General features: G+C 59.6%; 51 protein-coding genes (1 of these 51 running past the window's edge). 21 read left to right on the top strand and 30 right to left on the bottom strand.

What is annotated here, in order from left to right; genetic code table 11:
* Nucleotides 1-123, top strand: the 3' portion of a protein-coding gene (locus tag AC3WN7_RS04430; protein WP_095965478.1) for a DUF3509 domain-containing protein. 165 nt of this gene lie to the left of the window's left edge; only the last 123 of its 288 coding nucleotides appear in the window; the start codon falls outside the window, past its left edge; it ends in the stop codon at nt 121-123.
* 170 nt (nt 124-293) lie between these two features.
* On the opposite strand, the gene AC3WN7_RS04425 is transcribed toward AC3WN7_RS04430, so the two are convergent.
* Nucleotides 294-1262, bottom strand: a complete 969-nt coding sequence (locus tag AC3WN7_RS04425) for a TIGR02285 family protein (RefSeq protein WP_102673365.1) — start codon at nt 1260-1262, stop codon at nt 294-296.
* Entirely contained in the window at nt 1216-2415 is a 1200-nt protein-coding gene (locus AC3WN7_RS04420) for a CaiB/BaiF CoA transferase family protein (RefSeq protein ID WP_095965476.1), read from the bottom strand. The genes AC3WN7_RS04425 and AC3WN7_RS04420 overlap by 47 nt, the downstream gene beginning before the upstream one ends.
* Before the next feature lie 147 nt (nt 2416-2562).
* Between AC3WN7_RS04420 and AC3WN7_RS04415 the strand changes: the two genes are divergently transcribed.
* The 3 genes from AC3WN7_RS04415 to AC3WN7_RS04405 all read left to right on the top strand — a co-directional run bounded on the left by AC3WN7_RS04415 (nt 2563) and on the right by AC3WN7_RS04405 (nt 6264).
* The gene (locus tag AC3WN7_RS04415; RefSeq protein ID WP_007971297.1) at nt 2563-3105 is read left to right on the top strand and encodes a YaeQ family protein; all 543 of its coding nucleotides are present in this window, start codon (nt 2563-2565) and stop codon (nt 3103-3105) included.
* Between the two features lie 66 nt (nt 3106-3171).
* Entirely contained in the window at nt 3172-4881 is a 1710-nt protein-coding gene (gene recJ / locus AC3WN7_RS04410) for a single-stranded-DNA-specific exonuclease RecJ (protein ID WP_095965474.1), read from the top strand.
* 276 nt (nt 4882-5157) lie between these two features.
* The gene (locus AC3WN7_RS04405; RefSeq protein WP_102673364.1) at nt 5158-6264 is read left to right on the top strand and encodes an NADH:flavin oxidoreductase/NADH oxidase; all 1107 of its coding nucleotides are present in this window, start codon (nt 5158-5160) and stop codon (nt 6262-6264) included.
* Between the two features lie 67 nt (nt 6265-6331).
* Here the strand turns inward: AC3WN7_RS04405 and glpD are convergent, their stop codons facing one another.
* From glpD to AC3WN7_RS04385, 4 genes are all read right to left on the bottom strand, one after another.
* The gene (gene glpD, locus AC3WN7_RS04400; protein WP_102673431.1) at nt 6332-7870 is read right to left on the bottom strand and encodes a glycerol-3-phosphate dehydrogenase; all 1539 of its coding nucleotides are present in this window, start codon (nt 7868-7870) and stop codon (nt 6332-6334) included.
* A 293-nt stretch (nt 7871-8163) separates the two neighbouring features.
* Nucleotides 8164-8919, bottom strand: a complete 756-nt coding sequence (locus AC3WN7_RS04395; RefSeq protein ID WP_007971301.1) for a DeoR/GlpR family transcriptional regulator — start codon at nt 8917-8919, stop codon at nt 8164-8166.
* Between the two features lie 95 nt (nt 8920-9014).
* A complete protein-coding gene (gene glpK, locus AC3WN7_RS04390; RefSeq protein ID WP_102673363.1) occupies nt 9015-10520 on the bottom strand; it encodes a glycerol kinase GlpK in 1506 nt (501 codons plus the stop codon).
* A gap of 73 nt (nt 10521-10593) precedes the next feature.
* The gene (locus tag AC3WN7_RS04385; RefSeq protein ID WP_102673362.1) at nt 10594-11445 is read right to left on the bottom strand and encodes an MIP/aquaporin family protein; all 852 of its coding nucleotides are present in this window, start codon (nt 11443-11445) and stop codon (nt 10594-10596) included.
* A 349-nt stretch (nt 11446-11794) separates the two neighbouring features.
* Between AC3WN7_RS04385 and ybaK the strand changes: the two genes are divergently transcribed.
* Nucleotides 11795-12265: a Cys-tRNA(Pro) deacylase gene (ybaK, locus tag AC3WN7_RS04380; RefSeq protein WP_007971306.1), complete on the top strand. Its 471-nt coding sequence runs from the start codon at nt 11795-11797 to the stop codon at nt 12263-12265.
* Between the two features lie 280 nt (nt 12266-12545).
* Here ybaK and AC3WN7_RS04375 read toward each other — a convergent pair whose 3' ends face one another.
* Both AC3WN7_RS04375 and argF read right to left on the bottom strand, forming a co-directional pair.
* Nucleotides 12546-13655, bottom strand: coding sequence for an ABC transporter ATP-binding protein (locus AC3WN7_RS04375; RefSeq protein WP_095965469.1), 1110 nt, complete (start codon nt 13653-13655; stop codon nt 12546-12548).
* Complete coding sequence (gene argF / locus AC3WN7_RS04370) at nt 13652-14572, bottom strand: ornithine carbamoyltransferase (protein ID WP_033047492.1); 921 nt, start codon at nt 14570-14572, stop codon at nt 13652-13654. Before argF ends, AC3WN7_RS04375 begins: the two co-directional genes overlap by 4 nt.
* A gap of 564 nt (nt 14573-15136) precedes the next feature.
* On the opposite strand from argF, the gene AC3WN7_RS04365 reads away from it, so the two are divergent.
* Both AC3WN7_RS04365 and grxD read left to right on the top strand, forming a co-directional pair.
* A complete protein-coding gene (locus AC3WN7_RS04365; protein ID WP_102673361.1) occupies nt 15137-17245 on the top strand; it encodes a molybdopterin oxidoreductase family protein in 2109 nt (702 codons plus the stop codon).
* A 97-nt stretch (nt 17246-17342) separates the two neighbouring features.
* Nucleotides 17343-17684 (top strand): Grx4 family monothiol glutaredoxin, encoded by a 342-nt coding sequence (grxD, locus tag AC3WN7_RS04360; RefSeq protein WP_007971318.1) that lies wholly within the window; start codon nt 17343-17345, stop codon nt 17682-17684.
* 188 nt (nt 17685-17872) lie between these two features.
* Here the strand turns inward: grxD and bfr are convergent, their stop codons facing one another.
* Nucleotides 17873-18349, bottom strand: a complete 477-nt coding sequence (gene bfr, locus AC3WN7_RS04355; RefSeq protein ID WP_007985870.1) for a bacterioferritin — start codon at nt 18347-18349, stop codon at nt 17873-17875.
* Between the two features lie 198 nt (nt 18350-18547).
* Complete coding sequence (locus AC3WN7_RS04350) at nt 18548-18766, bottom strand: bacterioferritin-associated ferredoxin (protein WP_007985869.1); 219 nt, start codon at nt 18764-18766, stop codon at nt 18548-18550.
* A gap of 312 nt (nt 18767-19078) precedes the next feature.
* Here AC3WN7_RS04350 and AC3WN7_RS04345 point away from each other — a divergent pair, with 312 nt between their 5' ends.
* Complete coding sequence (locus tag AC3WN7_RS04345) at nt 19079-19681, top strand: peroxiredoxin (RefSeq protein ID WP_007971324.1); 603 nt, start codon at nt 19079-19081, stop codon at nt 19679-19681.
* A 188-nt stretch (nt 19682-19869) separates the two neighbouring features.
* Here AC3WN7_RS04345 and rnt read toward each other — a convergent pair whose 3' ends face one another.
* Both rnt and pyrC read right to left on the bottom strand, forming a co-directional pair.
* Nucleotides 19870-20547: a ribonuclease T gene (gene rnt / locus AC3WN7_RS04340; protein ID WP_007972317.1), complete on the bottom strand. Its 678-nt coding sequence runs from the start codon at nt 20545-20547 to the stop codon at nt 19870-19872.
* Entirely contained in the window at nt 20544-21590 is a 1047-nt protein-coding gene (pyrC, locus tag AC3WN7_RS04335; RefSeq protein WP_015096688.1) for a dihydroorotase, read from the bottom strand. Before pyrC ends, rnt begins: the two co-directional genes overlap by 4 nt.
* A 158-nt stretch (nt 21591-21748) precedes the next feature.
* On the opposite strand from pyrC, the gene AC3WN7_RS04330 reads away from it, so the two are divergent.
* Together AC3WN7_RS04330 and AC3WN7_RS04325 are read left to right on the top strand one after the other, a co-directional pair.
* Nucleotides 21749-22654 (top strand): flagellar protein MotY, encoded by a 906-nt coding sequence (locus AC3WN7_RS04330; protein ID WP_095965466.1) that lies wholly within the window; start codon nt 21749-21751, stop codon nt 22652-22654.
* A 129-nt stretch (nt 22655-22783) separates the two neighbouring features.
* Nucleotides 22784-24001 (top strand): argininosuccinate synthase, encoded by a 1218-nt coding sequence (locus AC3WN7_RS04325; RefSeq protein ID WP_007972320.1) that lies wholly within the window; start codon nt 22784-22786, stop codon nt 23999-24001.
* Nucleotides 24002-24150: 149 nt separating this feature from the next.
* Here AC3WN7_RS04325 and AC3WN7_RS04320 read toward each other — a convergent pair whose 3' ends face one another.
* Nucleotides 24151-24861 carry a hypothetical protein gene (locus AC3WN7_RS04320; RefSeq protein WP_095965465.1) on the bottom strand — a complete coding sequence of 237 codons (711 nt, stop codon included), beginning with the start codon at nt 24859-24861 and terminating at the stop codon, nt 24151-24153.
* A 473-nt stretch (nt 24862-25334) separates the two neighbouring features.
* On the opposite strand from AC3WN7_RS04320, the gene AC3WN7_RS04315 reads away from it, so the two are divergent.
* Complete coding sequence (locus AC3WN7_RS04315; protein ID WP_007972324.1) at nt 25335-25961, top strand: response regulator transcription factor; 627 nt, start codon at nt 25335-25337, stop codon at nt 25959-25961.
* 81 nt (nt 25962-26042) lie between these two features.
* Here AC3WN7_RS04315 and AC3WN7_RS04310 read toward each other — a convergent pair whose 3' ends face one another.
* From AC3WN7_RS04310 to metG, 8 genes are all read right to left on the bottom strand, one after another.
* A complete protein-coding gene (locus AC3WN7_RS04310; RefSeq protein ID WP_007972325.1) occupies nt 26043-26222 on the bottom strand; it encodes a PA3496 family putative envelope integrity protein in 180 nt (59 codons plus the stop codon).
* Between the two features lie 106 nt (nt 26223-26328).
* Nucleotides 26329-26967 carry an endonuclease III gene (gene nth, locus AC3WN7_RS04305; protein WP_007972326.1) on the bottom strand — a complete coding sequence of 213 codons (639 nt, stop codon included), beginning with the start codon at nt 26965-26967 and terminating at the stop codon, nt 26329-26331.
* Between the two features lie 25 nt (nt 26968-26992).
* On the bottom strand, nt 26993-27577 hold the full coding sequence (locus AC3WN7_RS04300) for an Rnf-Nqr domain containing protein (protein WP_102673359.1): 585 nt from the start codon (nt 27575-27577) through the stop codon (nt 26993-26995).
* On the bottom strand, nt 27570-28181 hold the full coding sequence (locus AC3WN7_RS04295; RefSeq protein ID WP_102673358.1) for an RnfABCDGE type electron transport complex subunit G: 612 nt from the start codon (nt 28179-28181) through the stop codon (nt 27570-27572). Before AC3WN7_RS04295 ends, AC3WN7_RS04300 begins: the two co-directional genes overlap by 8 nt.
* Complete coding sequence (locus AC3WN7_RS04290) at nt 28178-29164, bottom strand: RnfABCDGE type electron transport complex subunit D (RefSeq protein ID WP_102673357.1); 987 nt, start codon at nt 29162-29164, stop codon at nt 28178-28180. The genes AC3WN7_RS04295 and AC3WN7_RS04290 overlap by 4 nt, the downstream gene beginning before the upstream one ends.
* Entirely contained in the window at nt 29151-30164 is a 1014-nt protein-coding gene (gene rsxB, locus AC3WN7_RS04285; protein WP_102673356.1) for an electron transport complex subunit RsxB, read from the bottom strand. The genes AC3WN7_RS04290 and rsxB overlap by 14 nt, the downstream gene beginning before the upstream one ends.
* Nucleotides 30161-30730 carry an electron transport complex protein RnfA gene (locus AC3WN7_RS04280; RefSeq protein WP_102673355.1) on the bottom strand — a complete coding sequence of 190 codons (570 nt, stop codon included), beginning with the start codon at nt 30728-30730 and terminating at the stop codon, nt 30161-30163. The genes rsxB and AC3WN7_RS04280 overlap by 4 nt, the downstream gene beginning before the upstream one ends.
* Nucleotides 30731-30959: 229 nt before the next feature.
* Nucleotides 30960-33011, bottom strand: a complete 2052-nt coding sequence (gene metG / locus AC3WN7_RS04275; RefSeq protein WP_095965459.1) for a methionine--tRNA ligase — start codon at nt 33009-33011, stop codon at nt 30960-30962.
* Between the two features lie 222 nt (nt 33012-33233).
* Here metG and apbC point away from each other — a divergent pair, with 222 nt between their 5' ends.
* Nucleotides 33234-34328: an iron-sulfur cluster carrier protein ApbC gene (apbC, locus tag AC3WN7_RS04270; protein WP_102673354.1), complete on the top strand. Its 1095-nt coding sequence runs from the start codon at nt 33234-33236 to the stop codon at nt 34326-34328.
* 125 nt (nt 34329-34453) lie between these two features.
* On the opposite strand, the gene AC3WN7_RS04265 is transcribed toward apbC, so the two are convergent.
* Nucleotides 34454-35212 carry an SDR family oxidoreductase gene (locus AC3WN7_RS04265; protein WP_095965458.1) on the bottom strand — a complete coding sequence of 253 codons (759 nt, stop codon included), beginning with the start codon at nt 35210-35212 and terminating at the stop codon, nt 34454-34456.
* A 166-nt stretch (nt 35213-35378) separates the two neighbouring features.
* Here AC3WN7_RS04265 and AC3WN7_RS04260 point away from each other — a divergent pair, with 166 nt between their 5' ends.
* The 4 genes from AC3WN7_RS04260 (at nt 35379) to groL (ending at nt 38891) form a co-directional block, all read left to right on the top strand.
* Complete coding sequence (locus AC3WN7_RS04260; protein ID WP_015096677.1) at nt 35379-36110, top strand: HugZ family pyridoxamine 5'-phosphate oxidase; 732 nt, start codon at nt 35379-35381, stop codon at nt 36108-36110.
* Nucleotides 36111-36176: 66 nt separating this feature from the next.
* The gene (locus AC3WN7_RS04255) at nt 36177-36653 is read left to right on the top strand and encodes an FxsA family protein (protein WP_102673353.1); all 477 of its coding nucleotides are present in this window, start codon (nt 36177-36179) and stop codon (nt 36651-36653) included.
* Nucleotides 36654-36901: 248 nt separating this feature from the next.
* Nucleotides 36902-37195, top strand: coding sequence for a co-chaperone GroES (locus AC3WN7_RS04250; protein WP_007978564.1), 294 nt, complete (start codon nt 36902-36904; stop codon nt 37193-37195).
* Between the two features lie 49 nt (nt 37196-37244).
* The gene (groL, locus tag AC3WN7_RS04245) at nt 37245-38891 is read left to right on the top strand and encodes a chaperonin GroEL (protein WP_015096675.1); all 1647 of its coding nucleotides are present in this window, start codon (nt 37245-37247) and stop codon (nt 38889-38891) included.
* A 193-nt stretch (nt 38892-39084) separates the two neighbouring features.
* Here the strand turns inward: groL and AC3WN7_RS04240 are convergent, their stop codons facing one another.
* Nucleotides 39085-39828: a phosphatase PAP2 family protein gene (locus tag AC3WN7_RS04240; RefSeq protein ID WP_095965456.1), complete on the bottom strand. Its 744-nt coding sequence runs from the start codon at nt 39826-39828 to the stop codon at nt 39085-39087.
* Nucleotides 39829-40045: 217 nt separating this feature from the next.
* On the opposite strand from AC3WN7_RS04240, the gene colR reads away from it, so the two are divergent.
* From colR to AC3WN7_RS04215, 5 genes are all read left to right on the top strand, one after another.
* Nucleotides 40046-40729 carry a two-component system response regulator ColR gene (gene colR / locus AC3WN7_RS04235; protein ID WP_007985839.1) on the top strand — a complete coding sequence of 228 codons (684 nt, stop codon included), beginning with the start codon at nt 40046-40048 and terminating at the stop codon, nt 40727-40729.
* Nucleotides 40719-41993 (top strand): sensor histidine kinase, encoded by a 1275-nt coding sequence (locus tag AC3WN7_RS04230; protein ID WP_102673352.1) that lies wholly within the window; start codon nt 40719-40721, stop codon nt 41991-41993. The genes colR and AC3WN7_RS04230 overlap by 11 nt, the downstream gene beginning before the upstream one ends.
* Nucleotides 41994-42146: 153 nt before the next feature.
* Complete coding sequence (locus AC3WN7_RS04225; RefSeq protein ID WP_102673351.1) at nt 42147-42815, top strand: class I SAM-dependent methyltransferase; 669 nt, start codon at nt 42147-42149, stop codon at nt 42813-42815.
* Nucleotides 42816-42819: 4 nt separating this feature from the next.
* Entirely contained in the window at nt 42820-43533 is a 714-nt protein-coding gene (locus tag AC3WN7_RS04220; protein WP_095965454.1) for a lipopolysaccharide kinase InaA family protein, read from the top strand.
* Between the two features lie 2 nt (nt 43534-43535).
* A complete protein-coding gene (locus AC3WN7_RS04215) occupies nt 43536-43763 on the top strand; it encodes a hypothetical protein (RefSeq protein ID WP_080925402.1) in 228 nt (75 codons plus the stop codon).
* Between the two features lie 182 nt (nt 43764-43945).
* On the opposite strand, the gene AC3WN7_RS04210 is transcribed toward AC3WN7_RS04215, so the two are convergent.
* From AC3WN7_RS04210 to AC3WN7_RS04180, 7 genes are all read right to left on the bottom strand, one after another.
* A complete protein-coding gene (locus tag AC3WN7_RS04210) occupies nt 43946-46972 on the bottom strand; it encodes a multidrug efflux RND transporter permease subunit (protein ID WP_102673349.1) in 3027 nt (1008 codons plus the stop codon).
* Between the two features lie 13 nt (nt 46973-46985).
* Entirely contained in the window at nt 46986-48134 is a 1149-nt protein-coding gene (locus AC3WN7_RS04205; RefSeq protein ID WP_102673348.1) for an efflux RND transporter periplasmic adaptor subunit, read from the bottom strand.
* A gap of 199 nt (nt 48135-48333) precedes the next feature.
* Complete coding sequence (locus AC3WN7_RS04200) at nt 48334-49434, bottom strand: DUF1513 domain-containing protein (protein ID WP_102673347.1); 1101 nt, start codon at nt 49432-49434, stop codon at nt 48334-48336.
* Nucleotides 49435-49448: 14 nt separating this feature from the next.
* Nucleotides 49449-50513, bottom strand: a complete 1065-nt coding sequence (locus tag AC3WN7_RS04195) for an imelysin family protein (protein WP_102673346.1) — start codon at nt 50511-50513, stop codon at nt 49449-49451.
* A 27-nt stretch (nt 50514-50540) separates the two neighbouring features.
* Complete coding sequence (locus AC3WN7_RS04190) at nt 50541-51968, bottom strand: di-heme oxidoreductase family protein (RefSeq protein WP_102673345.1); 1428 nt, start codon at nt 51966-51968, stop codon at nt 50541-50543.
* 279 nt (nt 51969-52247) lie between these two features.
* Nucleotides 52248-53591 (bottom strand): imelysin family protein, encoded by a 1344-nt coding sequence (locus AC3WN7_RS04185; RefSeq protein WP_102673344.1) that lies wholly within the window; start codon nt 53589-53591, stop codon nt 52248-52250.
* Nucleotides 53592-53822: 231 nt separating this feature from the next.
* A complete protein-coding gene (locus AC3WN7_RS04180) occupies nt 53823-55874 on the bottom strand; it encodes a putative bifunctional diguanylate cyclase/phosphodiesterase (RefSeq protein WP_095965447.1) in 2052 nt (683 codons plus the stop codon).
* Nucleotides 55875-56123: the final 249 nt, after the last annotated feature.

The following is a 56123-nucleotide window of genomic DNA, read 5'->3' as shown; positions in this document are numbered from 1 at the left end:
CTGACGGATGTGGTCGACGGTTTGCATCGCGACGTACTGATCGCTGAAGGACGCCTTGAGCCTTGTGTCATCGCGGCATTGCGTAATGCTGCCCGGGACAGGCTTCTGGCCAGCCGCAATTGAACGGATTTTTGTGGGAACCTTCCCGCGTCCAGGTCAGTCAGACTTCGTAACAGCAGGATCAAGCATTGTGCTCCGGTGCTTGTCGCTTGCTGCTACTGGTCTCCAAGCAGGCCACGTTTAACCCCGAGTCGTTTCCCCACTTCTCGGGGTTTCTTTTTGCCCGGGATTGATCATGGTTGCGTCAGATTGTCGAAAAACGCCTTGCTGTCCTTCAGGTACTCGCTGCGACTTTGCGGATCCAGCCAGGCGGCATAAGCCTCGTCCAGGCGCTCGCGGGGCAGGGTGCGCAGCACCTGATTGATTTCGGCAATGGCCTGTCGGCCCTTTGGCGTGTCGGTGCAACCGATGTAGCCGGACAGGTATTTGCCCGTGCCACGGATTGGATAGAACTGTAATTCATCCTCGGCGATGCCTTGCAGCGAAGCCTGGTAGCGGATCTCCGGGCGATACCCCAACAGCAGGCGCAAACGCCCAAGGCGCTGCATTTGCAGGAGGCTGCCCAAGGCGTCGTTACCGTAATGAGGTGCCAGCATGTCGGCGGGTGCTTGCTTGAGCAGCCCGTCGAGGTATTCGCCGTAATTGCGCTCGGCGATGATTCCCAGTTTTTCGTTGCCGCTGGCGAGCAACTTTGCGAGGTCCACTTCGCCATCCTCGATAAAGGGGGCCAGTACCTTCTGGTCAACGCGCCGCACGGCCAGGCCATTGCTCATGGCACGGAAGACCGGGATGGAAAAGGCGATCCACTGTTCCCGTTCCTTGCTCCAGTTCAGCGCCGCGTCGCAGACGAGGGAAGGTTCGTGAAGCATTTGCAGTCCGCGCGCGCGATTGACCCTCATCACGCGGTGCTGGTACTGCGGCATGCCGGCAATCAACAGGGGAAGCAGTTGATCGATGACGCCCTGGCCCTTTTTCGGTCCGTCGAAGATCGTCAGCGGCGGCAGGTCGCGTTTGAGCCAGATCAGGGTTTCCCTGGATTGCGCCAGGGCTGACGGGACCGGTTCAATGAGCAGGAGCAGGGACGCCAGCACGCAAAGCAAGCAGCCAGCGCGCGACGGGCAGAACCGAATGACCCATGCAGGCAGGTGCCTCAGTTCAGATGGCTCCGTCTTTGCGCAACTGTGCAATCTGCGTCGCGTCATAGCCAAGTTCCTGGAGTACCTGTGCGTTGTGCTCACCCAGTTGTGGCCCGACCCATTCACATTCACCGGGTGTCTCTGAGAGTTTCGGCACGATTCCCGGCATCTTGAAGTCTTTACCGTCCGGCAGTTTGGCCTGCAGGAACATTTCACGGGCCAGGTACTGAGGATCATTGAACATGTCTTCGGCGCTGAAGATCCGGCTGGCCGGCACGTCGGCCTGATTGAGCAGCGTCAGCACCCTGTCCAGCGGCAGTGAATTGACCCAGCGATCGATGACGCCATAGAGCTCGTCGCGCCGCGCATCGCGGCCATCGTTGCTGCCAAGCAGAGGGTCGTTGGCGAGGTCTTCCCGGCCAATGATCAGCATGAAGCGTTTGAAAATGGCGTCGCCATTGGCGCCGATCTGCACGTGCTTGCCGTCGGCGCTGGTGTGGATCGAGGACGGGGTGATGCCCGGCATGATATTGCCCGTGCGTTCGCGGATGAAGCCGAACACGTCGAATTCCGGGACCATGCTTTCCATCATGGCGAAAATGGCTTCATACAGCGCCACGTCCACCACTTGCCCCTGGCCGCCATTGACCTCGCGATGACGCAGGGCCATCAGCGCGCCGATCACGCCCCAGAGCGCGGCAATCGAGTCACCGATGGAAATGCCGGTGCGCACCGGTGGCCGGTCTTCGAAGCCGGTGATGTAGCGCAAACCGCCCATGGACTCACCGACCGCACCAAAGCCGGGCTGGTCTTTCATCGGGCCGGTCTGGCCGAAACCCGACAGCCGCACCATGACCAGTTTCGGGTTCAAGGCGTGCAGGACGTCCCAGCCCAGGCCGAGTTTTTCCAGGACGCCGGGACGAAAGTTCTCGATCAGAATGTCGGCTTCACCGAGCAACTGTTTCAGGATCGCCTGACCGTCGGGGTGCTTGAGATTGAGGGTCAGGGACTTTTTGTTGCGCGCCTGGACGAACCACCACAACGAAGTGCCTTCATACAACTTGCGCCATTTGCGCAATGGATCACCGCCGTCCGGGGATTCGATCTTGATCACATCGGCACCGAACTCAGCGCAAATGCGCGAAGCAAACGGGCCGGCGATCAAGGTACCCAATTCGATGACTTTCAGACCGGAAAGCGGTTTGGCGGTGAACGGCATGCGGGATCCTGCTGGGCAAGGGATGGGCGAGTACAGTGTTTTAACATAGCCGACAGTCAGGCGCTTCAGGTTGATCACCTTCGATTCGTGGATTGCCCGCCGCATCGGTTAGACTTGCCGCCTTTCCTCGTATCAAGAAGCCCGTTCATGGCCCAGCCGTCCACGACCTACAAGTTTGAACTGAACCTCACCGACCTCGACCGCAGCGTCTATGAGAGCGTGAAGCAGACCATCGCCCGTCACCCTTCGGAAACCGAGGAGCGCATGACCGTGCGCCTGCTGGCCTACGCCCTCTGGTACAACGAACAGCTGTCGTTCGGCCGTGGTCTGTCGGAAGTGGATGAACCGGCCTTGTGGGAAAAAAGCCTGGATGACCGCGTCCTGCACTGGATCGAAGTCGGCCAGCCGGATGCCGAGCGCCTGACCTGGTGCTCGCGCCGCACCGAGCGCACCAGCCTGCTGGCCTACGGCAGCCTGCGTGTGTGGGAAGGCAAAGTGGTGCCCGCGGTGAAAAACCTGAAAAACGTCAACATCGCTGCCGTGCCTCAGGAAGTCCTGGAGACCCTGGCCAAAGACATGCCACGCGTCATCAAGTGGGACGTGATGATCAGCGAAGGGACGATCTTCGTCACCGACGACCGTGGTCAGCACGAAGTTCAGTTGCAGTGGCTGGCCGGTGAGCGCGGCTGATTTTTCGCCGCTTCAGCGCGTCACCCGGTTTTATCCTACGTATTGAAGAGAAGCATCTTTCACCCCATGCGCATCGAACCTCGCCTGCTGCCCGACACCCTGCCATTCCTCGGTGATATTCCGCCACTGCTGACCCGCCTGTATGCGGCGCGGGGCGTGCAATCGGAGGCGGAACTGGACAAGAGCCTGGCGCGGCTGATTCCGTTCCAGCAGCTCAAGGGCATTGATGCCGCCGTGGACTTGTTGGTGACGGCGCTCGAACAGCGCCAGCGCATTCTGATCGTCGGTGACTTCGATGCCGACGGCGCAACGGCCAGCACCGTGGGCACGCTGGGTCTGCGTTTGCTGGGGGCGGCGCATGTCGATTATCTGGTGCCGAACCGTTTCGACTATGGCTACGGCCTGACCCCGGAGATCGTCGCAGTCGCGCTGGAGCGCCAGCCGCATTTGCTGATTACCGTGGATAACGGCATCTCCAGCGTCGAAGGCGTGGCTGCAGCGAAAAAGGCGGGGCTCAAGGTGCTCGTCACCGACCACCACTTGCCCGGTGAGGAGCTGCCGTTGGCCGATGCCATCGTCAATCCGAACCAGCCAGCTTGCGAGTTTCCGAGCAAGGCCCTGGCCGGTGTCGGGGTGATTTTCTATGTGTTGATGGCCCTGCGTGCGCGTTTGCGCGAGCTCGGCTGGTACACCAGCAAGCCGCAGCCGAATATCGGCGAACTGCTCGATCTGGTGGCCTTGGGCAGCGTGGCCGACGTGGTGCCGCTGGATGCCAACAACCGGATTCTGGTGCATCAGGGCCTCGAGCGGATTCGCGCCGGTCGTGCCCGGCCCGGGATCAAGGCGATTCTCGAGGTGGCCAAGCGTGACCATGCGCGCATCACCTCCACCGACCTGGGTTTCATCGTTGGCCCACGCCTGAACGCCGCAGGGCGCCTGGATGACATGAGCCTGGGCATCGAATGCCTGTTGACCGAAGACGCAGCTCTGGCCCGTGAGATGGCGGCTCAGCTGGACGGCATGAACCAGGATCGCAAATCCATCGAGCAGGGCATGCAGCGTGAAGCGCTGGCCCAGCTCAAGGATCTGCCGGTGGAGTCGATGCCGTTCGGCTTGTGCCTGTTCGATCCCGAATGGCATCAGGGCGTCATCGGTATCCTCGCATCACGGATGAAAGAGCGTTATTTCCGCCCGACCATCGCCTTTGCCGATGCCGGTGACGGCCTGCTCAAGGGGTCTGGGCGTTCGGTCCAGGGCTTTCACATCCGCGACGCCTTGAGCGTGGTGGCGGCGCAGCATCCGAATCTGATCACCAAGTATGGTGGCCACGCAATGGCGGCCGGCCTGACGCTGCCGGAAGCAAATTTCCCCTTGTTCGCCGAGGCCTTTGACGCTGAAGTGCGCCGGCAACTGCGCGAAGAAGACCTGACTGGCCGCTTGTTGTCGGACGGTACCCTGGCAGTGGAGGAGTTTCACCTGGAACTGGCCCGCGCCCTGCGGCATGCTGGCCCTTGGGGGCAGCACTTCCCGGAACCGTTGTTTCATGGGGTGTTCCAGTTGGTCGAGCAGCGCGTGGTGGGCGAACGGCACCTCAAAGTGGTGCTGAGAAGTGAATGTGGTTCGGTGAAGCTCGACGGCATTGCCTTCGGGATCGACCGCGACATCTGGCCGAATCCAACCATCAAGTGGGTGGAACTGGCCTACAAGCTCGACCTCAACGAGTTTCGTGGCAACGAGACGGTTCAACTGATGATTGCCCATATCGAACCGCGTTGACCCCCTGTAGGAGCGAGCTTGCTCGCGATGGACGTGAACGATGACGCTGGGAACCTGATAACCCGCGGTGTCCTGTCGTCCATCGCGAGCGAGCTCGCTCCTACAAGGGGGCGACATCCGTCGATGTCGACTAGGCTCTAATCACTGCTTGATTTTGGTCTTGTGACGTTTTGTCGAATTTTTTGCCCGCGGGGGCGGGTGTTGTACCTCTTTCCTGTCACTCGTCGACTATTCAAACAGAACCTGGAGCCTGCCCACTGATTCGAGAGGTGCCCCATGAGTCTGCTGCTTGAACCCTTTACCCTTCGCCAATTGACCCTGCCCAATCGCATCGCGGTATCGCCGATGTGCCAGTATTCCAGCGCCGACGGCCTGGCCAATGACTGGCACCTGGTCCACCTCGGCAGCCGTGCTGTCGGCGGGGCCGGGCTGGTGTTTACCGAAGCCACGGCGGTCACCGCCGACGGGCGTATCACAGCTCAGGACCTCGGTCTGTGGAATGATGAGCAGATCGAACCCCTGCAACGCATCACCCGCTTCATCAACGCCCAGGGCGGCGTTGCCGGCATTCAACTGGCCCATGCCGGGCGCAAGGCCAGTACCTACCGGCCATGGCTTGGCAAGCACGGCAGCGTCAAACCCGACGAGGGCGGCTGGGTGCCGGTCGGACCTTCACCGATTGCGTTCGATCCACAGCACACCCAACCCAGGCAACTGGATGACGGCGAGATCGCCAAGGTGATCCAGGCCTTTGTCGAGGCGGCAAAGCGCTCGCTGACGGCCGGTTTCAAGGTGGTTGAAGTCCACGCCGCCCATGGTTACCTGCTGCACCAGTTCCTGTCGCCGTTGAGCAATCAGCGTCGCGATCAATATGGTGGTTCGTTCGAAAATCGTATTCGGCTGGTGCTGCAAGTCACCGAAGCGATACGTGCGGTGTGGCCTGAAGAGTTGCCGGTGTTTGTCCGGGTGTCGGCCACCGACTGGGTCGAAGACGGCTGGAATCCCGATGAGACCGTGGAACTGGCGCGTCGCCTCAAAGCCTTGGGTGTGGACCTGATCGACGTCTCGTCGGGCGGTACGGCGGTGAATGCCGAAATTCCCACGGGCCCCGGTTACCAGACCCGCTTCGCCGAACGTGTGCGCAAGGAGTCGGGCATGGCCACCGGCACGGTCGGTATGATCACCGAACCGGCCCAGGCCGAGCACATCCTGCGTACCTGCCAGGCGGACATCATCTTCCTGGCCCGTGAATTGTTGCGCGATCCGTACTGGGCGCTGCACGCCGATGATGACCTGGGCGGGCACAAGGCCGTGTGGCCGGCGCAGTATCAGCGGGCGACGCACCGTGAGCAGCCGATTCATGAATCGGATTTGCGCGACTGAAATCCATCGATACGAAAAAGCCCCTGAATCATGAGATCCAGGGGCTTTTGTTTATGCCTGCGCTCGATCAGGCCGCTTCGATCTTGCTGCGGTTCTGCTCGACCTGGTTCAGGTAATCCTTGAGCTTGTCCTGCTCGGCTACTGTCGTGAACAAGCCGAGCTTGCTGCGACGCCAGAGGATGTCGTGGGCGCTGGTTGCCCATTCTTCGCTGCACAGGTAATCGACTTCACGGGTGTAGAGGCCGCCGCCGATATGCTCGCCCATATCGCTGAGGTCCTGCACACCTTCAAGCATGCGCCAGGTGCGGCTGCCGTAGGTGGTGGCCCAGCGGCGAGCGATCTCGCTCGGTACCCAGTCGAACTGGTCGCGGATACGCGAGCTCAAGGCTTGCGGAGTGGTCATGTCTTCACCGCCCGGCAGCGCGGCGCCGGCGGTCCAGCTCGGCTTGATGTGCTTGAAGTACGGGGCCAGTTGCGCCAGCGCCGACTCGGCGAGCTTACGGTAAGTGGTGAGCTTGCCGCCGAACACCGACAGCAACGGGGCTTCTTCGCCGCTGCCCGACAGCGCCAGGGTGTAATCGCGGGTCACGGCCGACGGGTTGTCGGATTCGTCGTTGCACAGCGGGCGCACACCGGAATAGCTGTGCAGGATGTCGTCGCGGCTGATCTGCTTTTTGAAATGGGCGTTGACCACGTTCAGCAAGTAATCGGTTTCACCGTCGGTGATTGCAACGGCAGCCGGATCGCCGGTGTACTCGCGGTCCGTAGTGCCAATCAGGGTGAAGTGGTTCAGGTACGGAATGGTGAACACGATGCGCTGATCTTCGTTTTGCAGGATGTGCGCGTGTTCGCCTTCATACAGCTTCGGCACGATCAGGTGGCTGCCCTGGATCAGGCGGATGCCGTAAGGCGATTCCATCTTCAGGTCGTCGCGAATGAACCTGGCGACCCATGGCCCGGCCGCATTGACCAATGCCTTGGCGCGAATCGAAAACAGGCTGCCATCGCTGCGTTCCAGGTGCAGGTGCCACAGGCCCTTGGTGCGGCGCGCGCTGACGCAGCGGGTTTGGGTGTGTACGTGGGCACCTTGTTCCCGGGCGGCCATGGCGTTCAACACCACCAGGCGTGCGTCGTCGACCCAGCAATCGGAGTATTCGAAACCCTTGGTGATCTCGCTTTTCAGTGCACTGTCGGGGCCGAACTTCAGGCTTTTCGAACCCTGGAGTTGCTCGCGCTTGCCCAAGTTGTCATAGAGAAACAGCCCGGCACGGATCATCCATGCCGGGCGCAGGTGCGGGCGGTGTGGCAACACGAAGCGCATTTGCTTGACGATGTGCGGTGCCTTGGCCAGCAGCACTTCACGCTCGGCCAGGGCTTCACGCACCAGGCGAAATTCGTAATGTTCGAGGTAGCGCAGGCCGCCGTGGATCAACTTGCTGCTGGCCGACGAAGTATGGCTGGCCAGGTCATCCTTTTCGCAAAGGAACACCGAAAGACCGCGACCGGCGGCATCTGCTGCGATCCCCACGCCATTGATCCCGCCACCGATGACGGCGATATCGTAGACCTCGGCGAGAGGGGGCGTAGGCAAGGTGGAAGTGGGCATCGGCACGGCCTCGGAATTCTTTGATGTTCTGTATTTGAATTCGAACATTAATGTTCATTTGCGAAAATACTAGCCCATAAAGAGACGCACAGCCAGTCAGCTTCGATTGAAAATACTCATCGAAGGGCCGTTAAAGGAAAATTTACGAACATTTTGATGCGCGTTATGGCGCAAGAGGGATGCTGTATGTGCGATCGTCTTCGCGGGCAAGCCCGCTCCCACAAGGATCACGCGGGCCTGTGGGAGCGGGCTTGCCCGCGATAGCGCCAGTGTAGGCACTGGAGATGGTGGGCTTAAACGACTTCCAGCCGAACCTTGTGCTGGTTCAACAGCTGCGCCAGCGCCGGGGAAGGCTGCTGATCGGTGACCAGGCAATCGACCAGGCTGATCGGCCCCAGGCGAATCATGGCGTTGCGCCCGAATTTGCTCGAGTCGGCCGCGAGTATCACTTGTCGGGCATTGGCGATGATCGCCTGGGATACCCGCACTTCCTGATAATCGAAGTCCAGCAGGCTGCCGTCCTCATCGATACCACTGATGCCGACCAGGGCGAAATCGACCTTGAACTGGTTGATGAAGTCGACACTGGCCTGACCGACCACGCCGCCGTCGCGCCGCACGTTGCCACCGGTCAGCAGCACGTCGAAGTCGTCCTTGGCGCTGAGCATGGAGGCCACATGCAGGTTGTTGGTGATGATCTTCAGATGACTGTGGTTGAGCAGCGCCCGGGCGATGGATTCGGTGGTGGTGCCGATGTTGATGAACAACGAGGCGTGGTCGGGAATCTGCGCGGCGATGGCTTCGCCGATACGCTGTTTTTCATCGCGCATCTGATCGGCGCGCATGGCGTAGGCGGTGTTTTCGACACTGGAATCATAGGCGGCGCCACCGTGGTAGCGACGCAACAAGTTGGCTTCCGCGAGCTGATTGATGTCGCGGCGGATGGTCTGCGGTGTAACGACGAACAAGGTGGCCATTTCCTCGATGCTGACATAGCCGCGTTCGCGAACCAACTCGAGGATTTGCTGCTGACGGGGAGGCAGATTCATGGGGCGTCCTTTGGGCTGCCGTGCAAAATTTGCCCATGATGCCGCAGGAATCCACTCCCTACCAGTTACATACAGAGACGAGCCTGTGTCTTGGCTTATTCAGCCTCGTCTTCAACCGCCCAATCGCGGGTGCGGCTGACCGCTTTTTTCCACCCTGCGTAGAGTTTTTCCTTCGCCGCTTCATCCAGCGTCGGCTCGAACCGGCGCTCGATCACGGCCTTGCCACGCAACTCTTCCAGGCTGCCCCAGAAGCCACAGGCCAGACCTGCCAGATAAGCGGCGCCGAGTGCTGTGGTTTCGCGCATTTGCGGGCGCTCGACCTGCGTGCCGAGGATGTCGGCCTGGAACTGCATGAGGAAATTGTTGGCCACCGCGCCGCCGTCCACGCGCAGGGCCTTGAGGCGTTCGCCGGAGTCCTGCTGCATGGCGTCCAGCACGTCGCGGGTCTGGTAGGCAATCGACTCCAGCGCGGCACGAATGATGTGGTCCACGCGTACGCCGCGGGTCAGGCCGAACAATGCGCCGCGGGCGTACGGGTCCCAGTACGGTGCGCCAAGTCCGGTGAAGGCCGGCACCAGGTACACGCCGTTGCTGTCCTTGACCTTGTTGGCAAAGTATTCGGTGTCGTGGGCGTCGTTGATGATTTTCAGTTCGTCACGCAGCCACTGTACGGTGGAGCCGCCGTTGAACACTGCACCTTCCAGCGCGTAGGCCACTTCGCCGCGAGGACCGCAAGCGATGGTGGTCAGCATGCCATGCTTGGATTTCACTGCTTTGTCACCGGTGTTCATCAGCAGGAAGCAGCCAGTGCCATAGGTGTTTTTCGCCTGGCCTGGCTCGACGCACATCTGGCCGAACAGAGCGGCTTGCTGGTCACCGGCTATACCGCCGATGGCGATGCCGCTTTTGGTATGGCCGTAGATTTCCGAGGACGATTTAACTGCCGGGAGCATTTCGCGTGGGATATCCAGCAGCTCCAGCATCTTCGCGTCCCACTCCAGGGTGTGGATGTTGAAGAGCATGGTGCGCGAGGCGTTGGTGTAGTCGGTGACATGCACCTTGCCGCCGGTAAATTTCCAGATCAGCCAGCTGTCGACGGTGCCGAACAGCAGTTCGCCGTTGCGCGCACGTTCGCGGCTGCCTTCGACGTTGTCGAGGATCCACTTGAGCTTGGTACCGGAGAAGTAGGGGTCGGTGACCAGGCCGGTGGTGTCGCTGATGTATTGCTCGTGGCCATCGCGCTTGAGCTGCTGGCAGATCTCGGTGCTGCGTCGGCACTGCCAGACGATGGCGTTGTAGATCGGGCGGCCGGTGTTCTTGTCCCACACCACAGTGGTTTCGCGCTGGTTGGTGATGCCGATGGCGGCTACCTGGTCGTGGTGCAGGCCGGCTTGTGCCAGGGCCTCGACCATCACGGCGCTTTGGGTGGCGAAGATCTCCATCGGGTCATGCTCGACCCAGCCGGCTTGCGGGTAATGCTGTGCGAACTCCCGTTGGGCGGTGCAGACCACGTTCGCGTCGCGGTCGAAAATGATCGCGCGGGAGCTGGTCGTACCCTGATCGAGGGCAATGATGTAGTTCTTATTCTGTGTGTCGGTCATGTCGATTGCCTTGGACGAAAAAAGGGAGTGAGGTCTGGCGCGCGATCAAGGGGCAGGGCACGCGCCAACGGTATCAGGACGTTCTGGGTTTGCCGTCAATGGCAGGTAGCTCATCCTTTGTAGCAGCTACGGAGCCGGGCAGATGGCGGGCAATCAGCCCGCGATAGGCGGCGGCGCCGAGGCAGGCACCAACAATCGGTGCAAAAACAGGAATCAGGAAGTACGGAATATCGCGTCCGCCAGTGAGGGAAATTTCACCCCAGCCAGCGAAGAAAGTCATCAGTTTAGGGCCGAAGTCCCGCGCAGGGTTCATGGCAAAACCGGTCAGCGGTCCCATCGAGCTACCGATCACCGCAATCAGCAGGCCGATCAGCAGCGGTGCCAACGGGCCTTTGGGCAGGCCATTGTTGTCGTCGGTCAGGGACATGATCACGCCCATCAGGATGGCCGTAATGATCACCTCGACCAGAAATGCCTGGGCGGTGGTGAGTGCAGGATTCGGGAACGTGGAGAACACGGAGGCCAATTCAAGGCTGGCTTGCGTGCCACGAACCATGTGCTGCGTTTGTTCGAATTCGAAGAATAGATTGCTGTAGAGCGTGTAAACCAACAACGCGCCACAGAAGGCGCCCGCCACTTGGGCGAGTACGTAGAAAGGCAATTTGCGCTTTTCGAAGTCCGCGAAAATGCTCAGGGCAATACTGACGGCAGGGTTCAGATGAGCCCCGGAAACCCCGGCGGTGAGGTAGATCGCCATGCTGACGCCGACGCCCCAGATAATGCTGATTTCCCACAAGCCAAAACTGGCACCCGCGACCTTGAGCGAGGCAACACAACCGGTACCAAAAAAGATCAGCAGCGCCGTACCCAGAAACTCGGCCATGCATTGGCTCGAGAGCGACGGTTGTTGTAAAGCAGTAGTCATTGAAACCTCAATTTTTTTTGTTGTCTGGCGCGTTCTTGCCTACATGGTCAACGCGCGTTTTTCGCCGTGGCAGGATCCCCGTCCTGGTCGCGGTTTACTGCCGGGTACAGCGGTAGGACGTTTCGTACAGTTTCAGAAACGAAAAAATATAGACAAGAAACGCTGCTGTCAAAGGTCGAAAGTGAACTGTTGGTCACAAAAAAACTATTCGTTGCATGAATGAATGAGTCATTGCGCAATGGGATGGCCAGGCAATGGCGTCATGAATGCGCCGCCGTAGAGCCTTTTAACGATCAATGTCCTAGAATCCGGCGCAGTATTTTCTTCTGCCGCCCAGTCTGGAGCTGCCATGACCCCCGCATTGGATTTATTGAAAAAGGTTCGGGCCGAACATCGCGTACACAGTTACGAACATGACCCGAAGGCCGCTTCCTATGGCCTGGAAGCCGCGGAAAAACTCGGGCTCGACCCGGCGCAAGTGTTCAAGACCTTGCTCGCGGCCAGCGAGAAAGGAGAGTTACTGGTGGCTGTGGTGCCGGTTGTCGGCAGCCTGGACTTGAAAGGGCTGGCCCATGCCGCCGGCGTGAAAAAGGTCGAAATGGCCGATCCGGCGGCTGCGCAGCGCTCTACGGGTTATCTGTTGGGCGGGATCAGCCCGCTGGGGCAGAAAAAGCGTTTGCGTACCTTCATTGATAACTCGGCCCAGCCCTTTGCCAGCATTTTTGTCAGTGCCGGCCGGCGTGGACTGGAAGTCGAACTGGCGCCGGCCGTGCTGGCCGAACACACCCAGGCGAAGTTTGCCGATATCGGCCGTGCGTGAGCGCAGCGCTGTATGGTGAAAATCAGCCGGTTCGGTCGGCGCTGCATGGCGCCATCGTGACGGCGCGGGGCGGGGAGTTGTTCTGCCGGCAGGCGAGCGGGTGAGGATCGGGGGGATGCGACGCTCGTGGCGAGCGGAATGCTGATGCTGGACTAACGCAAACCCCGTGTAGGAGCGAGCTTGCTCGCGATGGACGACAACGATAACGCGTGCAGCCGGAATGAACGCGTTATCCAGACGTTTTTCGCGAGCAAGCTCGCTCCTACAGGTTTTTTGTGTATCAGCTGGCTGTGCTGTAGCGCCGGACACCCGATTCAACAGCAGGAATCTGCGCCGCCGTGCTGCCGGACGCCTGGAACAGCACCAGGTGTTCAGCCGCGACACGAATGCCCACATCCGCCCCGACCTGGCGATCGACATGGCTCGGGAAGATCGACTCCAACTGCGCGCCTGTCGGCAGTTGCAAGCGATACAGGGTCGACGCACCGAGGAACGTCTTGCCGGCAATTCGCGCCTTCAGTGCGCTGTCCGGTGCGTAGACGATATCGTCCGGACGCAGCAGCACGTCCACGGCACCGCCTACCGGCCAGGTGTAGGCCCGGTTACCGCGCAGCTCACCCAGCTCGGTTTGCACCGACTCCGGGCTGCTCAACTGACCGCGAATGAAATAGCCCTGGCCGATGAAGCTGGCTACAAAGGGCGTCAGTGGTTCGTGATACAGGTTGTAGGGCGTATCCCACTGTTCCAGTCGACCTTCCTTGAACACGCCAACGTGGTCGCTGACCGCGAAGGCTTCTTCCTGGTCGTGTGTCACCAGAATCGCGCTGGTGCCACGGGCCTTGAGGATGTCGCGTACTTCATGGCTGAGCTTGCGGCGCAATTCGCCATCGAGGTTGGAGAACGGCTCGTCGAGCAACAGCAGTTGCGGTTCCGGCGCCAGTGCGCGGGCCAGGGCGACACGTTGCTGCTGCCCACCGGAAAGCTCGTGGGGGAAACGCTTGCCGAGGTTCTTCAGGTTGACCAGTTCCAGCAGTTCTTCGGTGACGCGATCCTTTTGCGGATGCTTGCGAATGCCGAAGGCGATGTTGTCGGCCACGCTCAAGTGCGGGAACAGCGCGTAGTCCTGGAATACCATGCCGATGCGGCGTTTCTCCGGGGCGAGGGTGAAGCCGGCGCTGGAGATGGTCTCGCCGGCCAGCTGGATTTCGCCTTCGTGTACCGGTTCGAAACCGGCAATAGCCCGCAGAGTGGTGGTCTTGCCGCAGCCGGAAGAGCCCAGCAGGCAACCGATGTCACCGGCGTTCAAATGCAGGTTCAGGTTCTGCACCACGCGTTGGTCTTGATAGCCGCAGGCGAGGTTGCGCAGGTTAAGCAGTAATGGCTGGCTCATGCGTGGTGATACGCCGGTTCGACGAGGAACTCGAGCAGGGCTTTTTGCGCATGCAGGCGGTTTTCCGCTTGATCCCAGGCCACCGAGCGTTTGTCGTCGAGCAGGTCGACGCTGATTTCCTCGCCACGGTGCGCCGGCAGGCAGTGCATGAACAGCACGTCGTCAGCGGCCAGGTCGAGCAGGGCGCGGTTGACCTGGAACGGTGCAAACAGTTGCAGGCGCTTGGCGGTTTCCTCTTCCTGGCCCATGGAGGTCCAGACGTCGGTGCTCACCAGGTGTGCACCGCGCACGGCGTCTTTCGGGTCGCGAACGATGGAGACCCGATCGCCGGCCTTGGCCAGGAACACCGGGTTGGGCTCGTAGCCTTCCGGGCAGGCAACGCGCAACTGGAAGTCGAACTGGATCGCCGCTTCTATATAGCTGTTGCACATGTTGTTGCCATCACCGATCCAGGCCACGGTCTTGCCCTGGATGGAGCCACGGTGTTCGAGGAAGGTCTGCATGTCGGCCAGCAACTGGCACGGGTGCAGGTCATCGGACAGGCCATTGATCACCGGTACGCGGGAGTTGGCGGCGAATTCGGTCAGGTTGCTGTGGGCAAAGGTACGGATCATCACGGCGTCGAGCATGCTCGACATGACGATGGCACAGTCGCCGATCGGCTCGCCACGGCCCAGTTGGGTGTCGCGTGGCGACAGGAAGATCGCCTGGCCGCCGAGCTGGATCATGCCGGCCTCAAAGGAGATTCGGGTGCGGGTCGAGGATTTCTCGAAAATCATCCCCAGGACGCGGTTTTTCAGAGGCTCGAACAGTACGCCGCGGTTACGCAGGTCCTTGAGCTCAACGCCTCGACGGATCACGCTGACCAGCTCTTCGGGCGTGCAATCCATCAGGGAGAGAAAGTGCCTTGCGCTCATCATTGACTACCTTTTTGCTACAAACCGCAGATGCTCAAAGCCTTGTTTGACGGAACAACGGGCGAGACCTGCGGCGTAAGCCGCACGGGGCGACGAAATAGGGGAAGGCGCGATCTTATAATTAAATGTCGCGTCTTACCAATAGGGCTACGGTTTTTAGGGAGTTTCAGAGGTGCTACGGGTTCACCGAGGTAGCGCTTTTGAAGCCTGTTTCCTGAAAACAGCAGTTCATTTGTACACCGGCCTCTCGGGGCTTGGCAATCAGGCGGGGCGGCAATGGTGCGCTGACAGTCGGTTTCTGACCTGTTATTCATCCCTGCCAGGCTCGAAGGGCACGGGCGCCTGATCGGTGTGCATGGCCCCCCACGAACCGATTGAATTCCTTCAGCAAATCCACATGCAGGCGCCGCCCAGGCTGCCTTCGAACTGGACTCTGGCGGCTATCGGCTGGCCTGATGACCCTCGATTCACAAGACGAACGTCGCTGGCGCGGTGACGGGGCAGGCGCCATAGTTTTGCTTCCGTGGCCAACGTTGCCCGCCCATAACAAGACAGAGACTGGCCATGACCAAGACTCTCCATCATCGTGCATGCCATTTGTGCGAAGCCATCTGCGGCCTGACCATCGAAACCACCGGGGTCGAAGGCGGTAACGTCCAGATCACATCGATCAAGGGTGACCCCCAGGATACGTTCAGCCGTGGGCACATCTGCCCCAAAGCCGTGGCCCTGCAAGACATCCAGAACGATCCGGATCGCCTGCATCAGCCGATGCAGCGGGTGGGCAATGAATGGCAGCCCATCGAGTGGGACGCGGCATTCAACCTGGTGGCCGAGCGTCTGGCGGCGATTCAGGAGCGTCATGGGCAAAACGCCGTGGCGGTCTATCAAGGCAACCCGAGCGTGCACAATTACGGGCTGATGACCCACAGCAATTACTTCCTCGGCCTGCTGAAAACCCGCAACCGGTTTTCCGCGACGTCGGTCGATCAATTGCCCCATCACCTGACCAGCCATTTGATGTACGGCCACGGTTTGCTGCTCCCGATCCCGGACATCGATCACACCGATTTCATGCTGATCCTGGGTGGCAACCCGCTGGCTTCGAATGGCAGCATCATGACCGTGCCGGATGTTGAAAAACGCTTGAAGGCGATACAGGCCCGGGGTGGCAAAGTGGTGGTGGTCGACCCTCGCCGCAGTGAAACGGCGGCGATTGCCGATCAGCACCTGTTCGTGCGCCCGGGCGGTGATGCCGCGTTGTTGTTCGGGTTGCTCAACACCTTGTTCGCTGAGGGTCTGACCCGCGACGGCCATCTGCCGGTAGACGGTCTGGAGGACGTGCGGGAGGCCGTCGCGCCGTTCACCGCCGAGGCCATGAGTCCGTTGTGCGCCGTACCCGCCGAACAGATCCGCCAATTGGCGCGAGACTTCGCCGCGGCGCCCTCGGCTGTCTGCTATGGCCGCATGGGCGTCTCGACCCAAGCCTTCGGAACACTTTGTCACTGGGCGGTGCAGTTGATCAATCTGGTCACCGGCAACCTCGACCGCGTAGGGGGGGCCTTGTGCACCGAGCCGGCGGTGGATCTGGTGGCGACGACTTCGGGCGGACATTTCAATCTGTGGCAGAGCCGGGTTTCCGGGCGCCCGGAATACGCCGGAGAGCTGCCAGTCTCTGCACTGGCCGAAGAAATGCTCACCGAAGGAGACGGGCAAGTCCGGGCGCTGATCACCGTGGCGGGCAATCCGGTGCTGTCCACGCCCAATGGCCGAAAACTCGAGCAGGCACTGGACGGGCTGGATTTCATGGTCAGCATCGACCTGTACATCAATGAAACCACGCGCTACGCCGACCTGATCCTGCCGTCCACATCGGCGCTGGAAAACGATCATTACGACACCACATTCAACCTGTTCGCGGTGCGTAACGTCAGCCGTTTCAACCGCGCAATCCTCGCCAAACCCAAAGGTGCACTGCACGACTGGGAGATCTTCGTCGGGCTGGCCAAGGCGTTTGCCGCCAGGACCGGCAAAGCGTTGAAGCCGACCATCGCCCCGGCGCAAATGATCGATCGCGGCCTGCGCATGGGGATGTACGGCGACACTTCAGAGTTCAAGCTGTCATTGGCGACTTTGTTCGATCATCCCCATGGTGTCGATCTGGGGGCGCTCAAGCCCAACCTGGCACCACGCCTGAAAACTGCCAATCAACGTATCCAGGCCGCGCCGGCGGCGATTCTCGCTGACCTGGCGCGCTTCGCAGCCTTGAAGGCGCCGGCCGCCGACGAGCTGTTGATGATTGGCCGCCGGCATGTACGCAGCAACAACTCATGGATGCATAACTATCATCGGTTGGTGAAGGGCAAGCCTCGACACCAGTTGCTGATGCATCCGGACGATCTGGCCAGTCGCGGGCTCAGTGACGGGCAACGTGTTCGGGTCAGTTCGCGGGTGGGTGTGATTGAGGTCGAAGTGCTGGGCAGTCTTGATATGATGAAAGGCGTGGTCAGCCTGCCGCACGGCTGGGGCCACGCGCGGCCGGGCGTGCAAATGTCGATTGCCAGCAGCCAGCCGGGCTCCAGCGCCAATGACCTGACCGACGAATGCCGGATTGACGAACTGTCGGGAAATGCCGCGCTCAATGGCGTGCCAGTGACCGTGGCGGCGGCTTGAATCAGTCTGACGGAGAGACCGAGCAGGGCGCTCGGCTTTCCGTTACAATGCGCCACCGTGCCGACCCATGAGTCGGAAAGTTCAGCCGAGGTGCTCCATGGATATCATCGAAACGATTAAAGAGCAGATTGCCAACAACACCATTCTGCTTTACATGAAAGGCTCGCCAAATGCCCCGCAGTGCGGCTTCTCCGCGAAAGCTGCACAGGCCGTGATGGCGTGTGGTGAAAAGTTTGCGTACGTGGACATCCTGCAGAACCCGGAAATCCGCGCCAACCTGCCAAAATACGCCAACTGGCCAACCTTCCCGCAACTGTGGGTTGCCGGTGAGCTGGTCGGCGGTAGCGACATCATGACTGAAATGGCCGCTGACGGTTCGCTGCAGAGCCTGATCAAGGACGCCGCCGCCAAGGCCGCTGCTCCAAAGACCGAGGCCTGATTCGCTTCCTGTAGGAGCGAGCTTGCTCGCGATGGACTAAAGAACGCCGCGGGGAACCAGATTTTCCGCGTTATCGTTGACCACCATCGCGAGCAAGCTCGCTCCTACAACAACGGCAGGCACAAAAAAGCCCCGCCACTCGAAAGAGGGCGGGGCTTTTTATTGCATCGAAATTAATGGCCTGGAACTTACTCGTCTTCACCCATCTGCGATTGCAGATAGTTTTCGATACCGATCTTGTCGATCAGGCCCAACTGGGTTTCCAGCCAGTCGATATGTTCTTCTTCGGACTCGAGGATATCTTCAAGCAGCTCACGGCTGCCGAAGTCGCCAACTGTTTCGCAATGCGCGATGGCTACCTTGAGGTCGGCATGGCCGGTTTTCTCGATACGCAGGTCGCACTCGAGCATTTCCTTGGTGTGTTCGCCGATGTGCAGCTTGCCCAGGTCCTGGACGTTCGGCAGGCCTTCAAGGAACAGGATGCGCTTGATCAGCTTGTCCGCGTGCTTCATCTCGTCGATGGACTCGTGGTACTCGTGTTTGCCGAGCTTGTTCAGGCCCCAATCTTCGTACATGCGCGCATGCAGGAAGTATTGATTGATCGCGACCAGCTCATTGGCAAGGATCTTGTTGAGATGCTGGATGACTGTAACGTCGCCTTTCATGATGGGGTCCTGTCCTGTATTAGCTGTCAATAGAACAGAGTTTGAGCCGCGTATTTAATAGTGTCAAACCTAAGTTATTGAAACTTAAATGAAAATTAATCGGAATAAGAATGTTTGTGTTCCGCGTCTAGAGCATAACTAGTTGATTTTGAGACATAAAAAAACCGGACATATGTCCGGTTCTTTGAAAATCGATACTTAAGCGGCTGTAAATTCTGCTGGATAGGGAATTGCAGCCTGGGCCGTTTGCAGTTTGGTCAGGGTCTCACGGACCACTTCCTTGGCGAGGCAGGCACATTTGCCGCATTGACTGGCAACGCCGGTCGCTACGCGGACTTCCTTGTAGCTGCAGCATCCTTCATAGATCGCATCGCGGATTTGACCGTCGGTGACGCCAGTGCAGAGGCAGACATACATAAGGAAGGACCGTCGCTGATTGTGACTCAATTGCGATGGATCTTAATGTTAACGAGAATGATTGTCAAAGTGGTTTCAGAGTACTTTTCGTCATAAGCGGGGAGTGGCTGACGAACGGTCAATATGGCAAACCGATGATACAAAACCGTCGGGGATTTCATCGTACCGGGAAAAAACAGCTAAGCCAGCTCAAACACGCGGTGTATGATGGCCGGTCTTTTGCGACCGGGGTTCGTGTCACAGGGCTGTCGCCTCAGGGTGGCAGGCTGATGCGAACCCTGTTTCTCACGCTATTACACCAGGAGATATCCAATGAGCGTACTCGTAGGCAAACAAGCCCCTGACTTCACCGTACCGGCCGTACTCGGCAATGGCGAGATCGTTGACAGCTTCACCCTGTCTTCGGCGATCAAAGGCAAATACGGCCTGGTGTTCTTCTACCCGCTGGACTTCACCTTCGTTTGCCCGTCCGAGCTGATCGCTCTGGACAACCGCATGTCCGAGTTCAAGGCGCGCAACGTTGAAGTGGTCGCCGTATCGATCGACTCGCACTTCACCCACAACGCCTGGCGCAACACCCCGGTCAACAATGGCGGTATCGGCGAAGTTCGCTACACCATGGCTGCCGACATCAAGCAGGAAATCATGAAGGCCTACGACGTCCAGTCCGCTGATGGCGTAGCGTTCCGTGGTGCGTTCCTGATCGACGACAAAGGCGTTGTCCGTTCGCAGATCATCAACGACCTGCCGCTGGGCCGTAACATGGAAGAGCTGCTGCGTCTGGTCGACGCTCTGCAATTCCACGAAGAGCACGGCGAAGTCTGCCCTGCCAACTGGAAGAAAGGCGACAAAGGCATGAACGCTTCGCCAGAAGGCGTTGCGGCTTACCTGACCGAGCACGCTGCCGCTCTGTAAGGCGCACGCTGCAGGTAAAAAAAACCGGCCATCGAGGCCGGTTTTTTTATGCGCGGAAATAAATCTGTGATTGAAATCCCTGTAGGAGCGAGCTTGCTCGCGATGGACTCAAGAACTCCGCGGGGTGTCAGGTTCCCCGCGTCTTCGTTCACGACCATCGCGAGCAGGCTCGCTCCTACAGAAAGCCATCAATCGTTGAAGTCTTCCCAGCCACCCATCTGTTTCCAGCGATTGACGATGCCGCAGAACAGCTCTGCCGTCTTTTCGGTGTCGTAGCGGGCCGAGTGGGCCTCGCGACCGTCGAAGTCGATGTCCGCTGCCTGGCACGCCTTGGCCAGCACGGTCTGGCCGTATGCCAGGCCCGCGAGCGTCGCGGTATCGAAACTGGAGAACGGATGGAACGGATTGCGCTTCATGTCCAGGCGCGCAACCGCCGCATTCAGGAAGCCCAGGTCGAAGCTGCTGTTATGCCCGACCAGGATCGCCCGTTTGCAACCGTTGGCCTTGAGTGCCTTGCGCACGCCGCGGAAGATATCGTTGAGAGCAGACTCTTCACTCACGGCCATGCGCAGCGGGTGATCGAGCTTGATCCCGGTGAATTCCAGGGCGGCCGCTTCGATGTTCGCGCCTTCGAATGGCTCGACCCGGAAGAAGTAGGTGTGATCCGGGTAGACAAAACCCTTTTCATCCATGGCGATGGTGGTCGCGGCGATTTCCAGCAGGGCGTCGGTGGCGGAGTTGAAGCCACCGGTTTCTACGTCGACGACAACCGGCAGGTAACCACGAAACCGTGCGGCCATTGGATGACGGGAACCGCCACCGCCGCCATTGCCTTCCAGTTCGTCGTCGAAATGGTCTTCACTCACGCGTGTTCCTCCAGCAGGCGCCAGCGCAGTTTTTCACCGGCGCGCAGCGGGATAACGGTCAGCTCGCCAAACGGCAGGCTGGCAGGGGCGGTCCATTCTTCGCGGACCAGGGTGATGCGATCGGTGTTGGCCGGCAGGCCATAGAAACGCGGGCCGTTGAGGCTGGCGAAGGCTTCGAGCTTGTCCAGCGCATTGCGCTGTTCGAACGCTTCGGCGTACATCTCGATCGCCGCATAAGCGGTATAGCAGCCGGCGCAACCACAAGCGGCTTCCTTGGCGTGCTGGGCGTGGGGGGCCGAGTCGGTGCCGAGGAAGAATTTTTCGCTGCCGCTGGTGGCGGCGTCGAGCAGGGCTTCCTGGTGCGTATTGCGCTTGAGGATCGGCAGGCAGTAGAAATGCGGCCGAATCCCGCCCACCAGCATGTGGTTGCGGTTGTACAGCAGGTGATGCGCGGTGATGGTCGCGCCAACGTTGGCCGAAGCCGAGTTGACGAACTGCACGGCGTCAGCGGTGGTGATGTGTTCGAACACCACCTTGAGGGTCGGGAAACGCTCGACCACACGACGCATGTGCTCGTCGATGAAGATTTTTTCGCGGTCGAACACGTCGACATCGCCACGGGTGACTTCACCGTGGATCAGCAACGGCATCCCGACTTCGGCCATGGCCTCGAGTGCAGGGAAAATCTTGTCGATGCTGGTAACACCAGAGTCCGAGTTGGTGGTTGCGCCGGCCGGGTACAGCTTGGCGGCGTGCACGAATCCGCTGGCCTTGGCCTCACGGATCTCTTCAGGCTGGGTGCGGTCGGTCAGGTACAGGACCATCAGCGGTTCGAACGGGCTGCCGGCCGGGCGGGCAGCGAGAATCCGCTGGCGATAGCCGTCGGCTTCGGCCGCGTTGCGCACCGGTGGAACCAGGTTGGGCATGATGATGGCGCGGCCAAAGGTGCGCGCGACATCCGCGACGGTATTGGTCAACACGGCACCATCGCGAAGATGAATGTGCCAGTCGTCGGGACGCAGCAGGGTCAGGCGGTCGGACATGAGGGGATTCCAGGCGGGTCAAACTCAAGGGAATGCTACCGGAAAAGACTCTTGCAGGCACTCGCTATCAAGTTTTGCCGCAAGCTTCCGATATCCAACAGGTATGCCGTAAACATGTGTGTGTCGGTCTTTTGTTGTAGAAGCCAGTGGAGCCTCCCGTGCGCCAGCGTTATTTAGCCTTGCTCAGTGTGTTTGCCAGCCTTCCCGCGATGGCGCTCACTTTTCAGACCCGCCTGGAGAGCATTGAGTGGACGGTCGAAGGCGACAAGTTCGAATGCCGCCTGACGCAGCCGATTACCGACTTCGGTTCGGGGGAGTTCGTGCGCAAGGCCGGTGAGCAGGCAACGTTCCGTCTGAAAGCCTATAACCCGATGATGGGCGGAGGTTCGGCGACCTTGCTGGCCGCTGCCGCACCGTGGCAACCGGGGCGTGACGATATCAATCTGGGCACGGTGAGAATCGGCAGCGGCAACGTGATGTTCAACAGTTCACAGGTGCAGGCCGGACGCCTGATCAGCGGTCTGATGGACGGTCGCAGCCCGGTGGTTCGCCATTCCTCGGGAGATGGCCGGGTGTCGGAAGTGCGCTTGCTGCCGGTCAGGTTCACCAGGGCGTTTGCCGATTATCAAAGCTGCGTGGCCAAACTGTTGCCGCAGAACTTCGAGCAGGTGAAACAATCCCAAATCGGCTTCCCTGGCGGCGGGATCGAGCTCGACAGTGCCGCGAAAGCCAAGCTGCAGGTCATGCTGGAGTACATGAAGGCTGATCCGACGGTCAATCACATCGAGCTCGACGGTCACTCCGACAACAGCGGCAACCGCCTGACCAATCGCGACCTGTCGCGGCGCCGGGTCCTGGCAGTGATGGAGTTCTTCAAGGCCAACGGCATCCAGGAGTCGCAAATCACCCTGCGTTTCCATGGCGAACGTTATCCGCTGGCGCCCAATACCAACAACGCCAACCGTGCGAAGAACCGTCGGGTAGCGGTACGCCTTGAGCGGGCAGCGCCCGCGGAACAAGTTGCCCCGCAAGCGACGAAAGCGGCCACTTCGGCAACTTCCTGACCCTTTAGTCATCGTCGCGCTCTCGACAGATTCTGTCGCTTGGTCGTCATAAGCTGTCGCGCCTCTGTAAATTATCCTGCATGAGCGGTAGACTTCACGGCTTTCCGTAGAACCCCGTGGAGTGATGGCATGGCGGACGTAAACAAGGTCGTTCTGGCGTATTCCGGCGGCCTGGACACTTCGGTGATCCTCAAGTGGCTGCAGGATACTTATAACTGTGAAGTGGTGACCTTCACCGCTGACCTGGGTCAGGGCGAAGAGGTCGAACCTGCACGCGCCAAGGCTCAGGCCATGGGCGTCAAAGAGATCTACATCGACGACTTGCGCGAAGAGTTCGTGCGCGATTTCGTTTTCCCGATGTTCCGCGCCAACACCGTTTACGAAGGCGAGTACCTGCTGGGTACTTCCATCGCTCGTCCGCTGATCGCCAAGCGCCTGATCGAAATCGCCAACGAAACCGGCGCTGACGCCATTTCCCATGGCGCCACCGGCAAGGGCAACGACCAGGTTCGTTTCGAATTGGGCGCGTACGCCTTGAAACCTGGCGTGAAAGTGATTGCTCCCTGGCGCGAATGGGACCTGCTGTCCCGTGAAAAGCTGATGGACTACGCCGCGAAGCACGCGATCCCGATCGAGCGTCACGGCAAGAAGAAATCCCCGTACTCCATGGATGCCAACCTGCTGCACATCTCCTATGAAGGCGGCGTGCTGGAAGACACCTGGACCGAGCACGAAGAAGACATGTGGCGCTGGACCGTTTCCCCGGAAAACGCTCCAGACAAGCCGCAGTACCTGGAGCTGACCTACCGCAACGGCGACATCGTCGCGCTGGACGGCGTCGAAATGACCCCGGCCACCGTGCTGGCGACCCTGAACCGTATCGGTGGCGAGCACGGTATCGGCCGTCTCGATATCGTCGAGAACCGCTATGTGGGCATGAAGTCCCGTGGCTGCTATGAAACCCCTGGCGGCACCATCATGCTGCGTGCCCACCGTGCGATCGAATCGATCACCCTGGACCGCGAAGTGGCTCACCTCAAAGACGAGTTGATGCCCAAGTACGCCAGCCTGATCTACACCGGCTACTGGTGGAGCCCTGAGCGTCTGATGCTGCAACAGATGATCGATGCGTCCCAGGTCAATGTGAACGGCGTTGTGCGCCTGAAACTGTACAAGGGCAATGTGATCGTCACTGGCCGCAAGTCCGATGACTCGCTGTTCGATGCCAACATCGCTACTTTCGAAGAAGATGGCGGCGCGTACAACCAGGCGGATGCTGCGGGCTTCATCAAGCTCAACGCCCTGCGCATGCGCATTGCGGCGAACAAAGGCCGGAAGCTGTTCTGAGACCTTTGAACTCGTGATGGATACCTGACCTCGTCCTCGACGAGGTCAGGTACCTGAATATGGGGGGTGATGCCAGGTACTGCGTTGTCGGGTGTATTCGTCGCCGCTGACGGTTTCCTGTCTTTCTCCTTCCGATGGTCTGTCCTGCTCTACGCATTGTTGTTTGCCGGTTGTCCGGCTTGATCAATGACCGTCAACCTTTGCGAGACGGGATCGTAGGCAATGTAAAAGGCAGAGCAGTGTTTCCTGGTCTGTCTGGAATGTTTGAGCGCACTGGCCTTCAGTAAAGTCTCTGAAATGGCACTGGTGACAAACACAATCACGTACGCCATCTTTCCCCGTGGCTTCTGGATTTTTTCCAGCAGCGTTTCAAATTCGACCTCCTTGTTCATGCCGCGTGTATCAACGATGCACAGGTCTTTTACAAATTCCGGTAACTGAAGTTGATGCTGAGCGAAGACGGTGCTGTGCAGACCAATTTCCGTTGGCGGGTCCTGTGCACCGCAAGGCGACCGAGCTGGCTGCTGGCCATTGGTTGGCGTTTCCATAGCGGGATTCGCGGACGACTTCCCGGACGCTTTTTTTTCCGACCGCCCGGCATCTTCCATCGCCTTCATGAAATGTTTTCCCTTTTCAAAGTCGGAAGGCGCATACAGTGACCGGTAGTTGAAGTTGAGTGTCGCAAAAAAAAGCAAAAGTAAATAAAACGGAAAGCTGATCAGAAACCAGACATAGAGTTCTCTTTCCTCTTCGTCAAGGAAGGGGAGAGATACGGCGGCCGAAGTTTCAGAGAGAGTTGCGAATATCGCAATGATTGTCATTGGGTTGGTGATTATCTTTCTGCCATGTTCTGTACTCATGTTGAATTCCCATTTTTTGAGTGTTTTTTTGAAGTCTGTTTGATGTGGCTGTTTTGGATTTTTTGATGGTTGCTGGTGGTGCTTTAATGATTACTCAAAAAATATAATTCGCTGTAAGAGTAATTGGATGCCTGGTGTGTGATATTTCTGGTGTGAGTGTTGAGTGCGAAAATATAAGTTACGTTCTGGCGCAGAAGTAAATATTTGTGTTTGTCAGGGCCCGGTTGTTCACGCTGGCTTCTGGAAAATTCTGGTTGTAAATCGATAGGGCCGATTGCTGAAAACTGCGCCACCATGACGCTGATACAGTTTTCAATTCATTCCGATCGAGGGATTTTTGTAGGAGAAATCCGTGTTGTTTGTAGGGTATGTCTCTTGGTGTGGGTGGTTGGAAGGGGCGACATGCCATGGGTGAAACGACTAGGCTATTGTGCGGGCTCTAAAAATTCGAACAGCGAAAATTGGACTTGCCCATGAATAAAGTGCTGATCGTGGATGATCACCCCGTCATTCGTCTTGCGGTACGTATGCTAATGGAACGTCATGGCTACGAAGTTATTGCAGAAACTGATAATGGTGTGGATGCACTGCAACTAGCCCGTGAACTTACGCCGGATATTGTCATTCTGGATATCGGGATTCCGAAGCTGGACGGATTGGAAGTCATCGCGCGTTTGTCTTCGACCTCAATGCCGATGAAAGTGCTGATCCTGACTTCCCAGGCGCCGGGGCATTTTTCCATGCGTTGCATGCAATCCGGTGCGGCCGGTTATGTCTGCAAACAACAAGATCTGACGGAATTGCTCAGTGCAATAAAGGCCGTATTGTCAGGCTACAGTTACTTTCCCAATCAAGCCTTGCATACCGTGCGTTGCAGTTTGGGGAACGCCAGTGAGGCCGACATGGTTGATCGGTTGTCGGGGCGGGAAATGATGGTCCTGCAGCAGTTGGCCAGAGGGAAGACCAATAAGGAAATTGCCGATGGGATGTTTCTCAGTAATAAAACAGTCAGTACCTACAAGACCCGCCTGTTGCTCAAGCTCAATGCAAGGTCCTTGGTCGATTTGATCGAGCTGGCACAACGCAACGGTCTGGTGTGATGGCGTATCTTTGCGACAAGGGGCGTTTGTTGAAGTATGGCACTCAAAAAAAAAGCCTCCGTTTCGGGAGGCTTTCAGGTGTCATAAGTCAAAATCGTAGTCGGCCAATTGCTTTTGCAGTCGGCGCTCCTCCAGCAGATTGTCGATGGTGCGGCGTTTGCTCAGATTAGTTTTCGCTACTTCAACCACCGGCTCGGCGTCATCGGTTTCGGCGGTGGTGAAGTCGTCTTCTACGTCCAATTGCTCTTTGCCAGTACTCATTTAATTGCTCCAGGCTAAGAAGGCCTTTGGCGCTCCTTATATCGACAATCTCCCGGCGGGTAAAAAAGATTTTTTCAATCGATAATTCAATAATCCCAATAGCGCCTCAATCGTCGGAGGTTTTGTGCTTGTATTCGCACAAGTCCTCGATCCGGCAGCTTCCGCATCGGGGCTTGCGGGCGAGGCAGACATAGCGGCCGTGAAGGATCAGCCAGTGATGGGAGTCGAGCAGGTACTCCCTGGGCACGAATTTCATCAGTTTTTTCTCGACTTCCACCACATTCTTGCCGGGCGCGATGCCGGTGCGGTTACTGACCCTGAATATATGCGTGTCGACAGCCATGGTCAGCTGACGGAATGCCGTATTGAGTACCACATTGGCGGTTTTGCGGCCGACGCCGGGCAGGGCTTCCAGCTCTTCGCGGGTTTGCGGCACTTCGCCGGCATGGCGCTCGACCAGCAAGCGGCAGGTTTCGATCACGTTTTTCGCTTTGCTGTTGTACAGGCCGATGGTCTTGATGTACTCCGACAGTCCCTCGACACCCAGGGCATGGATCGCTGCCGGGGTATTGGCGACCGGGAACAGTTTGGCGGTGGCCTTGTTGACGCCGACGTCGGTCGACTGCGCCGAGAGAATCACGGCAATCAGCAATTCGAACGGTGAGGAATAGGCCAGTTCGGTCTTGGGTTCCGGGTTGTCTTCGTGCAGTCTGCGGAAAATTTCCAGACGTTTTGCGGCATTCATGGGCAGTGCGTTTCCTCGTAGGCAATCAATGTGTGGGGTTGGGGCGCCAGGCCTGCCAGGCGGCGATCAGCAGTCCGAGCAGAATGAACCCGCCAGGGACCAATGTGGCCAGGCGCAGACCACCATCGGCCACCAGCACCCAGCCTTGCCAGTCAGTTTGCGTTGCACCGGACAGCCACGATAGTCGGTTTCCAAGGGTTGCTCTGCCGATGAGTTCGCGCAACAGGCCCATAGCGATCATCAACGTGACAAACAAGCCACTGAGTCGCAGGCGCTGGCGCCAGCTGTTCTGAAAGAACCCGGTGTGTTCCAGTACGACGCACTGCAAGGCGATCATGGCGCCATAAAACCCCAGATGCTGCTGCCATTGCAGCGACCAGACTTGTGCCGTGAGCTCCGCGCAACTGGTGAGCGTGGCGGCCAACAGAACGCTGGCCGGCAAGCGGGCAGCCGGGACCAGTCGGGATCGCAGGGCGCCCATGGCCGGACTGAACAACCAGGTCACCACCATGAACATCAGGCACAGGCCAAGTGCGGCCATCAGCGAGTGGGTGGCACCGATCAGCGGCGTCAGCATCAGTGCGTTGCGCAGAGTGGATGAGTTATCCATGGGCAGGGTTCCCGAGCAGTTGTTGCCGGTGTTCATCAAAGTAGCGCAAGGCATCGTGCACGGCATTGATCACTGCTCTTGAGGTGATGGTCGCGCCTGCGATCTGATCGAACTGCCCCTGATCCTTTTTCAGCGCCCAACCGCTGTCACCGGGTTCTGTTCGGGATTTTCCGGAAAAAATCTGCAGCCAGCCATTGGGCCAGTCGGCGATCCGTGCCCCCAGCCCAGGTGTTTCCGACTGTTTGAGGGTTTTGACACCCAGCAACCTGCCATTGGCATCGACAGCGATCAGTAGCTCGATGGCACCGGTGTAGCCGAGGGTTTGACTGCGCAGCAACACGGCGACGGGTTGGTCGCCCCGGGTCGCCAGATAGCCACCCAGCAAGGTGCTGTTTGCCAGGGTGGTTGTTTCGATCCTGATGGGGTGGTCGAGTGGTTGATTGTCGTAGCTGTCTGACGGTATCAGGTCCAGCAGATTCCGGCTGTCGAGCAGGCGCTGTTCGGCTGCAATGCGCGGCGCGCTGCCGAGTTGCACGAAGTACGTCACGCCCATGCCCAGTGCGGCCAAAAACACCAGAAGCGTGATGCTTGATGTCCGGTTCATGACGCCTCCGGCTGTTGTCTGGCCGCCACGAACCGCTCCAGCGCCGGCACGCACAGGTTCATCAACAGCACGGCAAAGGCGATGCCGTCCGGATAGCCGCCCCAGGTACGAATCAGATAAGTCAGGAGCCCGACGCCGACGCCGAACAGCAGTTTTGCCCCGGGGCTTCTGGCGCCGGATACCGGTTCGGTGATGATAACGAACGCCCCCAGCATCGTCGCACCGGTCAGCAGGTGGAACAGCGGCGAGCCATGGGAGTCGGAGCCCGATCCGTTCCAGCACAACAGGCTGATGACGAACAGGCTGGCCAGCATGCCGACCGGTGCATGCCAGCTGATCACCCTTCGTTGCAGGAGAAACATTCCGCCCGCCAGAAACGCCAGGTTGACCCACTCCACACCGCGTCCACCGTAGTGGCCGAATGCCGGATTGCCGGCAAACAGTTCATCCATGGTCAGGCTTTTGTTGACCCGCAGGCTGTCCAGTGCCGTGGCCTGCACCCACGCATCCGGTGCCTGGCGGACACCGAACACTTGCTGCAAGCCACTCAACAGGTCCATGCCATGGGGCGATGGCCAATGGGTCATGGGTTGGGGAAAGGCCACCAGCACCAAAGCAAACCCGAGCATCGCCGGGTTGAAGGGATTTGAGCCGACGCCGCCATACAGGTGCTTGCCAAAGATCATCGCAAAGGCTGTAGCACTAAGGGGCAGCCACCATGGGCAGTAAGGCGGCAGCGCCAGAGCCAGCAAGGTGGCACTGACCAGCGCGCTACCGTCACTCAGGGTTGGCCTCAGCGGTTGCTTGCGCCATTGCACGACGGCAGCTTCAACGGCCAGCGCAGCAGCGGCCGCCAGAACCAGGTTGATCAACACGCCCCAGCCGTATAGCCAGAACGCGGCGAGCACTCCCGGCAGCACGGCCAGCAGCACCAGCTTCATGGCCTGCTGCAGGCGCTCATCAACGGTTTCAAGGGCTGGCATGGGCGTTCACCTGGCGTTCGGCTTCGCCGAGTGCGCGCTCCAGGGCTTCGATTTGCTCCGCCGGTGCTTCGTTGGCCTGAGCCTTCTTGAGTTCGGCACGGCGCATGGCCAACTGGATCTTGGCCCGTTTCAGATCGGCATCATTTGACGACACCGTTGCGACTGTCGGCTCAGGGGCTGGTGGCGCGGCGCTTTCCAGTTGCGCCAGGTTTTGTTCGGCGTCTTCGAACTGCTGCTGCAGGACGATCAACTGCGATTGCTGTTCGAAGGTCGGTGGGTGTCCGAAGGCTTTCAACGATTTATGCAGCTGTGCCCGACTCATCGCCACATCGATCTTCGCCTTTTTCAGCGCGGCATCGGCAGTGGCGGCTTTCTGTGCGCGGACTCGCTCGAGGGCAGCCTGTACCGGGTCGACTGCCGCTTCGCTAGGTTGCGTGGCACGTTGCCGGGCCTGGCGTTCGGCGATTTTCTGCTGCTCTTCGCGCTGCAAGCGCGCATTGCGCTGTTCAAAGCGGCGCCGCGCGTGATCGCGCTTGAGGGCTCGGGCCTGCTGCGCTTGCGGTGTGAGGGCCAGCCCCCCGACAACCGGCAATACCGTGTCCAGCGGCAGCGGACGCATTTCGATGCAGTCCACCGGGCACGGTGCTACGCAGAGGTCGCAACCGGTGCATTCATCAATGATCACCGTGTGCATCAGTTTGGCCGCCCCAACGATGGCATCGACCGGGCAGGCCTGAATGCACTTGGTGCAACCGATACACTCGGCTTCGCGGATATAGGCAATCTGCGCAGGTGCCGAGCCGCGAGTGATGTCCAGTTCCAGCACCGGCACCTTCAGCAACTCGGCCAGGGCCGCGATGGTTTCGTTGCCGCCGGGCGGGCATTTGTTGATCGGCTCGCCACTGGCAATGCCTTCGGCGTACGGTTTGCACCCGGGGTGGCCGCACTTGCCGCATTGGGTTTGCGGCAAGAGTGCGTCGATGCTTTGAATCAGACTCATGTTTTGATCAGTCCGCTGAATCCGAGAAAAACCACTGCGATCAGGCCGGCACCGATCAGGTCGATCGGCAGGCCACGAAAGGGCAGGGGCACATCGTTGTCGGCCGTGCGTTCACGCAAATCAGTGAACAGGCTCAACACCAGCCAGAAACCCAACCCGGCACCCAGGCTCAAGGCTGTGGCGTGAAACAAGCCTTTGTCCTCCTGAACATTGAGCAAGGCCACGCCGAGTACGCCGGCATTGCCCAGCAGCAACGGCCAGAGGCCTTCGAACGACAGTGTCGAAAATACCCGCGCCAGCAGCTTCAGCAACGGGCCGATCAGCAACACGCTCAATGGCAGAAACACAAACAGGCGCAGCGCCGTCAATTGCAGAGGCTCCAGCAGCCAGTGGTAGAGCGCATAGCCGAGCATGCCCACGATCAGCATCAGGCACGTCGTCGCAATGCCCAAGGCATGGACCTGACGGCGCTGGCCGGCCAACAGCGGATCGACGCCCAGCGGCCAGTGCAACACGAGGTTGTTGATCAGGGCTGCACTGATAAGCGTAAGCAGAATTTCGGTCATTGTTCGTGCCGGCAGTTTTGTAGGAGCGAGCTTGCTCGCGATGGACTCAAGAGCGCTGCGTTCAATCTATGGACACGCGTAATCGTTAACGACCATCGCGAGCGAGCTCGCTCCTACAGGAGACGCTCTAAAAAGCGTAGGCATTATCCGGCAAGGCGGGAGGGTGGGCCAGACATGAAAATCCCACAGTCGCGCCAGGCACGACTGTGGGATCGATTTGCCGCGGATCTTACTTGATGCGCTGACCCGGCTTGGCGCCGCTGTCAGGGCTGAGCAGGTAGATCTCTTCACCGCCAGGACCGGCTGCCATCACCATGCCTTCGGAGATGCCGAACTTCATTTTCCGTGGCTTGAGGTTGGCGATCATCATGGTCAGGCGGCCATCGAGTTTGGACGGATCCGGGTAGGCACTCTTGATCCCGGAGAACACGTTACGTTGCTCGTCACCGATATCGAGGGTCAGGCGCAACAGCTTGTCGGCGCCTTCCACGTGTTCGGCCTTGACGATCAGCGCGACGCGCAAATCGACTGCCGCGAAGGTGTCGAACTCGATTTCCGGCGACAGAGGATCCTTGGCCAGTTCGCCATTGCCGGCAGGTGCGGCTTCGCCGGTGTCGGTCTGGCTGGCGGTCAGGTCTTCTTTCGAGGCGTCGGTCATGGCTTGTACCTTGACCGGGTCGATGCGGGTCATCAGCGGCTTGAACTCGTTCAACTGATGGTTGGCGAGCAAGGTCGCGTGATCGTTCCAGGTCAGCGGTGCGACGTTGAGGAACGCCTCGGCGTCGGCGGCCAGCAGCGGTAGCACAGGCTTGAGGAAGATCACCAACTGGCGGAACAGGTTGACGCCGGTGGCGCAGATCGCCTGGACTTCATCCTGCTTGCCTTCCTGCTTGTTCAGCGACCACGGAGCCTTGTCGGCGATCCAGGCGTTGGCGCGGTCGGCCAGGCCCATGATCTCGCGCATGGCGCGGGCGAAGTCGCGGGCTTCGTAGGCGTCGGCAATGCCTGGCGCGGCGGCCAGGAATGCTTCAGTCAGCTCAGGCGCGGCGTTGGTGTCGACCATCACGCCGGCATTGCCTTTGTGGATGAACCCGGCGCAACGGCTGGCGATGTTGACGACCTTGCCCACCAGGTCGGAGTTGACCTTCTGCACGAAGTCCTCGAGGTTCAGGTCGAGGTCATCGACGCCACGGCCCAGCTTGGACGCGTAGTAGTAGCGCAGGTATTCCGGCGACAGGTGATCCAGGTAGGTGCGGGCCTTGATGAAGGTGCCGCGGGACTTGGACATCTTCTGGCCGTTGACGGTCAGGTAACCGTGCACGTTGATCCCGGTCGGCTTGCGGTAGCCGGCGCCTTCGAGCATGGCTGGCCAGAACAGGGCGTGGAAGTTGACGATGTCCTTGCCGATGAAGTGGTACAGCTCGGCGGTGGAGTCCTTGCCCCAGAACGCGTCGAAGTCCAGTTCCGGCGTGCGGTTGCACAGGTTCTTGAAGCTGGCCATGTAGCCGATCGGCGCATCCAGCCATACGTAGAAGTACTTGCCCGGCTCGTCGGGGATCTCGAAACCGAAGTACGGCGCATCGCGGGAGATGTCCCACTGTTGCAGGCCGGCATCCAGCCATTCGGCGATCTTGTTGGCCACGGCATCCTGCAGGGTGCCGCTGCGGGTCCAGGTTTGCAGCATGGCCTGGAAGTCCGGCAGCTTGAAGAAGAAGTGCTGGGAGTCCTTGAGCACCGGGGTGGCGCCGGAGATAGCCGACTTCGGATCCTTCAGGTCGGTTGGCGCGTAGGTCGCGCCGCATTTTTCGCAGTTGTCGCCGTACTGATCTTCGGTGCCGCATTTCGGGCAGGTGCCCTTGATGAAGCGGTCGGCCAGGAACATTTTCTTTTCCGGGTCGAAATACTGGGTGATCGAGCGCGTGGCGATGTGCCCGGCGTCACGCAGTTTCAGGTAGATCTGGCTCGACAGCTCACGGTTTTCTTCGGCGTGAGTGGAGTGGAAATTGTCGAAGTCGACCAGGAACTCGGCAAAGTCGGCGCTGTGTTCAGCCTGGACGTTGGCGATCAGTTGTTCCGGGGTGATGCCTTCCTTTTCCGCGCGCAGCATGATCGCCGAACCGTGGGCGTCGTCGGCGCAGACATAGATGCATTGATTGCCGCGGTGCTTCTGGAAGCGCACCCACATATCGGTCTGGATGTATTCCAGCATGTGGCCAAGATGGATCGAACCATTGGCATAGGGCAGGGCGCTGGTGACGAGGATCTTGCGTGGCTCGGACATGGGGCTCGGCTACTTGATGAAACGGAGGTCGGCCACTATAAAGCGCCGGCGCATATTTTTCACCCTGTGAGCCTGTTTCATTGGATGAGTAACAAGGGAAAGATCAAAAGATCGCAGCCTTCGGCAGCGCCTGCAGGGGGCTCTTGTAGGAGCTGCCGAAGGCTGCGATCTTTTGAGGTACGATACCCATAATCTTTTCCAGTCCCGTTTTCGGAGTTGCCCATGAGCGCCGTCAATCGCGCAGCGGTGGAAGCCGTCCTTCGCCAATACACCGACCCTTACCTGAACCAGGACCCGGTCAGCGCCGGGTGCGTGCGCAACATCGACATCCAGGGTGACCGCGTCAGCGTCCAGCTCGAATTGGGTTACGCCGCCGGTCTGTTCAAGAGCGGCTGGGCGCAGATGCTGGAAATGGCCATTCAAGGTCTGGATGGCGTGTCGAGTGCCAAAGTCGATATCACCAGCGTGATTGCCGCGCACAAGGCCCAGGCGCAGATCCCGGGGCTGGCCAACGTCAAGAACGTGGTGGCCGTGGCGTCCGGCAAGGGTGGCGTGGGCAAATCCACCACCGCGGCCAACCTGGCCCTGGCCCTGGCCCGCGAAGGCGCCAAGGTCGGGATTCTCGATGCGGACATCTACGGTCCGAGCCAGGGCATCATGTTTGGTATCCCGGAGCGCACCCGTCCTGAGGTCAAGGAGCAGAAATGGTTCGTTCCGCTCAAGTCCCATGGCGTCGAAGTGATGTCCATGGCCTTCCTCACCGATGACAACACACCGATGGTCTGGCGCGGTCCGATGGTCTCCGGCGCCTTGCTGCAACTGGTGACCCAAACTGCGTGGGGCGACCTGGATTACCTGGTCATCGACATGCCGCCGGGTACCGGTGACATCCAGCTGACCCTGGCGCAGAAAGTGCCAGTGGCCGGTGCAGTCATCGTGACCACCCCGCAGGACCTGGCCTTGCTGGACGCGCGCAAGGGCGTGGAGATGTTCCGCAAGGTCAACATTCCGGTGCTGGGCGTGGTGGAAAACATGGCCGTGCACATCTGCTCCAACTGTGGACATGCCGAGCATCTGTTCGGTGAGGGCGGTGGCGTGAAGCTGGCCAACCAGTATGGCGTCGAGTTGCTGGCCTCGTTGCCGCTGTCGATGGTCATCCGCGAACAGGCCGATGGCGGCAAGCCGACGGTGATCGCCGAGCCTGACAGCCAGATCGCCATGGTTTACCAGGAGCTGGCCCGTCATGTCGGCGCGCGGATCGTATTGCAGGAAGCTTTGACGCCGGCGATGCCGAATATCAGCGTCAGCGACGATTGATGATCTGAAATGCTTTCCCGAGTGGGAGCGGGCTTGCTCGCGAATGCGGTGTGTCTTCAACAAATGGTTGACTGATCTAACGCCTTCGCGAGCAAGCCCGCTCCCACATTTGTTTTGTGGTGCCTTTAGATCCGCAACCCGCCATCCATCTCCAGAATCCGACCGGTGTAATAGTCGTTCTCGAAGATGTAAGCCGCCGAATGGGCGATTTCCTCAGGCTTGCCCATGCGCTTGAGCGGAATGCCGGCGGTCATTTTTTCCAGCGCTTCAGGCTTCATGCCCAGGGTCATCTCGGTTTCGATGAAGCCCGGTGCAATGCCGGCCACGCGAATGCCGTAGCGCGCCAGTTCCTTGGCCCAGGTCACGGTCGCCGCAGCGACACCGGCCTTGGCCGCCGAGTAGTTGGTCTGGCCGATATTGCCGGCACGGGAAATCGACGAGATATTGATGATCGCGCCGCTGTTGTTCAGCTCGACCATTTTCGCCGCGACTTCACGGGTGCACAGGAACACGCCGGTCAGGTTGACGTCGATGACCGCCTGCCACTGGGCCAGGCTCATCTTGGTCATTTCGCCATCCTTGACCTTGAGCAACAGACCGTCACGCAGGATCCCGGCATTGTTGATCAGGCCGTGGATCGCGCCGAAATCTTCGGCGACCTGGGCGACCATGTGGGTCACTTGCTCTTCGTTGGCGACGTTGCACAGGTAAGCTCGGGCTTCGACATCCTTGGCCTTGCAGGCCGCGACGGCAGCGTCGAGTTTTTCCTGGTTGAGGTCGACCAGGGCGAGTTTCGCGCCCTTGCCGGCGAAATACTCGGCCATGGAACGACCTAAACCCTGGCAACCGCCAGTGATAATGATTACTTTGTCAGTGAGTTGCATTCGCATGTCCCCCGGTAGCAGGTCTGAGTGGTTTCCTTGTAGAGAGCCTCTCGATCTGCGCCTGACGTGGCCCGGCTACACATGAGAACTGCCCCCGATGGCATGCTGGGACTTTCACCAGCAGCTTGTCCGTTTTTATGACGGATTCTATATAAGGAGTCATAAATTGAGCGTTGAAGCGGCTAAGCATGCACGAGAATTGCTCCTCAAGGAATACCGTGGAGTGCTCTCGACGCACTCCAAGTCAATGCCCGGTTTTCCGTTCGGCTCCGTGGTTCCGTACTGCCTGGACGAGCAGGGCCGGCCGCTGATCCTGATCAGCCGCATCGCCCAGCACACCCATAATCTGCAGAAAGATCCGAAATGCTCGCTGTTCGTGGGTGAGCGTGGGGCTGAAGATGTCCAGGCCGTTGGTCGCCTGACCTATCTGGCGCAAGCGCAGCAACTCGAAGACGAAGCCGCCATCGAAGCCGCTTCCGAGCGTTACTACCGCTACTTCCCGGAGTCGCAGGGTTATCACAAGGCCCACGATTTCGACTTCTGGGTGCTCAAGCCGGTGCGCCACCGTTACATCGGCGGTTTTGGCGCGATTCATTGGGTCAACGACCTGACCCTGGCCAACCCGTTCGCCGGCAAGGCCGAACTGAGCATGGTCGAGCACATGAACGCGGATCACGCCAAGGCCATCGCCCATTACGTCGAGCTCGCCGGTCTGCCGAACAACGTGCCGGCGCAAATGGCCGGTATCGATACCGAAGGCATGCACCTGCGTATCGGCCAGAGCCTGTACTGGTTGCCGTTTCAAGCGCCTTGTAATACGCCGACACAAGTCCGCGAAGCCTTGGTTTCTCTGGCTCACGCTGAACATTGGCCGAAAAATGAAGTGGCCGACGCTTGAATTCACGAAACGGCGACGTCATCTAAGGTGAACTGGCAAGGCATTCTTGCGTTGAGGAACCATTTGATGCGCCCTTTTTTGTTGCTCTTTCTGCTGTTCCCGGTGTTGGAGCTGTTCGTATTCGTCAAGGTGGCAGGGGCCATCGGGTTTTTCCCGGCCCTGCTGCTGATCATTCTCGGCTCGATGTTCGGTGTGTTCGTGCTGCGCATCGCCGGCCTGGCCACGGCCCTGCGTGCCCGTGAAAGCCTGAACCGCGGCGAGTTGCCGGCCCAGACCATGCTCGAAGGCCTGATGCTGGCATTGGCCGGTGGCCTGCTGATTCTTCCGGGTTTCATCAGCGATGTGATCGGCCTGTTCCTGCTGCTGCCGTTCAGTCGCCGCCTGCTGGCGGGCAAGATGCGCCAGCGCGCCGAAGAGCAGGCCATGCGCCAGCGAGCGTTCGCCGACGACCTCCAGGCCCGTGGAGGTCCGGCACCTCGTGAGCCGCTGGGCCGCGAGCCCAACGTGATCGAAGGCGAGTTCGAACACCGTGATACCAAGTAATACGCACATCGACACGGCACCTTCGGGTGCCGTGTTCGTTTGCGGGGCACCGACCTGAAAAAATTTCGCTGCCCGCCCTTGTAATAAGCTTATGCGCCCTTATGTAACGGTCACCGCAAGGTTTCTGGCGAACACGCCAGGCAGACTTCCGCGGTTCGCTAGACGAACCGCAACCGGCACCGCCGGCCTTTGTTAAACCCGCCGGGACTACACCGGCCGATGAAAACCACAATTAGGAGAGATCGACAATGAAGCTTCGTCCTCTGCATGACCGCGTCGTCATCCGTCGCAGCGAAGAAGAAAAGAAAACCGCTGGCGGTATCGTCCTGCCAGGTTCGGCTGCTGAAAAAGCCAACAGCGGCGAAATCCTCGCTGTAGGCACCGGCCGCGTACTGGAAAGCGGTGAAGTGCGTGCACTGTCCGTGAAAGTGGGCGACAAGGTTGTGTTCGGTCCTTACTCCGGCAGCAACACTGTGAAAGTCGACGGCGAAGACCTGCTGGTAATGAGCGAGAACGAAATCCTCGCTGTTATCGAAGGCTGATTACCCGCTCATTTTCCCGCTACTTCAAAGTATTTAAGGAATATCGATCATGGCTGCTAAAGAAGTTAAATTCGGCGATTCCGCCCGCAAGAAAATGCTCACCGGTGTCAACGTCCTGGCTGACGCAGTAAAAGCGACCCTGGGCCCGAAAGGCCGTAACGTGATCATCGAGAAGAGCTTCGGCGCTCCGACCATCACCAAGGACGGCGTTTCCGTAGCCAAAGAAATCGAACTGGAAGACCGTTTCGAAAACATGGGCGCGCAGCTGGTCAAAGACGTTGCCTCCCGTGCCAACGATGACGCAGGCGACGGCACCACCACCGCTACCGTTCTGGCTCAGTCGATCGTCAACGAAGGCCTGAAAGCCGTCGCTGCCGGCATGAACCCGATGGATCTGAAGCGCGGTATCGACAAAGCGACCATCGCGATCGTCAAAGAGCTCAAAGCCCTGTCCAAGCCATGCGCTGACACCAAGGCTATCGCTCAGGTAGGCACCATCTCCGCCAACTCCGACAACTCCATCGGCGACATCATTGCCGAAGCCATGGAAAAAGTCGGTAAAGAAGGCGTGATCACCGTTGAAGAAGGCTCGGGCCTGGAAAACGAACTGTCGGTTGTTGAAGGCATGCAGTTCGACCGTGGCTACCTGTCCCCGTACTTCGTCAACAAGCCAGAGACCATGGTCGCTGAGCTGGACGGCCCGCTGATCCTGCTGGTCGACAAGAAAATCTCGAACATCCGCGAAATGCTGCCAGTGCTGGAAGCCGTTGCCAAAGCCGGCCGTCCACTGCTGATCGTGGCCGAAGACGTTGAAGGCGAAGCCCTGGCGACTCTGGTTGTGAACAACATGCGTGGCATCGTCAAAGTCGCAGCCGTCAAGGCGCCAGGCTTCGGCGACCGTCGCAAGGCCATGCTGCAGGACATCGCCGTTCTGACCGGCGGTACCGTGATCTCCGAAGAGATCGGCCTGAGCCTGGAAAGCGCAACCCTGGAAAACCTGGGCAGCGCCAAGCGCGTGACCCTGTCCAAGGAAAACACCATCATCGTTGATGGTGCTGGCGTTCACGGCGACATCGAAGCACGCATCACGCAGATCCGTGCCCAGGTTGCCGAGACTTCCTCGGACTACGACCGTGAAAAACTGCAAGAGCGTCTGGCCAAGCTGTCCGGCGGCGTTGCAGTGATCAAGGTTGGCGCTGGTTCCGAAGTTGAAATGAAAGAGAAGAAAGCCCGCGTTGAAGACGCCCTGCACGCTACCCGTGCAGCCGTTGAAGAAGGCGTGGTACCTGGCGGTGGCGTGGCCCTGATCCGTGCCCTGGAAGCTATCCTGAACCTGAAAGGCGACAACGCTGACCAGGACGTAGGTATCGCTGTACTGCGTCGTGCCATTGAAGCACCGCTGCGTCAGATCGCTGCCAACAGCGGTGACGAGCCAAGCGTTGTGGTCAACGAAGTCAAGAACGGCAAAGGTAACTTCGGTTACAACGCTGCGACTGGCGAATACGGCGACATGATCGAAATGGGTATCCTGGACCCAACCAAGGTAACCCGTTCCGCTCTGCAAGCTGCATCGTCGATCGGCGGTCTGATCCTGACCACCGAAGCCGCTGTTGCTGAAGCACCGAAGAAAGACGGCGGTGCTGGCGGCGGTATGCCAGACATGGGCGGTATGGGCGGCATGGGCGGCATGATGTAAGCCAGCCTTACCCCTGTACGAAAAACCCCGCCTGCGAAAGCAGGCGGGGTTTTTTATTGCCGGGAATTTGAAAGGCGCCTCGGTCTAGTGTGGGAGCGGGCTTGCTCGCGAAAGCGATGTGTCAGACAACATGTTTGTTGAATGTTGAACCGCTTTCGCGAGCAAGCCCGCTCCCACATTTTTGATCTGTGTTTCAGGCACTCACCGGTTGTACTTTGGCAACAGCGTCGGCTCGGGAAGCAGGCCGATAAAGAATCCAGTAATACGACCCCAGGCAAATCAGCCAGCAGAACACCGCCGTCCACAGGTTGTGCGAGAAGAAGTGCGCCCCCTGCATCATCCGGCCGATGGAAAACACCGAACCCAGGGCAAATGCGAAGACAAATGCCGCACGGGCCATGCGCGGGCGGCGGTCACGCAGCACGAAGAACAACGCAAACAGGGTGAAACCGGTCGCAGCATGGCCACCGGGCCAGCAACGTCCAGGCTTATCGGTATGCGGGCGAGGGCTCAACAGTTCGCTGTACGTCTCATGGCCGCCGAACTGCTCCAGGCTCCATGGGCATTGCACCGCCGTCACTGCTTTCATTGGCGTTACAAACGACGTCGCCAGCCCCAGCGAGAGCACCAGGCAACCCAGCTCGCGCTTGAGCGGTTTGAGCCTGGCCATGAAGAACGAGGCGATGAAGCCGAGGATGGCAAACACCGAGAAGGCGATGACTATTTGCTTGGCGCGATCGTGCAGGATGTCCTCGAGGAAGTAACTGTGGCGTCCGATGAATTCCCCGGCGACCGGGTCGTAAAACAGCCTGGCCAGGTCCATGTCCAGACTGGTCAATTCGAGCAACACCAGAATGATCGCGGCAACGGCAGGGACTCCAAGGCACACCCAGAAATTGAGCGGACGAGGAGCGGGGCGGGCTAGGGTCGAAACCATGCGAGTTCCTTGGTCGGTAAAGTGTTCTGAAAGGCGCAGCCGCGCAGAGTTTGAACTCGATTATGTCGTCAACGTGTGAGTCGATAGTGAAAAAGTCGTTAATGCCGCAAACGTTTGATTTCAACGGTTACAGCAGCATGCAGTCCTAGCCCTGAGCCACACTTGGCCTTAAGCTGCGCGGGCCATGACGGTCGTTACTGTGGACGGAGAGATGCCCATGCGAATTCTATTGGTTGAAGACAACCGCGATATCCTGGCCAACCTGGCCGATTACCTGGGACTCAAAGGCTATACCGTGGATTGCGCGCAGGATGGTCTGTCTGGCCTGCATCTGGCGGCCACCGAGCATTACGACTTGATCGTGCTCGATATCATGTTGCCCGGCATCGATGGCTATACCTTGTGCAAGCGCCTGCGCGAAGATGCCCGGCGCGAAACGCCGGTGATCATGCTCACGGCCCGCGATCAACTGGACGACCGTCTGCAAGGCTTCAAGTCCGGCGCCGATGATTACCTGATCAAGCCGTTTGCCCTGTCTGAACTGGCGGCGCGTATCGAAGCAGTCATGCGCCGGACCCAGGGCGGCGGGCGGCGGACCTTGCAGGTCGGCGACCTGAGCTATGACCTCGATACCCTGGAAGTCACCCGCGAAGGCCGATTGCTGAAACTCAACCCGGTCGGCCTGAAATTGCTGGCCGTATTGATGCAGAAAAGCCCTCATGTGCTGCGCCGTGAAATTCTTGAAGAAGCGCTCTGGGGCGATGACTGCCCGGACAGCGACAGCCTGCGCAGCCATGTCCACCAACTGCGCCAGGTGATCGACAAGCCGTTCGCCAAGCCGTTGTTGCAAACCGTTCACGGCGTGGGGTATCGCCTGGCCGAGGGGCGTGATGGAGTTTAAGCAGAGCCTTTCCCAACGCATCATCATTGCCTTTGCGCTGATGAGTGCACTGGTGGCGGGTGCCTTTGCCATGGGCATCGTGGCGACTGTGCACCTGGTGGAGGAAAAACTGATTTCGGCAGGCCTGGGCGGTGATTTGCAGCGCCTGTTGCTGATGGACAATGTCACGGACTGGAGCCATCGCCCCGAGCCGGACCAATTGTTCTACTTCAGCAACGGGCCAGGCGATTTCAGGTTGCCCAAGGATTTGCGTCATCTGGAGCCGGGTTTTCACGAAGTCTTCCGTGAAAACCTGTCGTACCACGCCATGGTCGAAATCGTCGACGGCCGACGTTACGTGCTGTTGCAGGACCAGAGCGACTTCGAAGAGCGCGAGCGGGTGCTGTTTGCCGTGGTGCTGGTGGGTTTCGTGCTGAGCCTGGCGCTGGCGGTGTTTCTCGGCTGGGTCCTGGCACGCAAGGTCATGGCGCCGGTGGTGCGGCTGGCCCGGCAGGTACGCCATCGCGATCAACTGCTCGGCCTGGCCCCACCTTTGGCCCCGGACTATGCCGCCGACGAAGTGGGCGAATTGGCCGTGGCCTTCGACGCTACCCTCGGGCGCTTGCGTCAGGCCCTGACCCGTGAGCGCTTGTTTACCAGCGACGTCAGCCACGAATTGCGTACGCCCCTGATGGTATTGGCCAGTTCCTGCGAGTTGTTGCTGGAAAACCCCGGTCTCGATCAGCGTGGCCGCGCCCAGGTCGAGCGCATCGCCCGGGCCTGTGAAGAAATGCGTGAGCTGGTGCAAACCTTCCTGATGCTGGCCCGTGCCCAGCGCGAAGACGCCGGCATGTCGCCGCAACAGCCACTGGGCCAGGTGGCCGAGGGCCTGATCGGTCTGTGGCGCGGACCCATTGAAAGCAAAGGGTTGAAGCTGATCTTCGAACCGGGCAGCCCTGAGGCCAGGAGTTACAACGCGACGCTCCTGCACGCGGTGATGGGTAACTTGCTGCGCAACGCCTTGCATTACACCGAACGGGGCTTCATTCGCCTGAGCCTGACGGGCACGGGATTTCTGGTCGAAGACAGCGGAGTGGGCATTCCCGAGGAAAAGCGCGAGGCGATGTTCGAACCCTTCGTTCGGGGCACTGAAAAACGCGGGGAAGGCTTGGGCCTGGGGCTTTCACTGGTGCAGCGGATCTGTGAAAACCAGGGCTGGAGCGTCAGCCTGACTACGATGGAGCCCAGTGGCTGCCGTTTTCAGGTGGAGCTCTCCCGAACTTGATCTGTTGAGTCCGTCGTCCAGAAAACCCTATCAGTTCAGTAAAGCCTTGTAATAATTCCGGGTTTCCCATAACGATATTTTCACAAATGGATGACCAGTCACCGACACCACAAAATCTAAGGTAGTTGCATCAGAAGTTCAGGAGCCCTGATGATGGACGGCCCGATCAAGCTCGATTTTTCAGAAAAGTACGACGATCAACACGCGCAACGCTATTTGCGCAAACACCAGGAAGGTCTCGGCCGTCGATTGTCTCACTGGCGTGACGAACAACTGGCGCGCAAGGCGCTGGCCTTGGTTGGCGAGCCTGGTCTGGTCCTCGATTTACCTTGTGGTGCAGGGCGTTTCTGGCCCTTGTTGGCGGAAAAATCCAACCGTGTGATCATCGGTGCCGATAACTCGAAGTCCATGCTGAAGGTTGCAACCCAGGCGCAACCGGCCGATGTGGTGAAGCGGGTACAACCCTTGCACACGTCTGCATTCGACATCGCCTTGCCGGACAACGCCGTCGACAGCATTTTTTGCATGCGCTTGCTCCACCACATCGGTGAAGCCGGGCATCGCATGGCTATTTTGCGTGAATTCGAGCGGGTTTCCCGCGACAGCGTGATCCTTTCGCTGTGGGTCGATGGCAACTTCAAGGCCTGGAAACGCAAGCGTTCGGAGAAAACCCGTGGGCAGGAAGGTTACCAAAACCGGTTTGTGTTACCGGTCGCTACTGTAGAGACGGAGTTTGAGCAGGCGGGTTTCCGAATCCAGGAACAACTGGACTTTTTGCCGCTCTATGCCATGTGGCGAGTTTACGTATTACGCAAGAGGTAACAGGATGGCAGTGCAGTGTGCAGCAGAAACGGAAGTCGTTCCCCAGGACCGCTTCGATTACTTCTGGAATCAGCGCGGTGAATGGGTAGAAGAGCCCAACGTCCGTCGCGGCGGGGAAAGCGGCGTTCAACGCCTGATGGGCAGTGATGGTCAACTGCTCTACGTCAAGCGCCAGACCGGGCATATCCATCGTAGCTTGCAGCACCCTTTCGGGCGGCCTACGGTCATGCGCGAGCATGCCGCGCTCACCGGTGTGACCGCGCTTGGCGTACGGGTTCCGGAAATCGTTTTCTGTGGGGCACAGCGCGATCCTGTGCACAAGTGGCGTGCCTTGCTGGTCACCAAGTCGCTGGACGGCTTCGAGGAAATCGATCGCTGGTACGCCGGTGGCGGTCGCGAACGTCATGGTGAAGCCATACACGAACGAGTGCTCAAGGACCTGGCTGAAAACCTGGCTCGCATGCACAAGGGCCGCTGGCAGCACGGTTGCCTTTACGACAAGCACGTATTCGTTCGCGTGACCGGTGAGGGCGAGACGGCCAAGGTCGAAGTGGCCCTGATCGATCTGGAGAAATGCCGACAGCGTTTGACGGCCCATCGCGCAGCTGTCCATGACTTGAAGCAATTGCGTCGCCACTCGTCGTTCAGCGACGCAGACTGGAAAAAGCTCGTCTATTTTTATGAGACGGCGTTTGGCAGCGCTATCAAGGGTTTATAGCGATGAAACTCGAAATTGCACGAGGTTTGTTTCTGGTAGGAGCCTTGGCAGTTGCATCGATCGCGATGGCAACCTGGGAGCAACCACGCCCCCAGGTTCTCAGCTCGATAAACGCAGAAGAACATTGTCCGTTGCCGCGGGTTGCGAAGGCATCCGTGGCCACTCGACCTGATCATGATCTATTGCTTTTCATGTTCGGACTTTCTCAGGGACTGAGGCCGCAAAGTTGAACCGATTGAAGCCAAAATGAAAAGGCCTCGCACCAACGAGGCCTTTTTTTTTGCCCGGATTTTCAACCTGCACGATTCAATGTGGGAGCGGGCTTGCTCGCGAAAGCGGCTCAACATTCAACAACGATGTTGTCTGACACACCGCTTTCGCGAGCAAGCCCGCTCTCACAGGTTTTTCTGCGTCAGGGTTTATCCGGCTTGGCCAGCATCGTGTAGATGCAAGGCAACACAAACAGGGTGAACAACGTGCCGATCGACATGCCGGTCGCGATGACCGTACCGATGTCGAACCGGCTGACCGCGCCAGCACCGGTGGCGATGATCAATGGCACCATGCCAAACACCATCGCCGCGGTGGTCATCAACACCGGACGCAGGCGGATGGCCGCCGCTTCCTCCACCGCTTCCCGTGCCGTCAGGCCCTTGTCCTTGCGTAGCTGGTTGGCGAACTCGACGATCAGAATGCCGTGCTTGCTGATCAGCCCGATCAGCGTCACCAGCCCGACCTGGGTGTAGATGTTCATGCTCGACCACCCCAGGAACAGCGGAATCAACGCGCCGCAGATGGACAGGGGCACGGTGACCAGGATTACCAGCGGGTCGCGGAAGCTTTCGAACTGCGCCGCCAACACCAGGAAAATGATCGCCAGTGCCAAGGCAAAGGTGACCCACAGGGCACTGCCTTCCTGAACATACTGCCTCGACGCACCGGCGTAGTCGAAGGCAAAACCGACCGGTGCCTCTTCCCGGGCGATCTGGCGCACGAGGTCGATGGCTTCCCCCATGCTCACCAGTGGCACGCCGGACAGAATGGCGGAGTTGAGTTGCTGGAACTGGTTCAACTGGCGCGGTCGGGCACGGTCGGTGACGGTGATCAGGGTCGACAACGCCAACAGCTCGCCCTGGGTGTTTTTCACGTAGTAATTGTTCAGCCAGTCCGGATTGTCGCGGAACGTTCGCTCGACCTGGGCAATGACCTTGTAGCTGCGACCTTCGATGGTGAATCGGTTGATCTCGGCTTCGCCCAGCAGGGTCGCCAGGGTTCCCCCCAGATCCTGCATGGAAACCCCCATCTGCGCTGCCTTGGCGCGGTCGATGTCCACCACCACTTCCGGCTTGTCGAAGGCCAGGTCAACGTCGACAAATGCAAACTTGCCGGATTCCATCGCCCGTTTTTTTACCCGCTCGACCACTTGCAGCAGCAGTTCGTAATCGTTGGAGGAGTTGATGACGAACTGGAATGGCAAGCCTTCGCCGGTGCCCGGCAGGGACGGCAGGTTGAAGCCGAAAATCTGCAACCCCGGGATGCTTTCCAGTTTGGCCTGCACCTCGGGCAGGATCGCCATTTGCGTGCGACTGCGCTCGTCCCATGGCTTGAGCAGGAAACCGCCGATGCCCGATTGCACGCCGGTGAAACCGTTGATCTGGAATGACGAGTAGTACTCGGGAAACGACTTGAAGATCGCGACGAACTCGTCGGTGTAGGTGTTCAGGTAGTCGAGGTTGGTCGGTTGCGGGGCGTTGGCAATCATGAAAATGATGCCCTGGTCCTCATCCGGCGCCAGTTCCGATTTGGTGAACTTGAGAAGGACCGGAATCAGGCACAACACGATCACGGCGAACACCAGCACTACCGGGCGGGTGTTGAGGGTGCCGTGAAGCAGGCTCTGGTAGCGGCGCTTGAGGCGTTCGAAGATCATGTCCAGGCGATGGGCCAGGCCACTGGGGTTCTCGTCGTGACGCAGCAGAAACGCACACATCATCGGCGACAGGGTGAGGGCGACGATGCCGGAAATCACCACCGCGCCGGCCAGGGTCAGGGCGAACTCCTTGAACAGCGCCCCGGTCAGGCCGGTCAGGAAACCGATCGGCGCATACACCGCCGCCAGGGTGATGGTCATCGAGATCACCGGCATGGCGATTTCCCGGGCGCCTTCAATGGCGGCATCGAACGGCGTCTTGCCTTCCTCGATGTGGCGATGAATGTTTTCCACCACCACGATGGCGTCGTCCACCACCAGGCCGATGGCCAATACCATCGCCAGCAGGGTGAGCAGGTTGATCGAGTACCCCATCATCTGCATGAAGAACATGACGCCGATCATCGACAGCGGGATGGTCACCACCGGGATCACCACCGAGCGCAGGGCGCCAAGGAACAGGAACACCACCACGATCACGATCAGCACCGCTTCGAACAGCGTTTTCACCACTTCGTCGATCGAGGCCTGGATGAACAGCGTGGCGTCGTAGGCGATTTCACCCTTGAGGTTCGGCGGTAGCTGGGCCTCAAGTTCCGGCATGATCTTGCGCACTTCCTTGATCACATCCAGCGGGTTGGCGGCAGGTGTCGCCTTGATGCCGATGTACACCGAAGGGGTGCCACCGAAGGAGCTGATGGAGTCGTAGTTTTCCGCACCCATTTCCACGCGCGCCACATCCCGCAGCAGCACACGGCTGTCGCCATCGACCTTGAGCGGAATCGCTCCGAAGGCCTCGGCGGACTTGAGTTCGGTATTGGCGTTGATGCTGGTGACCACGTACTCGCCCTTCACCTCGCCGGCGGCCGAGAGGAAGTTGTACTGGCGCACCGCGTTGGTCACATCGCTGGCACTGAGGCCGAAACCCGCGAGCTTCACCGGATCCAGCCACAGGCGCATGGCAAATACCTGGTTGCCGAGGATTTCGGCCTCGGCCATGCCGGGCAAGGTCGCCAGTTTGGGCTGGATCACCCGCGACAGGTAATCGGTAATCTGCGGGTTGCTCAATTCCTTGCTGAAGAAACTCATGTACATCAGTACTGACGCATTGGCAGATTCTTTGCTCAGCACCGGGTCTTCTGCGTCCTGGGGCAGCTGGTTCTTGACCTCGTTGGCCTTGGCCAGCAGTTCGGTAAACAGACGGTCGCTGTTGGAGCCGACGCGCGCGTAGATCGAGATCACCGAAAAGTTCTGGCGACTCACCGAGGTCATGTAGTCGATACCCTCGGCGCTGGCGAGGCTTTGCTGCATCGGTTGGGTAATGTAGCCCTGGATGGTCTCGGCGTTGGCTCCGGGATAGGCGGTGGTCACCGTGATCAGGGCGTTTTCCATTTGTGGATACTGGCGCAGCGGCAGCTTGCTCCAGGCCTGAAAGCCCAGCAGCACAATCAGCAGGCTGACAACGGTTGCGAGAACCGGGCGGCGAATGAACGGATCGGTAAAAGCCATAGGGGTTCCTTGATCAGTCCGCGCGAGGCGGGCTGTTCTGCCCGGCCAGGGTCTTGTCGTCGCTGATGGCAATGTGCGCGCCGTTATCCAGTTTGAGCTGGCCGGCGGTCACCACTGTCTCGCCGCTCTGCACGCCTTTGGTGATCATCACTTGCCCATCGCGGCGTTCGCCGGTCTCGACAAAACGCCGTTCGGCGATCAGCACCGGCTGGCCCTTGTCGTCCTTTACCAGGCTGCCATCTTCGGCCTTCTTTGGTACGGCCACATACACCGAGTTGCCGTAGAGCGTGTAGGTAATCGCGCTTTCCGGCACCACGATGCGCGGTTGCGGGTCGGGCAGGAGCACCTGGAGGTTGGCGAACATGCCTGGCATCAACTTGCCATCGGGGTTGGCCAGGGTGGCGCGGACCTGCACGTTACGGGTGCTGTTCTCGACTTTGGGGTTGATTGCACTGATGGTGCCCGGGTACTCCTGGTTCGGATACGCCGCGACAATGACCTGCACTGGCTGGCCGAGTGCAATCTTCGGCACCGACTGCTCGGGCACAAAAAAGTCCACATACAGGCTACTGAGGTCTTGCAGGGTGGCGATCATGGTGCCACTGGCAAGATAGTCGCCAACGTCTACCTGACGAATGCCGATGGTCCCGCTGAAGGGCGCGACGATGCTTTTTTTGCCGAGCGCAGCCTTGAGTTGATTGACTGTGGCCCTGCTCTTCTTCAGCACCGCCGAAAGTCGGTCGAATTCGCCTTTGGAAATGGCCTGGCTGCCGACCAGTTGGCTACCGCGACCGTAATCGAGCTGTGCCAGCCCGAGGTCGGCCAGAGCCGTTTCCAGCAGGGCACTTTCAACGGCGCTGTCCAGGCGCAGGAGTGGTTGACCGGCCTTGACCTTTTGCCCTGACTCGAATTGCAAATCGATGACGGTGCCATCGGTCTCCAGGCTCAGGTCCACGCCCTGCAATGCCTTGAGCGTGCCAACGCTAGGCAGGCGGGCTTGCCATGGGCGCTCGGTGGCGGTGGCCACGGCAACGCTGATGGCCGGTTTAGGCGCAGAGAAGCCTTGAACCATCGTGTAGATCGAGAAGGCTTTGTATGCGGCCAGGACCAGCACAATCAGTAGAACCACACCCAACATGATCAGCATGCGGCGACGCAGCATATTCCAGTTCCTTGGAGAAAATCAGGTGAGACAGCAGGGCACATTACCGGGAGTCTAGAGGTAATCCAACTGCCGTTTTTACAGGTTGTGAGGTATTAGAGGGGGGAAAGCCTGAAAAGATTCGCCGTCTCGGGTCGCGCTGCGGGGTGTACGTCATCCCGATGCCGGTGCGGCCCAAGGCGGCGATCTTTTCAATGATTCAGGCCATCAGATGCAGATGGTTGTCCCAGAGCCCTGCGGGTAGCTCCAGCGGTTTGGCGACCAGGTTTGTCTGGCGGCAGTCGTAGTAACGGCAGCGCCCCTGGCCCGAGGTCACGACAAAACCATCGGCCACGGCGCCGACCCCGGCGCAATCGGGCAGGGGGGCATCCAGGCGTACTTCACCGCTGTCCAGGTCCCAGATGAAGAAGCGGTTGCCCCGCGGCGCAGTCAACGCCACCAGGCGCAAGTCGTTGTGCACCGCGACGCTGGCGGTGTAGTGCCCCATGGCCTGCAACTGGTGCTCGGGCACCGGGAACGCCACGAAAGGTTGACCAGGACGCTTGATCGCCAACAGCTCCGACGACTCGTGGGCCGCGCCCATGAACTGTTGGCTGGCGACGATGGTGCCGTCGCTGGCGATGGCCAGATGGCGCACGCTGTTCATCTGCTGGGCGAGGGTTTCCTTGCTCAGCAGGGTGCCGTCACGTTGCATCAGGACCAGGCTCGGTTCCATGGCGTTGAGGTTCATCTCCACCCGGCTTTCGGCCTCGGTGCGAATCCCGCCGTTGGCCACCACCAGGGTTTCACCATCGGGCATCCACGACACCTGGTGCGGCCCCAGGCCGTGGGTGGAAATCTCGCCGCTGTGCACCAGCCTTTCACCTTCGAACTGATACACGCCGAGCAGGCCGCGGCCCGGGTCGGTGGTGTCATTTTCGGTGGCGTACAGCCAGTCGCCGCTGTGGTGAATGACCGCGTGTCCGTAGAAGTGCCGGTTGGGCTGCGACACCACGGTTTGCAGGAGGGCGCCGTCGCGCAGGTCGATCAGGTAGCTCTCGGTGCCCGGGCGGCGGGCGACGAACAGTGCAATGGGTTGTGTCGGGTGGTTGATGATGTCGTGGCAACGCTGGCCGACCCGGGTGGCGAACACCTGGGTACCATCGAGCCGATAACCGACGGCGTAATGCTGGCCATCGGTATCGTCCCGTGCCGAAAGCAACAACGGACTCCTGTCTTTTTGCTTGAACAGCTTCCAGCCGCCCAGCGTCACCGCACCCAGCAGCAAACTCCCTAATGTCAGAACCTGGCGTCGCAGCATGGAACTGGCCCTCATCAGTCACCGTCGTTGGCGTTGAAGCCCAGCTGGATGCCCAATGCCTTGGCCAGATCGGCCTCGTGCAGGCGATGGACGACGTTGAGGCTGTCATACAGCTCGTTGAGTTGCTGGCGGCCGGCCTCGTCATTGAGCATGTCAGTCAGCGAGCGCTGGTTGCCGGCAAACAGTTTCAGCGAGGCGGCATAGGCGGCATCGATCTTGTCGGCCAACGGCTTCTGCTCGCTTGGCAACAGTCCGCGCAGGCCTTTGTTATCCACACCTTCCCAGACCGTTTTGGCGGCCGCGAGGCTGGCTTCGAGGCTGGTCAGGGACGACTGGCTGCGCCAGGCATCGGCCTGGAACGGTTGTGGCACGCCCTTGCTCTGGCGACCCATCGGCGTGCCGAGTTTTTTCTTCAGGGTGTCGATGGCGGTGACTTGAACCCGCAGCAGATCGGCGATCGCTTCGTGGGAGTCGGCGTAACGCTGGTTGGGGAATTTGCTCATCTGCGCGAGCATGCCGTCAGTGTTGTTCCAGGTTTGCAGAATCTCTTCGGCCAACTGTTTCTGGCGTTCGCCGATGGCGATCAGCAGTGGGCAGTATTTGCTCTTCTTCTCTACGTTGGCCACGTCAGGCTTGCTGTCGAACAGAATGTATTCGTAGGCCGAGAGGCCCTGCACCACGACACTGGACTTGGCCAGCGCTGCAACATCGATCTGCGGCTGGGCGCTGACCAGTTGCTCGACCTGACGGCCGACCAGGTTTTTCTTGTCCGGCCAGAACTGCACTTGCCACGAACGGTTGCCTTCGGCCAACGGCCCGATCAGCAGCGGTTGCAGCTCGGCCCAGGCTTTTTGCGCATGCAGGAAGTCGGCACGGGCGGTTTCCAGGGTTTCCTTGCCTTCGCAGTAGGCGAGGGCGCTGACTGCCAATTGACGGTCGGCTTCAACCCAGCGGGTGTAGGTCGGCAGGATCACCGACTTGGCGATGGCCGCCGACGTGACCGCTTGCGGATCCTGGGGCGAGCAGGCGCCCAGGGCGAGGGCGGCAAGGCTGGTGAACAATAGTTTGGGACGGAACATGTCGGGCTCCCGCGAGTGGAATGCGTGTTAAAGGGAATTCAGGAACGCCAGCAACGCGGCGCGCTGCTCGGCATTGAAAGACAAAACCTGTTGCTGCGCCGCTGTCGCCTCGCCGCCATGCCAGAGCACGGCTTCGAGCAGGTTGCGGGCGCGGCCGTCGTGCAGGAACTGGGTGTGGCCGCTGACCGCCTGTGTCAGGCCGATGCCCCACAACGGCGGGGTGCGCCATTCGCGGCCACTGGCCTGGAATTCGCTACGGTTGTCGGCCAGGCCGTCGCCCATGTCGTGCAGCAGCAGATCGCTGTAGGGGCGAATCACTTGATTGGCCAGCTCAGGTTCGGCGGCATTGGCGGTGGTGGTGTATTTCGGTGTGTGGCAGGACTGGCAACCGGCCTGATAGAACAAGGTTTTGCCGGCCAACACTTCAGGTGCGTTGACGTCACGACGGGCCGGTACGGCGAGGTTACGGCTGTAGAACAGCACCAGGCGCAGGATGTTATCGCTGACTTCCGGCTCGCCATCAGGGCCGTCGCCGCTGGGTGCCTGTTTGCAGGCCGTTTGCGCGTCCGTGCAGTCATCAAAGGGCCGCAGGCTGGTGGTGAGGCCCATATCGCCCGAAAACGCGTGAACATTCTGTTGATTGAGGTTCGGTTGTCCGGCTTTCCAGCCAAATCGTCCAAGCACCGTCTTTTGCCCGGCGTCATCCCAGACCCGGTTCGGTCGTCCGCTGATGCCGTTGTTCGCCTTGGCCTGTGCCTCGGCGTTGGCCAGGATCGCCTCGTCAGGGATCGCCTCGAGCAGGCCCAGGCCAATCATCGGCGGCGCTACGCGCGCCGAAAAACGGGTGTCGGGGTGCATCGGGCCGTAGCCCAGCTGGGTGATGTTCAGGCTCGGTTTGCGCAACTCGACTTCGGTGCCGTCCTTGAAGCGAACCGGCACGGCGGTGTAATCGACCCGCACTTTGCCTTCGGGGGCTACGCCGGGGACGGCCATGTCCTGGAACTGACCGCCGTAGACGGGCTCCGGCACCACGCCGATCTGCTCGATGACCTTGGCATACGCCGGGGCGTCGGGAATCGACAGGCGTACCAGCATCGACACGGCGTTCACGTCGTCCGCAGTCGGCGGATGGCCGCGTCCGTCCTTGATGTGGCAGCCCTGGCAGGCATTGGTGTTGAACAACGGGCCGAGGCCATCGCGCGCGGTCGTCGTCGAAGGGGCGATCACCCAAGGGCTGCGGAAGAAGCTGTTGCCGACGCTGAAATCCACACGCCGGGACGGCGGCAGGTTCGCCGAGGGCATGGAAAACGCGTTCTGATCGGTCTTGCGCACCGTCGCACTGCCGCCGGAGCGAGCTTCGCCGGGTTCTGCCTGGGTGAATTTCGGGGCGTCATCGCAGGCACTCAGGCCCAGGGCCAGAAACAGTGCGGACAAGCGAAGAGGCAGCGAGGGCATCAGGGATCCTGCAAGACGAGCAAAACAAGGGCGCAAAGTCTAACAGGGGATGGGAATTTGAATAAGAGGAATTATCGTTTGCTTGATGTGGGGCAGGTTATTTGTCTTACCCATAACCCCCTGTGGGAGCGGGCTTGCTCGCGAAGGCGGGGTGTCAGTCCCCATGGAGGTTGCCTGACACGACGCTTTCGCGAGCAAGCTCGCTCCCACAATGGGATGTGTGTAGCAGATATGAAAAAGGCGACCCGAAGGTCGCCTTTTTCATTCAGCCAGCGTTGATCAGAATTCGTGATCAGCGTTGTCCGGGTTCAGGTCGTTGATGCCCAGTTTGCCAGCGGCGGCTTCGATCGAACCGGTCTGCTTGACCAGCGCAGCGATGGCGTCACGGACGATCTGATTGCCTGCGGTGTTGCCGGCAGCGATCAACTGGTCGTAGTGCTCGCCCTTGTTGGCGTGGTCGACCATGACTTGAAGCTTGGCTTCGGTAGCGGCCAGGTCGTCTTTGAGCGCGGTGTCGGCAGCCGGGTCGGCCTTGGCCACCAGGGAGGACAGGCTGGCGCCGGTCATTTTGGTGCCGTCGACACGGGTGTATTCGCCCAGGTACACGTTACGAATGCCCTTGGCATCGTAGAAGTGCGAGTTGTGGGTGTTGTCGCTGAAGCAATCCTGTTCGTCTTCAGGGGAATTGGCTTCCAGGGAAACCTTCATGCGCTCGCCCGCCAGTTCGCCCAGGGACAGACTGCCCATGCCGAACAGCATTTTGCGCAGGCCGGTTTCAGCTGGTTCTGCTTCCAGGGTGGCGCGGTAGTTGTCGGCCACGTTCGGCTTCCAGTTACCGACCATTTCTTCCAGGTCGCTGACCAGCAGCTGAGTCACGGACTTCAGGTAGGCACGACGACGATCGTTGTGACCGCCGGTAGCCCCTTTGCCTTCCAGGTAGTCCGAAGCCGGACGGTTGCCGGCGCCAGGGCCGGTGCCGTTCAGGTCCTGGCCCCAGAGCAGGAATTCGATGGCGTGGTAACCGGTGGCGACGTTGGCCTCGGAACCGCCCAGCTCGTTCAGGCTGGCGAGTTTTTCCGGGGTGATGTCTTTGACGTCGACCTTGTCTTCGCCGATCTGCACTTGAGTGTTGGCGATGATGTTGGCGGTGGCGCCCGGGTTGCCCAGGGCGTGCTCGTAGGACTTGTCGACGTAGTCGATCAGGCCTTCGTCCAGCGGCCAGGCGTTCAACTGACCTTCCCAGTCGTCAACGATGGTGTTGCCGAAGCGGAACACTTCGCTCTGCAGGTAAGGCACGCGAGCGGCAACCCAGGCAGCCTTGGCGGCTTTCAGGGTGTCGGCGTTCGGCTTGGCGAGGAAGGCGTCTACGGCGGTTTGCAGGGTCTTCGCGGTGGATTCGGCATCGCTGTAAACGGCGAAAACGATGTCGGCGTAGTGAGCGACAACGGCTTTGGCGGCGGCTTCGTCGACTTTACCGGCAGCGGCAGGCGCAGCAGCCGGGGTGGCCGCGGTGCTGGCAGCTGGCGCAGGCGCGGCAGCTTTTTCTTTGTCACCTTCGCCGCAACCGGCGAGGGAAATAGCGATGGCCAACAGACTGGCGGTAGCCAGAGGCATACGAATCATGGCGAACATCCTGCTTCGATAGGGGTGGAGTGGCGCTATGCGCACGCAAAACTGCGACATAATGCAAATCTTTCGCATTATGTGTAAAGGGTTGTAGGTGGAAATATTTCTTATTCACGGATCCCTGTAGGAGCGAGCTTGCTCGCGATGGACGTCAACGATAACGCCGGGAACCTGATACCCCGCGGTGTTCTCAAGTTCATCGCGAGCAGGCTCGCTCCTACAGGGGGGTTACAAAATAGCGGCGTTGCTGCGCTGGGCCTGTTTCAAATAGAGGCCCAGTTCCCGCGCCGGCAATGGCTTGCTGTAGTGATAACCCTGACCTTCGTGGCAGCCTTCGGAAATGATGTAGGCCTCTTGTTCGGCGGTTTCCACACCTTCGGCAATCACCTGCATGCCCAGGCTCTTGCCCAGCTGGATGATGGCGCGAACGATGGTTGCATCGTCGTCGTCATCGAGCAGGTCCTGAACGAAGCTCTTGTCGATCTTGATCTTGTCCAGCGGCAGGCTCTTGAGATAGCTCAAGGATGAATAGCCGGTTCCAAAGTCATCGATGGCGATCAGCGCACCGGAGCGGCGCAGGCTCAGCAGATGCTGGGCTGCGGTGCTGATGTCTTCCATCAGGCCGGTTTCGGTGACTTCCAGTTCCAGGCTGCGTGGCGGCAGGCGGTACATTTGCAGCAGGTTGTTGACCACCCGTGGCAGTTCGGCATGGTGCAATTGAACCGTGGACAGGTTGACCGCCATGCGCAGGTCACTGAAGCCTTGGTCATGCCACTCGCGTAATTGTTTGCAGGCCTGGTCCAGCACCCATTCGCCGATGGCAATGATGGTGCCGTTCTGTTCGGCCAGCGGAATGAACAGGTCCGGTGGCACCATGCCGTGCTCGGGGTGTTGCCAGCGAATCAGGGCTTCGACGCCCACCACGCGGTTGTCGCGGTAACTGATCTGCGGCTGGTAGACGAGGTAGAACTGATTGCGGATCAGCGCATCGCGCAGGTCTTTTTCCAGTTCGCGGCGGCGGCGCATTTCGGTGTCGACGCTGGCGATATAGAACTGATAGCGGTTGCGCGAACGGGTCTTGGCCAGCGTCATGGTCTGCTCGGCCTTTTGCAGCAATTTCTCGGTGCTGTCACCGTCCTCGGGGAACAGGGTGATGCCGATGGTGGCGCGCAGGCGGATCTCCTGATGGTCGAGGGCAAACGCCGCTTCGAGATCATCGAGAATGCTTTGTGCCAGCTCGGCGGCCTCGTAGGGTTGTTCGATATCGGCCTGGACCAGGGCGAACTGGTCGCCACCGAGGCGGGCGAGGGCACCCAGGCGACCGCTATGGCCACGCAGGCGATCGGCCAGGGCCAGCAGCAACTGGTCGCCGGTCTGGTAGCTGAACTGCTCGTTGATGCCCTTGAAATCGTCGAGGCCGACACACAACACCGCGACCCGGCGCTGCAACCTGCCGGCGTCGATGAGGATCTTGTCCAGTTGCTGCTGCAATTGCTGGCGGTTCGGCAGCCCCGTCAGGAAATCGTATTGGGACATGCGCAACAGGCTGTTTTCCGCCTCGTGGCGCAGATGGGTGTTGCGTTCGATGGACTCGAGCAACTGGTTGGCGGTGTTGATCCAGATGCCCAGTTCGTTTTTCTCGTGGCCCTTGAGCAGCGGAATCTTGTGTTCGCTGGGACGATCCGGATTGATTTCCGTGAGGTGCTCGATGATTCGCGACAGCGGCTTGGTCAGCAGCCAGTGATAGACCAGATACAGCACCAGCCCCATGGCGAGCGCGCGCAGTACGCCGGAAATGAAGATGATCACCGAGCTGACAATGAACCCCTGGCCGTAAGTGGCGGTATCGAGGGTGATGCTCAGGTCGCCGTAATATTCGCTGTAGGGCCCGCGACCGACCAGCTGGGTGGTGAAGGTGCGTTCCTTGCCGAGAATCAGGTCGGTCAGCCAGCGGCTGTGGGAGTGCTGCAATTCGCGGGTTTTTTGCGCGAGCATGGCTTCGTTGGGATGGCCGATGGAGGCCTTGCGCACGGCGGCGTCCTGAAACAGGCCTTCGATCACCTGCATGCCCATTTCCCGGTCCAGGCTGTAGACGGCCTGGGTCGAGGGGTCGCGAAACATGTCGAGGATGCGTTCGGCATCGTTGGCGACGGCCTGGCGTGTTTTATAGGCATCGAACACGATTTGTGCGCAGCTCAAGACCACGCCGACGATCAATGCCGACAGGAGCACGACCCGGAGCAACTTCACCGACAAGCTGTTCTTGAGTTCCAGCTTCAAAGGGATATTCCTTGTTCCGTGCGGGTAGTATCAAGTTGCCATGAGTATTGGCAATCCCGTGATGGCAGTCAAAGGGACAATCATCCTTGGGGGATTTTGCCTGCAGCTTGGCTGATTTGCAGTTGTCTTGACGAGTTAGCCTATTCGCACTGTGTCGGTTGTCGAGTCCTTCAACTTTAGGGGAGAGGGTGGAGATATTTTCCTTTTGTTTGATGTTAGCCGTCTGTGGCGGTGGGCAAGGGGGGGAGG

This window comes from Pseudomonas sp. FW305-70 (genome assembly GCF_058783925.1).
Note: the sequence above shows the minus strand (reverse complement) of the source record. Positions and strands in the feature narration are given on the sequence as shown.

What these genes read in the sequence shown, in the direction of transcription:
- AC3WN7_RS04425 (WP_102673365.1), bottom strand. Translation starts at nt 1,262, where the DNA reads ATGACGCGACGCAGATTGCACAGTTGCGCAAAGACGGAGCCATCTGAA.
- AC3WN7_RS04420 (WP_095965476.1), bottom strand. Translation starts at nt 2,415, where the DNA reads ATGCCGTTCACCGCCAAACCGCTTTCCGGTCTGAAAGTCATCGAATTG.
- AC3WN7_RS04415 (WP_007971297.1), top strand. Translation starts at nt 2,563, where the DNA reads ATGGCCCAGCCGTCCACGACCTACAAGTTTGAACTGAACCTCACCGAC.
- recJ (WP_095965474.1), top strand. Translation starts at nt 3,172, where the DNA reads ATGCGCATCGAACCTCGCCTGCTGCCCGACACCCTGCCATTCCTCGGT.
- AC3WN7_RS04405 (WP_102673364.1), top strand. Translation starts at nt 5,158, where the DNA reads ATGAGTCTGCTGCTTGAACCCTTTACCCTTCGCCAATTGACCCTGCCC.
- glpD (WP_102673431.1), bottom strand. Translation starts at nt 7,870, where the DNA reads ATGCCCACTTCCACCTTGCCTACGCCCCCTCTCGCCGAGGTCTACGAT.
- AC3WN7_RS04395 (WP_007971301.1), bottom strand. Translation starts at nt 8,919, where the DNA reads ATGAATCTGCCTCCCCGTCAGCAGCAAATCCTCGAGTTGGTTCGCGAA.
- glpK (WP_102673363.1), bottom strand. Translation starts at nt 10,520, where the DNA reads ATGACCGACACACAGAATAAGAACTACATCATTGCCCTCGATCAGGGT.
- AC3WN7_RS04385 (WP_102673362.1), bottom strand. Translation starts at nt 11,445, where the DNA reads ATGACTACTGCTTTACAACAACCGTCGCTCTCGAGCCAATGCATGGCC.
- ybaK (WP_007971306.1), top strand. Translation starts at nt 11,795, where the DNA reads ATGACCCCCGCATTGGATTTATTGAAAAAGGTTCGGGCCGAACATCGC.
- AC3WN7_RS04375 (WP_095965469.1), bottom strand. Translation starts at nt 13,655, where the DNA reads ATGAGCCAGCCATTACTGCTTAACCTGCGCAACCTCGCCTGCGGCTAT.
- argF (WP_033047492.1), bottom strand. Translation starts at nt 14,572, where the DNA reads ATGAGCGCAAGGCACTTTCTCTCCCTGATGGATTGCACGCCCGAAGAG.
- AC3WN7_RS04365 (WP_102673361.1), top strand. Translation starts at nt 15,137, where the DNA reads ATGACCAAGACTCTCCATCATCGTGCATGCCATTTGTGCGAAGCCATC.
- grxD (WP_007971318.1), top strand. Translation starts at nt 17,343, where the DNA reads ATGGATATCATCGAAACGATTAAAGAGCAGATTGCCAACAACACCATT.
- bfr (WP_007985870.1), bottom strand. Translation starts at nt 18,349, where the DNA reads ATGAAAGGCGACGTTACAGTCATCCAGCATCTCAACAAGATCCTTGCC.
- AC3WN7_RS04350 (WP_007985869.1), bottom strand. Translation starts at nt 18,766, where the DNA reads ATGTATGTCTGCCTCTGCACTGGCGTCACCGACGGTCAAATCCGCGAT.
- AC3WN7_RS04345 (WP_007971324.1), top strand. Translation starts at nt 19,079, where the DNA reads ATGAGCGTACTCGTAGGCAAACAAGCCCCTGACTTCACCGTACCGGCC.
- pyrC (WP_015096688.1), bottom strand. Translation starts at nt 21,590, where the DNA reads ATGTCCGACCGCCTGACCCTGCTGCGTCCCGACGACTGGCACATTCAT.
- AC3WN7_RS04325 (WP_007972320.1), top strand. Translation starts at nt 22,784, where the DNA reads ATGGCGGACGTAAACAAGGTCGTTCTGGCGTATTCCGGCGGCCTGGAC.
- AC3WN7_RS04320 (WP_095965465.1), bottom strand. Translation starts at nt 24,861, where the DNA reads ATGAGTACAGAACATGGCAGAAAGATAATCACCAACCCAATGACAATC.
- AC3WN7_RS04315 (WP_007972324.1), top strand. Translation starts at nt 25,335, where the DNA reads ATGAATAAAGTGCTGATCGTGGATGATCACCCCGTCATTCGTCTTGCG.
- AC3WN7_RS04310 (WP_007972325.1), bottom strand. Translation starts at nt 26,222, where the DNA reads ATGAGTACTGGCAAAGAGCAATTGGACGTAGAAGACGACTTCACCACC.
- nth (WP_007972326.1), bottom strand. Translation starts at nt 26,967, where the DNA reads ATGAATGCCGCAAAACGTCTGGAAATTTTCCGCAGACTGCACGAAGAC.
- AC3WN7_RS04300 (WP_102673359.1), bottom strand. Translation starts at nt 27,577, where the DNA reads ATGGATAACTCATCCACTCTGCGCAACGCACTGATGCTGACGCCGCTG.
- AC3WN7_RS04295 (WP_102673358.1), bottom strand. Translation starts at nt 28,181, where the DNA reads ATGAACCGGACATCAAGCATCACGCTTCTGGTGTTTTTGGCCGCACTG.
- AC3WN7_RS04290 (WP_102673357.1), bottom strand. Translation starts at nt 29,164, where the DNA reads ATGCCAGCCCTTGAAACCGTTGATGAGCGCCTGCAGCAGGCCATGAAG.
- rsxB (WP_102673356.1), bottom strand. Translation starts at nt 30,164, where the DNA reads ATGAGTCTGATTCAAAGCATCGACGCACTCTTGCCGCAAACCCAATGC.
- AC3WN7_RS04280 (WP_102673355.1), bottom strand. Translation starts at nt 30,730, where the DNA reads ATGACCGAAATTCTGCTTACGCTTATCAGTGCAGCCCTGATCAACAAC.
- metG (WP_095965459.1), bottom strand. Translation starts at nt 33,011, where the DNA reads ATGTCCGAGCCACGCAAGATCCTCGTCACCAGCGCCCTGCCCTATGCC.
- apbC (WP_102673354.1), top strand. Translation starts at nt 33,234, where the DNA reads ATGAGCGCCGTCAATCGCGCAGCGGTGGAAGCCGTCCTTCGCCAATAC.
- AC3WN7_RS04265 (WP_095965458.1), bottom strand. Translation starts at nt 35,212, where the DNA reads ATGCAACTCACTGACAAAGTAATCATTATCACTGGCGGTTGCCAGGGT.
- AC3WN7_RS04255 (WP_102673353.1), top strand. Translation starts at nt 36,177, where the DNA reads ATGCGCCCTTTTTTGTTGCTCTTTCTGCTGTTCCCGGTGTTGGAGCTG.
- AC3WN7_RS04250 (WP_007978564.1), top strand. Translation starts at nt 36,902, where the DNA reads ATGAAGCTTCGTCCTCTGCATGACCGCGTCGTCATCCGTCGCAGCGAA.
- groL (WP_015096675.1), top strand. Translation starts at nt 37,245, where the DNA reads ATGGCTGCTAAAGAAGTTAAATTCGGCGATTCCGCCCGCAAGAAAATG.
- AC3WN7_RS04240 (WP_095965456.1), bottom strand. Translation starts at nt 39,828, where the DNA reads ATGGTTTCGACCCTAGCCCGCCCCGCTCCTCGTCCGCTCAATTTCTGG.
- colR (WP_007985839.1), top strand. Translation starts at nt 40,046, where the DNA reads ATGCGAATTCTATTGGTTGAAGACAACCGCGATATCCTGGCCAACCTG.
- AC3WN7_RS04230 (WP_102673352.1), top strand. Translation starts at nt 40,719, where the DNA reads ATGGAGTTTAAGCAGAGCCTTTCCCAACGCATCATCATTGCCTTTGCG.
- AC3WN7_RS04225 (WP_102673351.1), top strand. Translation starts at nt 42,147, where the DNA reads ATGGACGGCCCGATCAAGCTCGATTTTTCAGAAAAGTACGACGATCAA.
- AC3WN7_RS04220 (WP_095965454.1), top strand. Translation starts at nt 42,820, where the DNA reads ATGGCAGTGCAGTGTGCAGCAGAAACGGAAGTCGTTCCCCAGGACCGC.
- AC3WN7_RS04215 (WP_080925402.1), top strand. Translation starts at nt 43,536, where the DNA reads ATGAAACTCGAAATTGCACGAGGTTTGTTTCTGGTAGGAGCCTTGGCA.
- AC3WN7_RS04210 (WP_102673349.1), bottom strand. Translation starts at nt 46,972, where the DNA reads ATGGCTTTTACCGATCCGTTCATTCGCCGCCCGGTTCTCGCAACCGTT.
- AC3WN7_RS04205 (WP_102673348.1), bottom strand. Translation starts at nt 48,134, where the DNA reads ATGCTGCGTCGCCGCATGCTGATCATGTTGGGTGTGGTTCTACTGATT.
- AC3WN7_RS04200 (WP_102673347.1), bottom strand. Translation starts at nt 49,434, where the DNA reads ATGCTGCGACGCCAGGTTCTGACATTAGGGAGTTTGCTGCTGGGTGCG.
- AC3WN7_RS04195 (WP_102673346.1), bottom strand. Translation starts at nt 50,513, where the DNA reads ATGTTCCGTCCCAAACTATTGTTCACCAGCCTTGCCGCCCTCGCCCTG.
- AC3WN7_RS04190 (WP_102673345.1), bottom strand. Translation starts at nt 51,968, where the DNA reads ATGCCCTCGCTGCCTCTTCGCTTGTCCGCACTGTTTCTGGCCCTGGGC.
- AC3WN7_RS04185 (WP_102673344.1), bottom strand. Translation starts at nt 53,591, where the DNA reads ATGATTCGTATGCCTCTGGCTACCGCCAGTCTGTTGGCCATCGCTATT.